Source organism: Oscillospiraceae bacterium, from assembly GCA_015068645.1.
Lineage (GTDB): Bacteria > Bacillota > Clostridia > UMGS1840 > UMGS1840 > SIG452.
The window spans coordinates 57,672-115,342 of the sequence record SVKD01000005.1; the positions used below are offsets into that span (position 1 = coordinate 57,672).

At 38.7% G+C, this 57,671-nt stretch carries 44 protein-coding genes and 1 pseudogene (1 of these 45 only partly in view); 30 read left to right on the plus strand and 15 right to left on the minus strand.

Going from position 1 to position 57,671, the window contains the following annotated elements; translation table 11 throughout:
* A protein-coding gene (locus E7413_03155; GenBank protein ID MBE7018860.1) for a hypothetical protein crosses the window boundary here: on the minus strand, window positions 1-430 show its beginning. Its footprint begins 545 nt before the window's first position; only the first 430 of its 975 coding nucleotides appear in the window; its start codon is at window positions 428-430; the stop codon falls past the left edge of the window.
* A gap of 19 nt (window positions 431-449) precedes the next feature.
* Entirely contained in the window at window positions 450-1,829 is a 1,380-nt protein-coding gene (locus E7413_03160; GenBank protein MBE7018861.1) for a hypothetical protein, read from the minus strand.
* Window positions 1,830-2,277: 448 nt separating this feature from the next.
* On the opposite strand from E7413_03160, the gene E7413_03165 reads away from it, so the two are divergent.
* The 3 genes from E7413_03165 (at window position 2,278) to E7413_03175 (ending at window position 6,043) form a co-directional block, all read left to right on the plus strand.
* On the plus strand, window positions 2,278-3,117 hold the full coding sequence (locus E7413_03165) for a class II fructose-bisphosphate aldolase (protein ID MBE7018862.1): 840 nt from the start codon (window positions 2,278-2,280) through the stop codon (window positions 3,115-3,117).
* 146 nt (window positions 3,118-3,263) lie between these two features.
* A complete protein-coding gene (locus E7413_03170) occupies window positions 3,264-4,595 on the plus strand; it encodes a hypothetical protein (protein MBE7018863.1) in 1,332 nt (443 codons plus the stop codon).
* Window positions 4,596-4,612: 17 nt separating this feature from the next.
* Window positions 4,613-6,043, plus strand: a complete 1,431-nt coding sequence (locus E7413_03175) for a proline--tRNA ligase (protein MBE7018864.1) — start codon at window positions 4,613-4,615, stop codon at window positions 6,041-6,043.
* A gap of 177 nt (window positions 6,044-6,220) precedes the next feature.
* Here the strand turns inward: E7413_03175 and E7413_03180 are convergent, their stop codons facing one another.
* From E7413_03180 to E7413_03215, 8 genes and pseudogenes are all read right to left on the minus strand, one after another.
* The gene (locus tag E7413_03180; GenBank protein ID MBE7018865.1) at window positions 6,221-6,793 is read right to left on the minus strand and encodes a DUF4234 domain-containing protein; all 573 of its coding nucleotides are present in this window, start codon (window positions 6,791-6,793) and stop codon (window positions 6,221-6,223) included.
* A gap of 44 nt (window positions 6,794-6,837) precedes the next feature.
* Window positions 6,838-7,257: a DUF2752 domain-containing protein gene (locus E7413_03185; protein MBE7018866.1), complete on the minus strand. Its 420-nt coding sequence runs from the start codon at window positions 7,255-7,257 to the stop codon at window positions 6,838-6,840.
* Window positions 7,258-7,476: 219 nt separating this feature from the next.
* Window positions 7,477-9,483: a hypothetical protein gene (locus E7413_03190; GenBank protein MBE7018867.1), complete on the minus strand. Its 2,007-nt coding sequence runs from the start codon at window positions 9,481-9,483 to the stop codon at window positions 7,477-7,479.
* Between the two features lie 103 nt (window positions 9,484-9,586).
* A complete protein-coding gene (locus E7413_03195) occupies window positions 9,587-10,426 on the minus strand; it encodes a TIGR02452 family protein (protein ID MBE7018868.1) in 840 nt (279 codons plus the stop codon).
* A 297-nt stretch (window positions 10,427-10,723) separates the two neighbouring features.
* Window positions 10,724-11,317, minus strand: a complete 594-nt coding sequence (locus E7413_03200; GenBank protein MBE7018869.1) for a hypothetical protein — start codon at window positions 11,315-11,317, stop codon at window positions 10,724-10,726.
* A 122-nt stretch (window positions 11,318-11,439) separates the two neighbouring features.
* A complete protein-coding gene (locus tag E7413_03205) occupies window positions 11,440-12,702 on the minus strand; it encodes a VWA domain-containing protein (protein MBE7018870.1) in 1,263 nt (420 codons plus the stop codon).
* A gap of 15 nt (window positions 12,703-12,717) precedes the next feature.
* Window positions 12,718-12,804, minus strand: a pseudogene (locus tag E7413_03210) (NADH peroxidase).
* Complete coding sequence (locus tag E7413_03215; protein MBE7018871.1) at window positions 12,795-14,405, minus strand: polysaccharide biosynthesis protein; 1,611 nt, start codon at window positions 14,403-14,405, stop codon at window positions 12,795-12,797. Before E7413_03215 ends, E7413_03210 begins: the two are co-directional and overlap by 10 nt.
* A 251-nt stretch (window positions 14,406-14,656) precedes the next feature.
* Between E7413_03215 and E7413_03220 the strand changes: the two genes are divergently transcribed.
* The 23 genes from E7413_03220 to E7413_03330 all read left to right on the plus strand — a co-directional run bounded on the left by E7413_03220 (window position 14,657) and on the right by E7413_03330 (window position 39,596).
* Window positions 14,657-15,037, plus strand: coding sequence for a transcriptional repressor (locus tag E7413_03220; protein MBE7018872.1), 381 nt, complete (start codon window positions 14,657-14,659; stop codon window positions 15,035-15,037).
* Window positions 15,038-15,109: 72 nt separating this feature from the next.
* The gene (locus tag E7413_03225) at window positions 15,110-15,697 is read left to right on the plus strand and encodes an NADH peroxidase (protein MBE7018873.1); all 588 of its coding nucleotides are present in this window, start codon (window positions 15,110-15,112) and stop codon (window positions 15,695-15,697) included.
* A 68-nt stretch (window positions 15,698-15,765) separates the two neighbouring features.
* On the plus strand, window positions 15,766-16,488 hold the full coding sequence (locus E7413_03230) for a hypothetical protein (GenBank protein MBE7018874.1): 723 nt from the start codon (window positions 15,766-15,768) through the stop codon (window positions 16,486-16,488).
* 287 nt (window positions 16,489-16,775) lie between these two features.
* On the plus strand, window positions 16,776-16,973 hold the full coding sequence (locus E7413_03235; GenBank protein MBE7018875.1) for a (2Fe-2S)-binding protein: 198 nt from the start codon (window positions 16,776-16,778) through the stop codon (window positions 16,971-16,973).
* Between the two features lie 125 nt (window positions 16,974-17,098).
* Window positions 17,099-17,497, plus strand: coding sequence for a hypothetical protein (locus E7413_03240; protein MBE7018876.1), 399 nt, complete (start codon window positions 17,099-17,101; stop codon window positions 17,495-17,497).
* Between the two features lie 267 nt (window positions 17,498-17,764).
* Window positions 17,765-19,342 (plus strand): hypothetical protein, encoded by a 1,578-nt coding sequence (locus tag E7413_03245; protein ID MBE7018877.1) that lies wholly within the window; start codon window positions 17,765-17,767, stop codon window positions 19,340-19,342.
* Between the two features lie 31 nt (window positions 19,343-19,373).
* Window positions 19,374-21,398, plus strand: a complete 2,025-nt coding sequence (locus E7413_03250) for an S-layer homology domain-containing protein (protein MBE7018878.1) — start codon at window positions 19,374-19,376, stop codon at window positions 21,396-21,398.
* 190 nt (window positions 21,399-21,588) lie between these two features.
* Window positions 21,589-22,437 (plus strand): NUDIX hydrolase, encoded by an 849-nt coding sequence (locus tag E7413_03255; protein MBE7018879.1) that lies wholly within the window; start codon window positions 21,589-21,591, stop codon window positions 22,435-22,437.
* A gap of 14 nt (window positions 22,438-22,451) precedes the next feature.
* Window positions 22,452-23,138 carry a nicotinamide mononucleotide transporter gene (locus E7413_03260; GenBank protein ID MBE7018880.1) on the plus strand — a complete coding sequence of 229 codons (687 nt, stop codon included), beginning with the start codon at window positions 22,452-22,454 and terminating at the stop codon, window positions 23,136-23,138.
* 3 nt (window positions 23,139-23,141) lie between these two features.
* On the plus strand, window positions 23,142-24,185 hold the full coding sequence (locus tag E7413_03265) for a nicotinamide-nucleotide adenylyltransferase (protein ID MBE7018881.1): 1,044 nt from the start codon (window positions 23,142-23,144) through the stop codon (window positions 24,183-24,185).
* 13 nt (window positions 24,186-24,198) lie between these two features.
* Window positions 24,199-24,729: a cysteine hydrolase gene (locus E7413_03270; protein ID MBE7018882.1), complete on the plus strand. Its 531-nt coding sequence runs from the start codon at window positions 24,199-24,201 to the stop codon at window positions 24,727-24,729.
* Window positions 24,730-24,731: 2 nt separating this feature from the next.
* The gene (locus E7413_03275) at window positions 24,732-25,529 is read left to right on the plus strand and encodes a ribose-phosphate pyrophosphokinase (protein MBE7018883.1); all 798 of its coding nucleotides are present in this window, start codon (window positions 24,732-24,734) and stop codon (window positions 25,527-25,529) included.
* A 12-nt stretch (window positions 25,530-25,541) separates the two neighbouring features.
* Window positions 25,542-27,011, plus strand: a complete 1,470-nt coding sequence (locus E7413_03280) for a nicotinate phosphoribosyltransferase (GenBank protein MBE7018884.1) — start codon at window positions 25,542-25,544, stop codon at window positions 27,009-27,011.
* Entirely contained in the window at window positions 27,011-27,742 is a 732-nt protein-coding gene (nadE, locus tag E7413_03285) for an NAD(+) synthase (protein ID MBE7018885.1), read from the plus strand. The genes E7413_03280 and nadE overlap by 1 nt, the downstream gene beginning before the upstream one ends.
* Before the next feature lie 4 nt (window positions 27,743-27,746).
* Window positions 27,747-28,625 carry a radical SAM protein gene (locus E7413_03290; GenBank protein MBE7018886.1) on the plus strand — a complete coding sequence of 293 codons (879 nt, stop codon included), beginning with the start codon at window positions 27,747-27,749 and terminating at the stop codon, window positions 28,623-28,625.
* A 109-nt stretch (window positions 28,626-28,734) separates the two neighbouring features.
* On the plus strand, window positions 28,735-29,445 hold the full coding sequence (locus E7413_03295; protein ID MBE7018887.1) for a zinc ribbon domain-containing protein: 711 nt from the start codon (window positions 28,735-28,737) through the stop codon (window positions 29,443-29,445).
* Between the two features lie 172 nt (window positions 29,446-29,617).
* Window positions 29,618-30,670, plus strand: a complete 1,053-nt coding sequence (locus E7413_03300; protein ID MBE7018888.1) for a hypothetical protein — start codon at window positions 29,618-29,620, stop codon at window positions 30,668-30,670.
* An 11-nt stretch (window positions 30,671-30,681) separates the two neighbouring features.
* Complete coding sequence (locus tag E7413_03305; GenBank protein ID MBE7018889.1) at window positions 30,682-31,563, plus strand: hypothetical protein; 882 nt, start codon at window positions 30,682-30,684, stop codon at window positions 31,561-31,563.
* Window positions 31,560-32,624, plus strand: a complete 1,065-nt coding sequence (locus tag E7413_03310; protein MBE7018890.1) for a hypothetical protein — start codon at window positions 31,560-31,562, stop codon at window positions 32,622-32,624. The genes E7413_03305 and E7413_03310 overlap by 4 nt, the downstream gene beginning before the upstream one ends.
* Window positions 32,625-33,116: 492 nt before the next feature.
* The gene (locus E7413_03315; GenBank protein ID MBE7018891.1) at window positions 33,117-35,672 is read left to right on the plus strand and encodes a hypothetical protein; all 2,556 of its coding nucleotides are present in this window, start codon (window positions 33,117-33,119) and stop codon (window positions 35,670-35,672) included.
* A complete protein-coding gene (locus tag E7413_03320) occupies window positions 35,641-36,738 on the plus strand; it encodes a DUF3419 family protein (protein MBE7018892.1) in 1,098 nt (365 codons plus the stop codon). Before E7413_03315 ends, E7413_03320 begins: the two co-directional genes overlap by 32 nt.
* Complete coding sequence (locus E7413_03325) at window positions 36,731-38,188, plus strand: acyl--CoA ligase (protein MBE7018893.1); 1,458 nt, start codon at window positions 36,731-36,733, stop codon at window positions 38,186-38,188. The genes E7413_03320 and E7413_03325 overlap by 8 nt, the downstream gene beginning before the upstream one ends.
* Window positions 38,175-39,596: a long-chain fatty acid--CoA ligase gene (locus E7413_03330; protein ID MBE7018894.1), complete on the plus strand. Its 1,422-nt coding sequence runs from the start codon at window positions 38,175-38,177 to the stop codon at window positions 39,594-39,596. Before E7413_03325 ends, E7413_03330 begins: the two co-directional genes overlap by 14 nt.
* Before the next feature lie 287 nt (window positions 39,597-39,883).
* Here the strand turns inward: E7413_03330 and E7413_03335 are convergent, their stop codons facing one another.
* Together E7413_03335 and E7413_03340 are read right to left on the minus strand one after the other, a co-directional pair.
* On the minus strand, window positions 39,884-41,695 hold the full coding sequence (locus tag E7413_03335) for a hypothetical protein (protein MBE7018895.1): 1,812 nt from the start codon (window positions 41,693-41,695) through the stop codon (window positions 39,884-39,886).
* Window positions 41,696-42,083: 388 nt separating this feature from the next.
* Window positions 42,084-46,406: a hypothetical protein gene (locus E7413_03340; GenBank protein ID MBE7018896.1), complete on the minus strand. Its 4,323-nt coding sequence runs from the start codon at window positions 46,404-46,406 to the stop codon at window positions 42,084-42,086.
* Window positions 46,407-47,086: 680 nt separating this feature from the next.
* Here E7413_03340 and E7413_03345 point away from each other — a divergent pair.
* From E7413_03345 to E7413_03360, 4 genes are all read left to right on the plus strand, one after another.
* A complete protein-coding gene (locus E7413_03345; GenBank protein MBE7018897.1) occupies window positions 47,087-49,387 on the plus strand; it encodes a helix-turn-helix domain-containing protein in 2,301 nt (766 codons plus the stop codon).
* 326 nt (window positions 49,388-49,713) lie between these two features.
* The gene (locus E7413_03350) at window positions 49,714-50,178 is read left to right on the plus strand and encodes a hypothetical protein (protein ID MBE7018898.1); all 465 of its coding nucleotides are present in this window, start codon (window positions 49,714-49,716) and stop codon (window positions 50,176-50,178) included.
* Between the two features lie 152 nt (window positions 50,179-50,330).
* Window positions 50,331-52,157 carry a trypsin-like peptidase domain-containing protein gene (locus E7413_03355; protein MBE7018899.1) on the plus strand — a complete coding sequence of 609 codons (1,827 nt, stop codon included), beginning with the start codon at window positions 50,331-50,333 and terminating at the stop codon, window positions 52,155-52,157.
* Between the two features lie 138 nt (window positions 52,158-52,295).
* Window positions 52,296-52,937 (plus strand): hypothetical protein, encoded by a 642-nt coding sequence (locus E7413_03360; GenBank protein ID MBE7018900.1) that lies wholly within the window; start codon window positions 52,296-52,298, stop codon window positions 52,935-52,937.
* Between the two features lie 114 nt (window positions 52,938-53,051).
* Here the strand turns inward: E7413_03360 and E7413_03365 are convergent, their stop codons facing one another.
* The 3 genes from E7413_03365 to cysK all read right to left on the minus strand — a co-directional run bounded on the left by E7413_03365 (window position 53,052) and on the right by cysK (window position 57,338).
* Window positions 53,052-53,990 (minus strand): hypothetical protein, encoded by a 939-nt coding sequence (locus E7413_03365; GenBank protein ID MBE7018901.1) that lies wholly within the window; start codon window positions 53,988-53,990, stop codon window positions 53,052-53,054.
* Window positions 53,991-54,107: 117 nt separating this feature from the next.
* On the minus strand, window positions 54,108-56,291 hold the full coding sequence (locus E7413_03370) for an alpha-N-acetylglucosaminidase (GenBank protein MBE7018902.1): 2,184 nt from the start codon (window positions 56,289-56,291) through the stop codon (window positions 54,108-54,110).
* Window positions 56,292-56,411: 120 nt separating this feature from the next.
* On the minus strand, window positions 56,412-57,338 hold the full coding sequence (cysK, locus tag E7413_03375) for a cysteine synthase A (protein MBE7018903.1): 927 nt from the start codon (window positions 57,336-57,338) through the stop codon (window positions 56,412-56,414).
* Between the last annotated feature and the right edge of the window lie 333 nt (window positions 57,339-57,671).

Genomic DNA, 57,671 nt, shown 5'->3' on the forward strand with positions numbered 1-57,671 from the left:
TCGCCACATAATACTTACATACAGAGTTTTCATATGTTTGTGTATCATATACTTTTTGCAGCAGTTTACAAGCAAACAGCAATGCATCATCACCATAAACCACGCCTTTTCTTCCAACTTGAGAAAACACATCTATTGGGTCCCTGTCAAAACGTCTAATAATTTCCTCTGTTCTTTCTTCAACATAGCCATTTACAACTGCATGGCAAGACGCAAGAACATCTACAATATGTTTTGCTTTTTCCTTTTTAGATGTTAAAATTTCTATACCATAAATATTTGTTCCTTCAAACCTAGTATTCATAGGTTCACAATAGTTTCCGTAATTAACAAATATTATTGCTTCATTTTCAGATAAATCTATTTTTTCAATTTGTTTTAATTTCGAGGTGAAATAACACCATGTATTGTATTGTGAAAGGCTAGACAATTCTATCACCACCTACTCTTCATTTTAAATAATACTTGTTCTTAATAACATCTTTTTGTTTAAAGGCCTCAATTACTTTTTCTTTTATCAAGTTAGTTGTAATATCTTCCCAATAATTTACATAAATCAAAACTATTCCATTTTCTTCACTCAACTTGAATTTCAAGTCATCTCTTTTTCGTTGTTCTTCAAAATGTTCTTCTCCGCCAAAATATTCAACTGGCTCGAAATGTTGCTTGCCCTGGTATTCAAATGCTATTTTTTCACCATAGACAAAGACATCATAAGACATTTGTCCATTCCTAGTATGTAAAAAATATGGTCTATGCTGATGAACAACTTCATTTTTCGAGAAAACTTTTTTCACGCATTCAAACATTAATTCTTCCGATTTCCAACGATTTTCTGTTTTAATATACTCCGTAGGTTGTGTACATTTCTGCAAGTATTGCTGTATATTGGTTAAAATATCTTCGTACTTTTCTGGAAAATAGTCTTTTTTCTGATAATCAACAAAAGTCCAATATCGTATACAATTATTAGGGATAAACCTTGGATGTAAATTAGAATCTTTTTTAGGATTCGTTTTATGTTCATGGTAATACTCGCTAAGTTTACATAATAAGAATTCATCAAACTCACTTATATTATTGTATGCCAAAAACTCCGGAAACCTATCTGATTTTTCTAACAAATCCTGTCTTACTTGAGGTTTGCCATCAACAAACTCATAGGCCATATAAACGTGTCTTGTAGACTTCTCCATATCTGAAATAGCATTCAATATATACTTTGTAATATACGGAGAAGTAGTGCTATCGACTGCATAAGCAACCTTTCCGTTACAAGTAATTTCAAAAATAATGAATGTATATGGTTTTCCTTTCCAAGCTTCAACTCTATGTTTTAAGTTCAAAAACGACAACTCTTCATTAACTCTATAGAAATTTGTTTTCCAATAATCACGATTACCTTCATTATAGTTTTCTTCCTCAATAAAATTCAGGTTTTTTATCGGTCTATTTAAATCTGAGGTGAAGAATTTATATTTGTATGGTGCGTAAGGTGCATATTCCCCAAAAAGTTGTTTTCTCAATTTAGTAGCATTTATTTTGAAAAGTTCATTATAAGTTAGTTCTTCAATTATGAATATGTGTCCTATTAATGTATTAAATACCCCGCAATCATTTTCAAGATAATAATTTATAGTGTTTTCTGTTAATTCTCTGGTTTTCTTTATGCCAAAATAAACGATAAAGCTATCTTCTATCACATACACTTTTTCATTTTCACTTATATCGTGACACACAAAAGTATAAGTGTCAAAAAGTCTTTCAAACACTTCTGCTGAACTTTTATAAAAGTTTTTTAAATTATAATAAAACTCTTTAAGGTTCATATTATTACCTCTTAATTATACTTTTTTCAACACAACTCTCTATCATTCGACACAATTCTTACTCGTGTCAAGTCAGGCTAAAAATTACGATTCGTAATCACTTTTTCAAAAAAACGAAAATGTCCCAAAAATTCTCAACTAAATTCTAATTTTTATTGTACTTATTATAACATATAAAAATAGAAATAACAAGTCTTTTAGTTTCTTTTGGTTCAAATTCGCGTCAGTTTCAGACTGCGGATTCCATTTTCTTTCATTTGTTTGAATTTCTTTGGTTTTTTTTGTTTTGTTTTGATTTTTTTGATTTTTTTTGGTTTTCCTATTGCATTTTGAAAATGAGTGTGCTATAATAAAATTGCTTTATGATAAATAGGCAATTTTTGTCAAACTGTGTCGGACATCCTACGGTTTATTATTTACATATTATATAGATAGGAGATCTTAAAAAATGCTGGTAACCTTAGAAGAAATCTTAAAAGACGCCGAACAAAAGAAATACGGTGTTGGTTTGTTCAACATGTTGAACTTAGAAATGGCAAGAGGTATCATTGATGCTGCTGAAGAAGAACGCTCCCCCATTATTCTGGGTGTTGCGGAAGTTCATCTGCCTGTAATCCCCTTTGATTACGCTTGTCATATCATGAATAAAATCGCAAAAGAAGCAACCGTTCCCGTTTGCTTACATTTTGACCACGGTACCAACTACAAAAAAATCTTAACTGCTATGAAAGGCGGCTTCACTTCCGTAATGTATGACGGTAGTGCTCTGCCCTACGAAGAAAACATTGCAAACACCAAAGAAATTTCCAAAATTGCGCACGCTTTAGGCGTAAGCGTGGAAGCAGAACTCGGTCATGTTGGCGGTGCAGAAGGCGGCGCTGATGACGGTCACGAAGCAATGTATACCAATGTGGATCAGGTAAACGATTTTATCCGCCGTGCAGACATTGATGCACTGGCTGTTGCAATCGGTACCGCTCACGGTCAGTACAAAGTAAAACCGAAGCTGGATATCGGCAGATTAAAAGAAATCTATGATATTGCTGAAAAACCGTTGGTATTACACGGCGGTTCCGGCTTAAGCGATGACGACTTCAGAAACACCATCAAAAACGGTATCAGAAAAGTAAATATCTGTACCGAAATGTGTATGGCTGCACACAGAGCATACACCTTCGCATTCAACGAAAACACCAACTTTGAAATCGCTCTGCAGGTTGCAAAAAAATCCGTTCAGGAAATTGTAAGAGAAAAAATGATTCTCTTCGGTTCCAGCGGCAAAGCGTAAATCGTAAAAACACACAAAAGCCAAATCATCAAAAGATTTGGCTTTTTCTTTTTATTTAGGAGAAAAATTTGAAAATAATATAGACAAAATCAAAAATATTTGCTATAATATATAAGTTAAAAAGTCGTAAGGAGGTTCTTTTTTTAATGTTTACTAAAACAAAACGAATTTTAGGCTTATTTCTTGCTCTTATGATGCTAATTTCTGTTTCTGTGTTCGCAGACACAGCGGAAATCAATGCAGGCTACGATATGGTTTCTGTTCGGGTAAACGGAAAATACATCAATGCTCCAAGCTACTTATATAACGACTACATATATCTTCCGCTTCGTGCCGTTTCGGAAGCTATGGGAGCAGAAGTGTTATGGGACGGTGAAACCAATGCAATCACCATCACCACCAATAAAACAGAACCAAAAATACAACCTCGGGCATTTGCTGTGAATCCCGGTGAAAACGTTTCCTTTGAAGCACACGTCAATTATGTGAAAGTTTTTATCGACGGCAGCGAACAAATGGTTCCCCATTTTCTGTATAACGGAACCACTTATGTACCTGTGTCAATCTTTGATGAAATATTCGGATGTCACGTAATGCAGCATTTTGATACCATGTCTGTGAGAATCTATTCTCCGGGTTATAAAACATTCGGCGAAAACGAAGTGTTTTATGTAAACGATACTCCCTATACCAACGAAGAAGCAACTGATATTTCCAAAATGCTGTTTGGCGTGGTTACGCCATCCACCCTGGCAGAGTATGCCAACGTGGAAGAATATCTCCTATCCGGTACGGCGATGATAACCATCGGCGAGCAAATTGGTTCCAAAGATGGATTCGATGAATACTATCAGGCACAAGACTTTGATGGTTTAATGGAATCATACAATATTACAGACAAAGAATCATTTACCGAAAATATTGCATGGCCTTTCTACTACAGCCAGAGTTTTGACGATGAAACTCTCAACAATTATTTTAATCCTACCGATGAAGACTTAGCGGCATATTTGCCAAATACTATCTATGCTCAGGGCAGATGGCTGAAAGCAAAACATATTTTAATTGAAAAAACACAAGACGAAAGCGGCTTAAAACAAGCTGAAGAAATTTTAGCCTTCTTAAAAGAAAATCCCGAAAAGTTTGACAGTATGATGGCAACCTATTCCACTGATTTCGGTTCTGTCACCCAACCAAACGGCTATCTGTTCACTGAGGGCGATATGGTAGACGAATTCTATGAAGGTACCCTTCCCTTACAGGTTGGTGAAATCTCCGGCATTGTGGAATCCGAATTTGGATATCACATCATTTTAAAAGTTGCAGATTATGAAAACGGAGTTCCTCTGGAAGAAGTAAAAGACGAAGTCAAATCTGCCTACTTAGATGATGCTATCAGCGATCTGTTTGTGCAACAAATGGCTGAAATCGACACTGTGTTAAACCACGAAGTAGTGGAAAAACTGAACGAAAAATAAGAAAGGAATATAAAAAGATGCAAGACAAAAAATTAGTAACAGAAATCACATCTATGGATGTGGATTTTGCAAAATGGTACACCGATATCGTTAAAAAAGCAGACTTGGTTGATTACTCCTCCGTGAGAGGTTGTATGATTATCCGTCCCTACGGCTACGCTATCTGGGAAAATATCCAGAAAGTATTAAATCAGAAATTTAAAGAAACTGGCCACGAAAACGTGTATATGCCTATGTTTATTCCCGAAGGTCTTTTAAATAAAGAAAAGGACCACGTGGAAGGTTTCGCACCCGAAGTTGCCTGGGTAACTCACGGCGGTAACGAAAAACTTTCTGAACGCCTTTGTGTTCGTCCTACCAGTGAAACCTTATTCTGTGACCACTATGCAAATATTATTGAATCTTACAGAGATTTACCCAAATTATATAACCAGTGGTGTTCCGTGGTAAGATGGGAAAAAACCACCCGTCCCTTCCTTCGTTCCTGCGAATTCTTATGGCAGGAAGGACACACCGCTCACGCTACTGCTGAAGAAGCGCAGGAAGAAACCATCCGTATGCTGAATGTATACGCTGATTTCTGTGAAAAATACTTAGCTATCCCCGTGGTAAAAGGCCAGAAAACCGATAAAGAAAAATTTGCAGGTGCCGTTGCAACCTACACCATCGAAAGCTTAATGCACGACGGGAAAGCACTGCAGAGCGGTACCTCTCATAACTTTGGTGACGGTTTTGCAAAAGCATTTGGCATTGAATTTACCGGTAAAGACAACAAATTAACCAACGTTCATCAGACTTCTTGGGGTGTTTCCACCCGTTTAATCGGTGCAATTATTATGGTACACGGTGACGATTCCGGTCTGGTGTTACCTCCCAACATTGCTCCCATTCAGGTTGCTTTAATCCCCATCGCTCAACATAAAGAAGGGGTGCTCGATAAATGTCGCGAAGTAAAGGAAATGCTTTCCGACTTCACCGTGAAGATTGACGATAGTGACAAATCTCCCGGATGGAAATTTGCAGAGTACGAAATGAAAGGCGTACCGCTTAGAATCGAGTTAGGACCCAAGGATATTGAAAATAATCAAGCTGTTTTAGTTCGCCGTGATACCCGTGAAAAGAAAGTGGTATCTTTAGATAACATCGCAGAAGAAGTAAAAGAAATGCTGGCAATTATCCAGGATGCTCTGTTCCAGAAAGCATTAAAACACAGAGAAGAAACCACTTCCGTTGCAAAAGACTTTGACGAATTAAAAGATATTGCTCAGAACAAGCCCGGCTTTATCAAGGCGATGTGGTGCGGTGACGAAGAATGTGAACTGAAAATCAAAGAAGAAACCACCGTTACCAGTCGTTGTATCCCCTTTGAGCAGGAAGAAATCTCCGACAAATGCGTATGTTGCGGAAAACCTGCGAAAAAAATGTTATACTGGGGTAAAGCATATTGAGAAACAATTTAATAAGAACCCGACCCGATGACGCAATCAAAGATTGCGGTCGGGTGCCCCGGAACCTTGTTGTATTCACAATCAAACTAAAAAGAGTGTTGCATCAGCAACACTCTTTTTTGATAAAAAAACTCCTGCTATTAGTAGCAGGAGTTTTTCATATTCATTTTTCAGGTATTATCTGTTATAGCAATATTTCATATTGTATGCAGTTGCAAGTTTGTTTGCGGTGGTAAGGATAATATTCATTGCAATAAAAGGACCAATACCGCAAAGCAGAGCCCCAAACAGATACCACATCAAAACGGTAGTACCATTTTCTGTAATCGGAACGCCATATCTCATACCCGCTGCCTGGAAACGATTCTGAACTTTGTATAACCAATAGTAGGAATAGAAACCACAAGTCACAATGCTCAGTAAAAGATACATACCTAAACCGGCAGTTTTTTCCCCATCTTCAAAACACATGTCATTGGTGTCCTGTGCCAGCTTATAAATAAAGACATATCCATAAATACCGCAAGTAACAATTGTCAAAAGAATGTACATAAACAAAGAACGGTCGGTCTGAATCGGTCTGCGGGGCGCACCTGTAGAAGCATACGTCGGCTGATTATAAACAGGCTGACCATATCCGGGGTGACCGTAGGAAGTTGACGGACCGGGAGCATCCATTCTCGCACCACAACCGCAACAAAATACTGCGTCAGGAGCATTTTGTGCACCACAATGTTGACAGAATTTCATAAAATTTTTCCTCCAAAAAATTTTTTTATTGAAAAAGAATCCCGTCAGCGAAGTAAGTACATCAACAATCTGACAAAAATTCCATTTTCCGGTGTAAAATGCAGTATCGGACTTTTTACGATGAATAGCCGATACAGATAAGTGGCAAGAAAAGCCACAACAAAGATAACAGTTAATCCCCTTCTCAATTTCTGCTTATTTTTTAAATGTGCAACCAACAAAATCGGAAAGAACACAATGCAGAAAAAGATTAAAGGATGATAATACCATGCCATCTGAAAATCAAGGCACAATAGCGAAAATAACGCACGAGTCATGCCACAACCGGGGCAAGATATCCCCGTTATATAATCAATAGGACAGGGTAAATGAAAGAGATATACAAACACACAATAAATGAGAAGTACCAAAACTAACGAAAGCGGGCCTCGCACATCCGATATTTTAGAAAATAACCGTTTCATTCCAAAAACCTCGAAATTTGTATACCATGGTCATATTTTATCATTTTTATGCACTAATGTCAAGAAAAATCTGTAAAAAAATACATTTGTTCACAAAACTGTCAAATATCACAAAAGTTGCCTTAATTTCCTATGAAAAGTGAAAGAAAAGCGTTGCATTTGCAACGCTTTTCTTTTGTTTCGCTAATTTTTGAATCAATGCAATGATAGAGCAAGTCACTAATCTCCGCAGCCACCGCAACCGCCACAGCCACCGCAGCCGCCGCAACCTCCACAACTACTGCAGCTGCTGCAACCGCCATCGCTGTTATTTTTTGTTTGTGTACTACTGAATCTGGCTTTTGCAATCAGCACTGCACTCAGAAGCTCAGTGGCAGACGACACATTCTGAAAGTTTTCATAGTTCACTTTTTCGGGAAAATCACACAACACATATGCCCTGAGCAGTTTCTCGGATTCCTCACGACTTTTTCGGGAAACTGTTGTCAAATCAAATAATAGCGGTATCGTTTGATTCCCGGATGCTTCCTGCAATTTTTGGGTTATGGGATTCATCAAATACTTTTGAACCATTTTCTTTATATATTTATGATAAAAATATCCCATTGATGCTGTAACAATCGGCACAGCAACCATCCATACCAACAATAAGTGGGTGCAATCCTTACCGTTACGAAGCCCCAGATAAGTTTTGGATAACAAACCCATATAGGATAAAAAAAGTGAACCAAATGAAATACCGTAAAACAAGGTCTTTGTGCTTCTGATAATCTTGGAAGCAACAAAACCGCCATCGGAAGCACACTTAGGTTCAACCGTATTGTAATAAATCACATCAGTAACCCGTATATCATTTTCTTCTGATTTACCAGATTCTTTTTTAGCCTGACGCCGATAAATCCAGGAAAGCATTTCGTGACACAAAGGATTTTTTAATAAATATGTATTAAACTGTTCCTTTGAAACGGTATCCGGTATTTTTATGGTGCGAACCGTTTCCGCCTCATCCTGATTTTCGGATTGGTAAACCGCAACCGATGTTACAATCCCATTTAACATAGCATCGTACAGATAATAGCCTGAAATCTGAAATCTGTCATATCCGCGAAGAAGCATCATATCTTCATTGGAATAGGATTGTTCTTTCGCTTTGTTCAAACCGCTACGTAATATAAAACCGGCAGTTACAAATGCAAGCAAAGTCGTAATTGCCACAATCACCACTGAAGCAGTTCCCCACAAAGGAATAAAATTTACTCCCTTGATTCTACGAATGAACTCCGGCAAATTGAATACAGCAAGAAAGGCAACTGCCGTATTGCAAAGTTCCGAAATCAGTAGGCACCAAAACACAAACTGCTTCCCTTTTTTTCCGTACACTATCATCAGAGAAATAAAAACCGCCGATGTAACTAACCACAACCACAGATGAACAGCTGAATATTGGTGTAATAAGGAGCCTACCACCCCCATAAGAAAGCCGAATAAAACCAGACCGATTTCAATTAAAAATATCAAAAACGACACAGCATAGGTCTTTGGTCTGTTTCTGCAAACGGTCCCAATAAGCCATAAGGTAAACCAAAAAAGCACACCCACAATATAAACCACAATGAAATTGGACACAACGAAAAACACATCCGGACATTCCCGGAAATTCGTAATTCCAATCGTCTCCGCCATGATCAGAAACTGCGCCAGACATCCTAAAATAATGGTTGCAATCACCTGCAAGAAACGTCCGAAGCAACCGGGTTGTTTATTTTGAGAAGTGTGATGAAGGGCATCCTTAAATTTCCTCCAAAGGGATTTTTTTGTATTCGAATCCGAAGCTTGATTCCCCTGAACGTTTGAGGTCTTTTGGGAAGAAATAGAGTATCTGCAATCACACTCGTTTTTGATATTATTCCAAGAATAGGTATCCCCCGGATAAATTTTTGCAATATGATAAGTACCGTTTAATTCATCATACTCCAAAACGAGATAGGAAATTTTGAACGCATCACTACGACTGAGAAGAGAAAGGTATTCCCGTGGTGATTCACATTCGTAACGCAAGTCACCGATTTCCTCTCCGCAGGAGAAGGAAAAATAATGGCATACAGAACCGTCTGCCTTTTGTTCGCTTCCGTGTTCTCCGCCCGTCACCAACAACACAATGAAATGTTCACTTTTGGTAGCTTCCGTGCGAATCATTTCACGTGTAAGCTTAATTTTATCTACCATATTTTTCTCCTTTGTCAGTTAATCAATGAAAAATATTATATATTTGAAGGAAATCATTTGGATTATGAAAACCCAATTTGCTTCATATGATAATATAAATTTTTTATACTTTGCAAAAGCATTTCTCAAACGCCTGTAAATTTCTGCAAACGCTGAAGCTTCTTTTAATCGCAAATGTAACATTCTCAAAAGCGTTTCCATAACGTTCTTCTTTTAATACAGTTTTAAACGCTCTTGCAACGATTTCGGGTGGATTATTAAACACTCCGCATCCAAAAGCTCCTAATACAATTGCTTGCGTATCGTGTTCAATGGCAACTTCAAAAATATTTCTAATTCTTTTTTCGAATAAATGTTGCAAATCTTCGTCGTCAATGAAAGAATCACTATCAAAAAAGTATGGTGCTGCACATGACAAAATATCAATTTGTATCCAGTTTTCTGTATAAACTTGCTGAAAAGGCAAATTGGTTCTTTGAACATAATTTACATCTTCTTTCAATACAACGACATCGGGGGTATATATAATTTTATCCGATGCCCAAAAACGTTCTTGAAGGCCTTCTTTTCCGATTAACGAATTATGATAATCATAATATGCGGCGGCACAGGTTGATTTCAGGCAATGATACAAATTACTTGCTCTGCAAATATATTCTTCCTGTGCATTTGCGCCTCTTAAAACTCCGCCACCGGGTTCAATCGGATTAGCAAAATTTAAAACTGCTGTCTTCTTTCCTTGATTAACGTACTTTCTTGCAGTAAGCAATGTTAAATTCTCCTCAACTGTTAGGGTGCAGTCTTTATAATAAGGAGTCTTTTGAGAAACAAACTCTTCTTCATAAATAATTGTTTTATGAATCGATTTTTCTGTTAATTCTCTCAATTTTTTGTCCCTATGTATTCTATCCTGAGTATCATTAAATACTTCTATATTATTCATTTATACTCTCCCTAATTATTAGCGCTGATATAGCTATAATCCAACAATACCTGCTGTCAAAAAAAGCAGGTATTGTAAAAATCATTTTATTTAATAAATCTTTTGAATAAACCTGCCAATTCTTTGCCATGACAAGCTTCACAATGGGACTTGCTCACAGAAACCCGGTAAAATCAACGATTCTGCATTTTTCTCTCATTTTGCACACCAACTGCCAACCTTTTTCTTGCGCCCGCCACTTGAAGAAAACGGGCAAAAGATCAGCGGTTTTTAATAGTTTTAATTCCAAAATTAATACTAATTATTAATACATTCAATAAAATTGTTCATTAATTCAAATCCTCGCCCTTTAACAAAACCAATTTTTTCAATGCCAAGCATAGCCTTATTTTGTATTACATCAGAAAGTGTATTTTCGTCTTTGTTAAGCATGCAGTAATAGTATCTATCCCCGTCATTGCCCAAAACAATGCCGATAATTCTTGCTTCGTATACATCGTTGTTAACAGGCATAAAGCAAAGAGCAATCTTTTCTCCAGAAGAAAGTTTCATAATATCAGCATTCCACATTCCAGGATTTGTGTCATTTCTGCTTTTATCAACTATAGATGGGGTAAATCCCACAATTTGAGGCTGGTTAATAAATGTAACATATGCATTTGCAAAAAAATTCATTAAAGCCCCTGCATCGGATGAATTAACAATGTTTGTAAAGAGGTCATGGTTTTGACGAGTAATATCAAACACTGCTCCAGACACAAAATGTTCTGAAGGAGTTTTTTGACCCATACTTTGCAGTATCATTCTATAAATTTCTTCTTTTTTTGAGTTGGATGTAATGTTACTTGCCATAGGTGATGACTTCTTCTTGAAAAAATCAAACAAACCCATACTATCCCTCCTTTAAATTTATGATGAGAATATTATATCACACCCATCATAAAAAAACAATACCTGCTGTCAAAAAAGCAGGTATTGTAAAAATCATTTTATTTAAAAATTCTCAAAACATATCAATCAAAGCCTAAAGCAACTTCCCCAAACAGTTCTTGATATGTGCTATCATCTTCTTTCACACCTTCGCCTGCTACAGATGGATAGCATATGCCTTGAAGGTTATCAATTGCTGTATCCCAATGTTTTTCGTAAGGTGTCATAAACAAAATGGTATAGTTTTTGTCCATATAATTCCAGCGATTTATAAACTCTTCTGTAGATTTTGGAATTCCTTTACGATAATAAATCCTTACGTTGTCATCTCCGATTTGATTCGTGTTAGAATTTGAAAAAACCCAGATATATCTTCTTTTCTTGTAATTTTCACTCCATTTCGAATGTGCAGCATATGTCAATGCTTCTAAACCACATACATTTTCTGTAGTACCGGGTTGTATTTCAATACCGTTCAATGTTTTTAAAAAGAATTCTTTAGCATTTTTTAAATCAATAAAATCAGTTACTAATATTGTATCGTCTTTCTGTAACTCATAGCTATTAAAAATGATCAATCGTGCTCTGTAATTACCGATTCCATATATGCTTAACGGAGAACTGTTGGTATAACGGGTGATGATTTCAGGAATCCATTCTTTTACTCTGTCAAGGTGATTCTTCATGTTTTCAGAATTATCAATACAAAAAACAAGATCAACATCATACCCTTTTTGGAGTGAGAATCCGGACTTTTTGCCCTTTATTAACTTACCTTTTAAACTTGGATGTTTTGCTTTGATACCGTTGTCATATTTAAAGATACCCAACTCTTCATCTGTTTTCTGTTTCTCGCCTCCCAAACGTCCATACACTTCCTGTATTCTACGTCCATCAGAATCAAATACGGTAGAGATCACGGCTTTCGCTTTTTCTTTTTCTACCTCGTTTCCATTTCCGTCATGATAGAAACTTAAAATATATCCACCGTCTTCTAAATCAATTCTGTATCCATTATCCGGACCGGGGACAGCTTTTTTGGTTGTTTTCTTTTCTTCCTCGATTTTCGAAGGCGTTTCAAAAGTTACGTTCAAGCCCTTTAGATGAAGTTTAAGACATGCAATCTCGGATTGTCTATCTATGTACATAGATGGCGATAAATGCCTTCTACATATCTCACGATAAAGATCTTCTACCGTATGCGACATAAAATAATCATCCGAAATCGTAAAATCTACCTCAGTGCCATATCCACCATCGTCAGGTGTAACATGATGCCAAATTCTAATCCCTGAATTTCCATGTTTTGTAATTGAGTAATCCCAACCCTCGATCTTTACAAACATCAATAACACCTCTCCTTATCTCCGGGATAAACCTGCCACTTCTTTGCCATGACGAGCTTCGTCTCGTGCCGTTTCGAGCACAATATCGTGGATTAAATCAAGTGGAATTTTTTCAGGATTTTTCCAACCTTGTCGCCTTTGGGAAGCAATGCTACGTCATCTTCCTGCAGACCTTTTACCGCAAACAGACTTACCAGATAGAAAATACCGCCCACCACGATGGAAGCTGCCACTAAAACCAGACTGCTGCTGATATAATTTACCAGACACTGATAGCATAAAATGGCACCAATTGCTGTGGCAACCGCTGTGATAACAGGTTTTAAAATAAAGCTGGAAAATTCTAATTTCATGCCGGTGATACGTTTTAAATCATAGATATTTAACGCCATAACCACTATATAGCAAATCAAAGTACCAATCGGCGCACCGTTGATATGGATTGCAGGATTGGACACCAATAATAAGTTTACAATAACCTTTGCCACGCCACCGATAAACATATTTTTTACAGGCAACCATACATGTCCCCAAGCCTGCAAAATTGCATTACAAACCTGAACCATTGTGACAAACACAACGGCAAGCCCCATAATATTTAAGAGAAAAGAATGATTTCCATCGTGATATAAAAACTGTAAAATCGGTTTTGCTAAAGCAGAAATCCCTGCCGCACAAGGTACCGCAAATAAAATGGTAATTCTCAGAGCAGATTTCGCATTTTTGATAGCAGTTTGATTATTTTTCAATGCCAATGCCGCCGCAATGCTTGGCACAATAGAGATGGCAATTGCAGCAATAATCGTGGGAGGCAGATTAAACAATGCAATCGCACGGTTTAAATAACCGAACATGGAAAGTCTTTGGCTTTCGATATAACCTAAGCCATCCAGCTGATTCATAACCATTGCAGTATCAATAACAGAGGTTAAAGTGAACACTGACACCCCGATGGTGACAGGAATGGCAATTTTAACCAGTTTACCAAGTAAATTCTTAGAAGACGGAACTGTAGCCGATGCGTTATCTTTGGGGAATTTGCGGATGTTTACCATATTATAACACATCAGATATAAACAGCTGATTGCTGTACCGATGGTAACCCCTGCAATTGCGCCCGCAGAACCGACAGCATATTCACCGTAGGTCTGCATTGCGTAGTATGCCAGACTTAACCCCAATGCTAACTTAGAAACTGCTTCAATTACTTCGGAAACCGCGGTGGGAAGCATATTCTCCTGTCCCTGATAAAAACCGCGATAACTGCTTGCCAACGAAACAAAGAACAAGCTGGGTGCCATAAATTGCATCGTAAGACGTGCGCTGTCTGCACTGATCATAGCAGAAAAGCCTTTGGCAAAGAAAAACATTGCTCCTGCCGCTACCACCCCAACACAAAGGAGTAACCATTTGGAAATACGGAAGATTTTTCGCGCTTCCACATAATTTCCCTGTGCGGATGCTTCTGCAACCATTTTAGAAATGGCAACAGGAAGCCCTGCCGTGGAGATTACAAACAACCAGTTATAGATGGTGTATGATGAATTGTAAATCCCCATCCCCTCGGTTTTTAAAATATAAGTATCCAGCGGAATTTTATATAGAGCACCAATCACCTTAACCAAAATGTGGGAAATGGCAATAATAAATGCACCTATCACAAAGTTCTTCTTGTTTTGTTTCAATTTGCTCATCCTTTCCATCTGTTCGGAATTTTTTACATATCACTTAATTATACAATATTATAATAGGATTGGTCAAGTTAAAATGCAATTTTTATTATTTTTTCTTTGCATTTTTTCATATTTTTTAGATAAGTGCTCTATTTAGCTTAATTCTCTTAAAAAATTTTTTCAGATTTCGAATTTTTTTCAAAAAAAGTATTGACATTTTAAAAAAAGTATGTTATCTTATTAGTAACAATTCCGAATAAGAAATAATTGAGGTGATCAAAATGGCAACACCCCGTCGAATGACCAAACAAAAAGCTGCCATCTTAGATTACCTGAAACACTCCACACATCATCCCGATGCAGAATGTGTATATCAGGAACTTAAGAAGCAGCAACCCGAATTAAGCCGAAGCACGGTATATCGGAATCTTGCCCAGTTATCGGAAGACAGGATGATTGAAAAAATGGGACTCCAGGTTGAATCCGACCATTATGACGGCAACCGCTCCCCTCACAATCACTTCATTTGCAAAAAATGCGGAAAAATCTTTGATTGCGGCAAGGAAAACATCTCCACCGAGCAAGTGGAAGAGTTGGGCACCATCGAAACCTTTACCGTTTATTTTTACGGTGTGTGCCACGAGTGTGAAAAAGATGCGTAGCACTCTTTGTTATCAGTAAAAAAATACCCAATATAAGAAAAAAGCCAAAATGGCTTATAGGAGGAAAAAATTATGAAAAAATTTGTATGTTCTGTTTGCGGTTATGTTCACGAAGGCGAAGCGGCTCCCGCTAACTGCCCCGTTTGTAAAGTTCCCGCTGAAAAATTCAACATTATGGAAGCAGATGCTCCTTTAGCTGCTGAACACGAATACGGCGTATATGCAAAAACCGTAAAAAACAATCCCGACATTTCCGAAGAAGATAAAAAATATATCTTTGAACAGTTAATGGCAAACTTCAATGGTGAATGTGCAGAAGTTGGCATGTATCTGTGTATGGCAAGAATCGCTCACCGTGAAGGTTATCCTGAAGTTGGTCTGTACTGGGAAAAAGCAGCTTACGAAGAAGCTGAACACGCTGCAAAATTTGCGGAACTCTTAGGTGAAGACTTAGAACCCAATATGAAAGCTACCACCAAAGATAACTTAAAATGGAGAGTTGACTGTGAATACGGCGCAACCAAAGGTAAATTTGATTTAGCAAGCTGCGCTAAGAAAAACGGCTTAGATGCAATCCATGATACCGTTCATGAAATGGCAAGAGACGAAGCTCGTCACGGTAAAGGTTTAGAAGGTCTCTTAAGCAGATATTTTAAATAAGATAATTTTTTACAATACCTGCTGTTTTTGTGCGGCAGGTATTGATTTTTTGCGGTGAGTGTGGTATAATGAGAAAAATTAAGAATGGAAAAATGAAAAGAAATATGAAAAAGTTGGTATTAATTTTTATGGTGATAATGCTTGTTATCGGTGTTATAGGTTGTTCAGGTAATCATAATGTGTCTGACAATGGTCAAACAGTACAAACAACATCACAGGACGATGAAAATATCAAACAAGATCAAAGTGAGACAGCGGACTCTAAAGAGGAAATCTATCAAGATATAATGCAGGATGTTAGCGAAAAATCTCCGTCTGAACTTTTTGCATCAGGAGCAGTATTTGACATTACTCGTCAAAATCATGATGAATTTGTAAAAATCGTCAATTTGAGCGATGCGTTGGCGTTACAGAAGTTTTTTACAAATGCATATACTACATTTTGTAATGACCCACAAGTTGTAGGCTTTGCCCCATCTATGGTTGATAAAAGTCGAAATGATACATCTCCTGCAACGTGGAATACTGATATTATGACGCTTTCTTCGGGAGAGATGGTTGCGCTTTGTTTCATGCCAATTAACAATGATGTACATGAAGCGAGAATTATTGGTATTGTTTTGGGCGATAGTGGCGACGAATATTATTACTGTATGCTCGACAAAGATGAAGATGTATCTTCAGATGTAATGCAAAATAAGGCTATGCTCGGCATCGAAAAAATTGGTGAGGTTAAAGGACGAGGTTTTGAATTGATGAATAATTTTGTTGAATGTATTGACAACAATTAGTATTAAATTTTGAATTAAAATTATTAAAAGAAACTGATTTTATTACAGCTACTCTCAAATGGTGAGCGCAAGAAAAAGGTGGGCAGTTGGTGGGCAAAATGAGATTGAAAATCACAGAACCCTTGATTTTACTGGGTTCCTGTGAGCAAGTCCCATTATGAAGCTCGTCACGGTAAAGGTTTAGAAGGTCTGTTAAAAAGATATTTTAAATAAGAACGAACAATCCACGGGGATTTGGCCATTAAAAAACCGAATCCCCTCCCAATACATAGAAAGAGGTGTTTCCAATGACTGAAAACTACACTATTTGCAATTGTAAACAAGTATCCTATTTTGACATTATGGATGCATTAGAAAAAAACAACAAATTCAATGACGTACTGGAAGCATTTGAAGGCGTTCAGAAAGTGACCCACTGCTCTACCGGGTGCGGCGGTTGCTACCAAAAAGTATTGGACGCAATCTCTCAGATTATGACCCCGTAATGAAACAATGATTATCTTACAATTAGTATGATAAAATAAGTAAAAAAAAGATGTCCTTGCGAAAAATCATCGACATTAGAAACAATCCTATTTTAATAACATTAGAATGATTGGAAGAAATACCAATGAAATTAAAAACAATTGCATTGCTTTTGATGATAATGATTACCTCTTCCCTGCTGTTTGGTTGCTCTCCCCAAGAAATTGAGCAAAAGCTGGAAGCTATGGAAGATTCCTTCGACCAACGCATTGATCAGATTGAACGTGACGCGGAAGAAAACATCCCGGCTAAAAACCAATACTCTGCAAATTACACTCCTGTCCTCACTCCTGAGGAAGCGCAGGACATTGCATTAAAGCATGCCGGTTTTACCGCTGATCAACTCACCAATTTATATTCCGATTTGGATTTTGATGAAGGCATCCACCATTACGATGTTCATTTCTACCGGGATACTATGGAATATGAATACGAAATCAATGCAGATACCGGTGAAATCATATCCTTTGAAAAGGATAATTAATCAATGGTATTCTAGCAATAATATTTCATTTTACTACCATAAAATTCTTGTCAACCTCCGCCTCCGTTTAGGGTGGGGGTTGATTTTTTTGTAGAAATATGATATAATGGTGTTTATTGTGATAAAAAAGAATGAATCATTCTGCAGGAAACGTACCGAAAATCAACGATACAAAACGCTCTATGCACAGGTATCACAAAATGATTTCAGCGATCTCACAAACATACGTTACACAGTTTTCAACGACAGGAGGTTTTTTAGAAAAATATGAAGAAATTACTCTCATTACTTTTATCCGTATCCATTCTTTTATCAGCAATCTGCATCACATCCGTCAGTGCTTCCGGTGTGGAAGATGCAATCCGTTCCAGAATCGAAAAATTGTATGAATTGTTGGGTAATACATATTTTACCACTGACAGACAAAGTGCAGGAAATGCAGAAAGCCGTTGCTTGAACGCCAATATCATCAAACAGCCCTGGTTTCAGGAAATGTTTGGTGTCACAAATTTATCGGTTAGTCAGTTCCCGGGTTCCCCCAGAACGTACCCGGAAGCGTATTCCTGCTCCGGCTTTGCCTCATTCGCAGGGTGGTACATCTTTAAAAACTCCAACACCGATTTCATTAAAATCAATAAATTGGACAAAATGGAATTAACTGCTGAAAATGTGTTAAACTATGCCAAGATCGGCGATATCATCAGTTTATCCGGTACCAAATCAAACGGTGGTACTGCAGGCCATGAAGTGATTTTTATCAGTGCAGACGAAACCGGTATGGAAGTGTTGGATTCCAACTGGGGCAACAGCTGTAAAGTTACCATACATAGAATTAACTTTTCCTATTGTTCTCACTTCCAGATTGGTCGTGTCACAACCTATAATGACGTTGCCTACGATGATATCTATGCCGGTATCACAAATGAGGATATTTATATCGATGAATCCCATTATAATTCTGCAACAGACATTACCGATTCACAAAAGTGCGGTGACCAAGCAGTCTGGAGCTTCTCTGATGGTGTATTAACCATCAGTGGTTACGGTATGATGTATGACTATGCAACTCCTTGGGATACCCCATGGTACAATTTCCAGTCTGCCATCCGACACATCATGATTGAAGAAGGTATCACCTACATCGGAAACAACTCTTTCAGTTGGCACGGAGCCGCTTCTTATAACGCAATCAATATTGACGAAATTGTAATCCCATCTACCGTGGAAGGACTCGGAGAATATGCCTTCTCCTATATTTTCGGTGTAGATACCGTATACTATAATGCCAAAAATTGTTATTTTGACGGATACACATTAGATCCCGCCATCAATAATTTCCCCAAAGGTAACAAACTGGTTTTAGGAGAAACCGTACAAAGCATCAACGCAAATGTTTGTTACGGCGGCGCCTTTGACGAAATTGTATATGTGGGAGGACGGGATTCCATTACAATCGACTTAACCGGAAACGAAATATTTGCTGAACCAACCGCCGAAATCACAGTAACCGTGAACGGACAAAAGCTGGTCTTTGACCAACCTCCGATTCTCCAGGATGGCAGAACCCTGGTTCCTGTGCGTGCAGCTTGTGATGCCATGGACGTTGGTATCCAATGGTTTGGCGTAGAACAAAGAATCATTTTAACGAAAAACGGTAAAAAATTCCATATGCAAATCGGAAAGAAAGAATATCTGATGAATCAAATCTCATATGGCGCTTTTGATGTGGCTCCTCAGATTATCAACGACAGAACACTTCTCCCCATCAGAGTCATTGCTGAATTCTTCGGCTATGATGTGGGATGGGATGCCAATACAAAAACCGTAATAATCCAATCGAGATAACCGTAACTACACGATAAGAAAGGAAAATACTATGAAACGATTTTTAATACTGATGCTGACTTTTTCTTTAATATTGACAAGCGTACCGACTACAAGTTTGGCTTCCGGCGTCTACTTTACAGATGTACCAACCGGTGCATGGTATTATCAGGATGTCCACAATGCAGTTGGCCAGGGATTAATTAACGGTAAATCTGAAACAACCTATGCTCCGGAGGACAACTTAACTTGTGCAGAAGCAGTGAAATTAGCATCCTGCATGCATAAATTATCCACCGAAGGAAATGTCAATTTTGAACCGACTGTTCCTTGGTATACATCTTTTGTGAATTATGCAAAAGAAAATAATATCATCACCAAAGATTATAATTGGAATTCTGTCATAACTCGTGCTGAATACATGGAAATTTTTTCAAAAGCACTTCCAGCTGAACAATTGCCTGATATCAACAATGTGGAAGACGATGCAATTCCTGATGTGCCGATGACTCATCCCTTGTCATCTTCTATTTATAAGCTGTACCGGGCAGGTATTGTGCAAGGAAATGACAGTTTATACAGTTGCAATCCTGACGACAATATCAAACGTTCTGAAGTGGCGGTAATTTTAACCCGTATGATGAATGTTGCTGCAAGAAGAACCTTTAGCGTTACCATTCCCGAATACAGAAAGTTATACCATACCGGTTATGCAGCATATGATGCGAAAATCTATGAATACTATCAGGCAATGGCTGCGGATGAAAACTTTTTTAACAGTTCGGATTGGAGTGCTATTAATGATTTAATGGTTTATTATGCCAGACAAAACAACGGCACATTATACTATTCTCTTTGCGATATCAATACAAACGGCGTTCCGGAGTTAATTTTCTCCAACGGAACAGGTTTCATTGACATTTATACCTTAAATAATGGAAAACTTGTAACAATTTTTGAAAACTGCTATTTTGGAGAAAGAAGCAGACTTCATATTCTGGCAGACGGAACCTTGCTGAACGAAGGGTCTGACAGTGCTTTTGGCAGCTCCTGCTGTTTTTATCAACTGAATGCAGACAATACTTTAACGCAAACAGAAGCATACTATTGCGATACAAATGGTCCTACTTATATGACACAAGTCGGATACACTTATATCAGCACAAATGAATATGTAGATAAAGTAAGTTATTACTTATCTTACTCCGTTTTTAATGCTTTAGACTGGAAGCCTTTTGCAGATAAACAAACCATTCTCAAAAAAAGCTATTATGATTCTGCTATGATTGCAATGGCAAACTCCAATTATCTGCAAGCGGTGGAACAGCTCAAAAAAGCGGAAGGCTATCTGGATGCCGCTACAATGATACTGGAATGCTATTATCAATACGGCAAAAAACAGATGTCTTTAAACTATACCACAACCGGTATCGAGTATCTTTCTAAATGTAACGGTTATAAAGATGCCAATGAAATTCTGAAGGCTTATTACTACGAAGAAGGCGTGGATGCTTTCGAAGACTACATTGCAATTTTCCCACAATATACATTCACACAAAATGTGACGAATGCTTACCAAAAAGTTTTGGATACTCTCACCTTATGTAAGGATTATAAAGACAGCAATCGTTTACTGCAGATTGCCGAAACGTTATACAGTGCATGGTATAATATGGATGCAGCATCTAACTTTAAAGCGTCCTTTGGCGGAATGAACGTATCTGTCACAAATGACGCTGTAACCATCACAAAAGACTGTTTCATTTCAGGCAGCGACAACTCCTTGGATTTAACATTTCATCCCGAACAACCCGGTTTTACCGCAAAGCTGAAAGATATGTTTTCATATTCTATAAGAAGTTATAATGAAGTTCTTATCCTTTGCGCATTGGTTGATTTGTTTACCGATGTGGAACAAACGGAAGATTTAGCCATCAAACTAAGTGATTCCGATGAGTGGTCTTCCAATGGAACAACCGAATCTTTCTCGATGAATTACGGAGGATATCAGATTGAAATTGATGTTGACACAACTAACCGATACTCTTTAGATTGTGTCATCTCCGTAACAAAATAACAGTCTAAAAAGTTCCTTATAAACACACTAAAAAAAGGTTGATGTAATCAACCTTTTTTTTCATACTCCAAACATTTTTTCATTTTTTTCAAAAAAGTATTGACAACTTATAATCATTGTGATATAATCAATTTGAAAATAACAGAAAGGAGATATTCTTATGGACCCAATTACAAAAGAAACAAATGGAATGAAATCCATTGTTCAAGAAACAAGTTCTCCCCTTCAAACAGAAGAACAGTTTCTAGCTTCCTATCGGATTGAACAATATGACAGACCTTCTGTGGCGACTGATGTAACAGTATTTTCCATGTTTGCAAAAGAATCAGACTGTCATAGAAAAGATTCAGAACCCGAACTTTCCATTCTGCTTGTAAAACGTGGAGAGCATCCGTTTTTCAATCAATGGGCATTACCGGGAGGTTTCCTGCGAGCTGACGAAACTGTAGAAGCCTGTGCAATAAGGGAAACGAAAGAAGAAACCAATCTTTCCCCTGTAGCAATGCTTCCGGTTGGCGTATTCAGCGAACCAAACAGAGATCCCAGAGGTAGAATCATCTCCCATGCTTTTGCAGCTATCATCAGTGAAAAAGAAGTGAAAATCTCAGGTGGCAGCGATACAAAAGATGCAAAATGGTTTTCCGTCTCATTTGAAGAATCAAGTGATGGTTGTTACACCCTAACCCTCTCTCAAGAAGAAGCCACATTAACAGCAGAATTAAAAGAATCGCAAAACACATTTGGCAAAAAAACTTTTGAAATCATCACAAACAACGGTCTTGCCTTTGACCACGCAAAAATCATTGCAACCGCTTTAACCGAACTTCGGAAAAAAGCAGATAACAGTGACCTGGCTTTTGATTTCTTACCGGAAACCTTCACCTTAGCAGCTCTGCAAAAAGTGCAGGAAACATTATTGGGCATCTCACTTCTCACCGCCAATTTCAGAAGAAAGGTAACCCCCTTACTGGAGGAAACCGAAGAATACACCGAAGGTGCAGGTCATAGACCGGCAAGACTGTTCAGACGCAAACAGTGATATTGGTGAAGCGTATGAAAAACTTTTTAAAAACTGAATTAACCGGATGGAAAGTGTGGGAAGTGTGCTGGCTTGTTATCGCCATTGTCATCATCTTAGCACTTTCCCTCTACTGGCAGGATACTCCAATGGGAATCATTTCAGCAACCACCGGAGTTGCCTGCGTGGTATGTACCGGAAAAGGAAAGCTTTCCGCATACATATTCGGTTTAGTAAACAGCATTCTGTATGCAATCATTGCTTATCAATCCACCTATTACGGCGAAACCATGCTGAATGCAATTTACTACGTACCGATGCAATTTGTAGGCTTCTTCATCTGGGCAAAAAATATGAATCAAGAAACCAAGGAAGTAAAAAAACAACATATGAAAGTCACAGGCAGACTGTTGACATTGGGAGCAATTATTCTATCGACTGTGTTATACGGATTAATTTTAAAAGCGATGGGTGATGCAATGCCATATGTTGACAGTTTCACCACAGTATCCTCTGTGATTGCAATGATTGTTTCTGTAAAAATGTATTCCGAACAATGGTGGATCTGGGTGGGAGTGAACATTTTTACCATCTATATGTGGTGGACAGAATTTGTCATCGGCGGTGATAATATTGCCACTCTCTTAATGTGGTGTGTTTACCTGATAAACTCTGTGATGATGCTTATCAAATGGGAAACGGAAGCAAGAAGGAAGGTGTAATCCATGCGCTATAAAGTGGGTATGTATGGCGGCTCCTTCGATCCCCTGCATATCGGACATATTCACGATATGATAAGAGCAGCTGCCATGTGTGAAGAACTCTATATTATGATCAGTTGGTGCCAAGGAAGAGAATCCACTTCAAAAGAACTTCGTTATCGTTGGATTTATAACAGCATCAAACATTTACGCAATGTCAAACTCATTATGATTGAAGACAAAGCAGTATCCAAAGAAGAATATAACACTGATTACTATTGGGAAAAAGGTGCAAAAGATATTAAAAATACGATTGGAAAGCCCATTGATATCGTCTTCTGCGGAAGTGACTACAAAGGGACCAACCGTTTCGAAAGCTTATATGAGCCGGAAAGTGTTGTTCATTATTTCGACAGAACGGAAGTTCCTATCAGCTCCACCGAAATCAGAACCTGGGCATTGGACCATTGGGATTATATTCCCGGGGTATGCAAATCACATTATGCAAAAAAGGTACTGATTGTTGGCGGAGAAAGCACCGGAAAATCCACGTTGGTTCAAAATCTGGCTTTGGCATATAACACAAATTATGTAACAGAAGTTGGCAGAGAAACCTGCGAATACGCAGGTGGTGAAGATTTAATGCTTGCAGAAGATTTATACGAAAATTTTCTTCGGCAGAAGCTTAATACTATGGAAGCGGCAAAACATTGTAACAGAATCGTTTTTGTGGACACTGATGCTCTTACCACTCTGTTTTACAGCAACTTCCTACTGGAAGGCGAAAATGAAAACATTAAAATTTGTACAAAGTTTGCAGAAGCAATTTCAAAAACAAACATCTGGGATCTGGTGATCTTTTTAGAACCGGAAGGCACCGTTTTTATCCAGGATGGAACCAGAAACGAAAACATCAAACAGGAACGCAAAAAATTCAGTGACCAACTGAAAAGCTTTTTTCAAAAGTACCAAGTTCCTTTTGAAAGCATCAGTGGAGATTATTTAGAACGATTTAACAAAACCAAAGAACTCATTGAAACAAAACTCAATCTAACAACAAAATGGTAAAGGAGAAAACAACATGAAAAAATTATTAATCGTGGTAGACATGCAAAAAGATTTTGTGAACGGTGCATTAGGTTCTAAAGAAGCTGTTGCCATTGTAGACAATGTGGTAAACAAAATTGAGAACTTTGACGGCGATATTATCGTAACATACGACACACATCCCGAAAACTATATGGAAACTCAGGAAGGAAAAAATCTGCCCGTCCCCCACTGTATCAAAGGAACAGACGGCTGGAAACTGGATGTCAAAGTGCAGGCAGCGGTTGACAAAAAAACTTACAAAGCCATTGAAAAACCCACTTTTGGTTCCACCGAACTTCCCGAATATATCAAAGCAAACTACAATCCTGACGAATTAGAAATCCAGCTCATTGGTCTTTGCACTGATATCTGCGTGGTATCTAATGCCCTCTTAATGAAAGCGAACTTTTTAGAAACCAAAGTAACTGTGGATGCAAGCTGTTGCGCCGGAGTAACTCCCGATAGCCACAATGCAGCACTCACCACAATGAAAATGTGTCAGGTTCAAGTGATTGGAGAATAATTATGATTAAATTAAATGATACTGTTGTAAATATCGGACATTTTCCGGATGGAACAATGCTCTTAAAACAGGATATTCCGGAAGCGGAAAAAATAACAATTTCCTGGTTTTACGAAAATGATACGGAAATGATGGCGCTGATTTACCTCACAAATCATCTGAAAGCGCACCAAAAAGAGCAAATTCATCTGTATCTGCCCTATATTCCAAATGCCCGTCAGGACAGAGTGAAAACCAGCGAAGATGTGTTCACCTTAAAATACTTTGCCGGAGTGATTAATTCTTTAGGATTCAAAACCATAACGGTCTTAGACCCGCATTCCAGCGTCAGCGAAGCTCTCATAAACAATATTATTATTGAAAAACCCACCAAACTCATTGAAAATACCATTGCCAAAATCACAGCAGCAGAAGGAGAAGCACCTTCTATGTTTTATCCCGATGAAGGAGCAGGAAAACGCTATTCCGGTATGATTCCCCTTCCCTATGCATTCGGTATCAAAAAACGTGATTGGGCAACCGGTCAGATCAAGGGACTGGACGTAGCAGGCGACGTAGATAATATTCAAGGTAAAAACATCCTGATTGTGGATGATATTTGTTCCAAAGGCGGCACTTTTTACTTCTCGGCGAAAAAATTAAAAGAACTGGGGGCAAAAAATATTTATCTGCATATCACCCATTGTGAAAACACCATCTTCGACGGTGACCTGCTAGAAAGTGGTCTGATTACAAAAATCTATACCACCAACAGTATTTTAACGAAAACACACGAAATGATAGAAATTGTAAACTTATAGGAGAAAAAGAAAATGAGCAATGCAATTAACCCTATGTTGCTGTGCGACTTTTATAAAACTGTACACAGCGATATGATTAACCCCAAAATGACCAAATCCATGTCCTATTACACGCCCAGAATGAGCCGTGTAAACAGATGGGACAAAGTGGTAATGTTCGGCGTGCAGATGTTCTGCAAAACCTGGCTGATTGATTATTTTAACCAATATTTCTTTGAGCTTAGCGAAGAAGAAGTGGTAGAAGAATACACCAGAGTGCTGGATGCAACTTTAGGAAAAGGGATCTACGGAACCGAAAAAATCAGAAAACTGCATCAGTTAGGATATTTACCGATTGAAATCATTGCGCTTCCCGAAGGGACCATGGTTCCTGTGCACGTGCCTATGTTTGGCATCACCAACACTCACGACGATTTCGCTTGGTTGCCTCAGGCGTTGGAAAGCTTGATTTCTGCAGAAATGTGGTATCCCCAAATTACTGCAACCGTAGGCAAAACCTACAGAGATATTGTCAATAAATACTATGCGGAAACCGTAGACGACAATGTGCCCAGAGCAAAAGCGTTAGGTGCTTTTGACTTCCGAGGAGATATGTGTGTGGATGCAGCATTAAAAGCAGGTGCAGGCTGGTGCTTATCCTTTTTAAATACCGCTACGGTTCCTGCAATTCCCTACTTGGAAAATATGTTTAACTGCGATTGTACCAAAGAGCCGGTGGCATACGGAGCAGTTTCTACCGAACACTTTGTAATGTGCTCCAACTATGCAGTGGACGGCGACGAAATCACCTTCCTTCGCAAAATGCTCACCGAATTATATCCCAACACCAGCTTCTCCTGTGTGCTGGATAGCTATGATTACTGGAACGTAATTGATAACATTCTGCCTCAACTTCACGATGAAATTTTAGCTCATAATGGCTGTATGCTGATGAGAGGTGATTCCGGAGACTGTGTAGAAGTAGTTACCAAAACCGTATTCAAGCTGTGGGACCAGTTCGGCGGAACTGTAAACTCCAAAGGATATAAAGTGTTGGATCCTCATGTAAAAGCTATTTATGGAGACAGCATTACCGTACAGCGTTGCGAAGAAATTTATGAAATCTTAATGAAGGAAGGTTTCGCTTGCTCTAACGTGGCTTTAGGTGTCGGCTCCTTCTCCATGCACTGTATTGAAGAAGACAATATGTTAAAACCTTTCACCAGAGACACCTTCTCTTCCTGCATCAAGGCTTGTTATGCAGAAGTGGACGGAAAATGCTACCCCGTTTTCAAAAATCCCAAAGACGGTGGCTTTAAAAAGAGCCAGAAAGGTCTCTGCTATGTGTATGAAGAAAACGGCGAATTAAAATACAAAGATGAATACACTTCCAAAAACATTCCCGAAGGAAATCTGTTGGAAACCGTATTTAAAGACGGAAAAATGGTAAAAGATTATACATTGGACGAAATACGTCAAAAATTGAATGGTGGTGAATTTTAATGTTTGATGCAAAAAAAGTGAAAAATGACTGTGTAAAATGGATTCAGAATTTCTTTGAAGCAAACGGAAAAGATTGTAATGCGGTAGTTGGAATTTCCGGCGGAAAAGACAGCTCCATTGCGGCAGCTTTGTGTGTGGAAGCTTTGGGAAAAGATAAAGTTGTGGGAGTGTTAATGCCTCAGGGTGAACAGCACGATATCGACAAGGCTTATGAACTTGTTAATCACTTGGGAATCCGTCATTATGAAATCAATATCAAGGATGCGGTTGACGGCATCTTAGAAAACTTTCCAAAAGATTTAGAACCCACTTCTCAAACTGTTCAGAATATTCCTCCCAGAATCAGAATGTCTACCCTGTATGCAGTATCTCAGAGCGTAAACGGCAGAGTATGTAACACCTGTAATCTGTCGGAAGACTGGGTTGGATATTCCACCAGATACGGCGATTCCGTGGGTGATTTTTCTCCGCTTTCCAATCTGACGGTAACCGAAGTAAAACAAATCGGATATGAATTAAACTTACCCAAAGATTTGGTAGATAAAATCCCTATTGACGGTCTTTGCGGAAAAACTGATGAAGAAAATTTAGGGTTCACTTATGCGGAACTGGATATTTATATCAGAACCGGCAAAATTGAAGATCAGGCGAAAAAAGAACTGATTGACAGAAAACACAAAATGAATCTGTTTAAATTGGAACTGATGCCCTGCTTCAAACCGGAGGTATAATCCTATGAATATCCAAAGTTTATCTATCGTTGTTCCCAATCGCTCATGTATCAACAATTGCAAATTCTGTGTCAGCAGAATGCATTGTGAAGATATTCCCTATCATATTCACATTGATGATCCCGATTTTGAAACCCATCAGAGCGATTATTTAAAACGGCTTGCATTCGCAAGAGATAACGGCTGTAATACCGTGATGCTCACCGGTTCCAGCGAACCTCAGCAAAACAAGCAATTTCTGCAATATTTTGCCGAAATGAACAAACGGCTGGAAAAACCTTTCCGTTGGATTGAAATGCAAACCACCGGTGTACTTTTAGATGACGGTTACCTGAACTTTTTAAGGAAAAGTGTTGGAGTAAATACTATCAGTGTGTCCATCACCTCTTTTGATGATGAAGTCAACCGTTCCTACGTGCAGATGCCTGAAAAATATGCAGTAAATCTGCAGGAACTTACGAAAAAAATCAAATCTTTCGGATTCAATTTAAGATTATCTGTCAACATGACTGATTATTTCAATAAATATCATCGGAATGCAGCCGAATTTTTTGAGGATGCGAAAAAATTATTCAATCCAGACCAGATGACCATTCGTCTTCTATACAAAACCAATGACGCAAGTCCCCAGTCTGATTGGGTCAACGAACACGCCTGCAACGAAGATGTCACCAACGAAATCGTGGACACTGTACGTTCTAACGGGATTCAACTGGAACGCCTCCCCTACGGCAGAATCAAATATTCCTATCTCGGAATGTCGTTAGTGGTTGATGATGACTGTATGAGTAAAACTGCTGTGGAAGATTATAAATACTTAATTCTGCAGCCAAACTGCAGATTATACAGTCGTTGGGATGATACTGCAAGTCTTATTTTTTAAAAGCAAACACCATTGTTTTACTACAAGATCACAAAAAAATAATTGCAATATCCGAAAAGCTGTGCTATACTGAAGAATGAAAACAGAAATCATATAGGAGAAAACAGCTATGAATACAAAGAAAACAAGTGGAGCAAAAATAGTTACACTCATTTCCTTGCTTCTCATTATTTTAGTTGTGATTGGGCTGATTGTTTTAAACATCACCAGAATGAACCAAACAGTAACAACTGAAACTTTATTCAGCTTTGGGGAAGAGTATGCCAACAGTATTGTTGAACTTTCAAAAAGCGGAAGTCCTACCATAACCCGTCCCTTGGATAAACACGGCAATCTGATATTGGTAGATATCGATCCCGGAGAGTACAAAATGAAAATTATTGGAACCGGAAAAACGGGTACCGTTACCGTTGAAGATAATACTCAAAGCGAACCTACTGTCAATATCCGCGAACAGTGGAACCAACTTTCTGCTACTCTTTGGCGCGATTATAAGGCAGATATCATTTTCATCGCAATTGGCAGTGCAGCACTTCTTGTTTTATTACATGTTCTCTTTAAAACAATTGCAAGGGGATCCAAAAAGAATGACGGTTATGCAGAAAATCCCTACCAAAAAGCCGGCATACCTGTCACAAATATTCCCCAACAAAGCATGAGATGCTCTGTATGCCACAGCGAAATTCCTCCGGGAAGTAATTTCTGCGTGCACTGTGGTGTTGCGTTTGCAAACCCGGGTTACCAAGCACAGAACCCGCAAGAAAATTATGCTGCTCAAAACAACCTTCCCAGCCATAATGCTGACCAGACAATTATGTAAAATCAGCTGGTTTCATACCAAAAAAGGTGTATCTTCCATGATACACCTTTTTTGTATTTATTCTCGGTAAGACTTCCCCAAAAATCTTCCGGCGCAAGCCTTGATTTTCAAATGGTTTTATGCTATAATAAATTTGTATTTTATGTCGAAAAATGTTGTTAGGTAGCAATCTATGAAACAAAAACAAACCCTCAAAAATATATTTCATAAAACACCGATATCATGGAATGTCACATCTCCTGCCGATAACCAGGGTATCAGCACACGGATACTTTCCAAAAAAGGCTCTGTTTTTCGGTACAACGTGGAATTTTCAGATGGTACCAAAACCACATTTATCGGAAAACGAAAGTCAGCAATCATTCTTGCCAAAGGTGCAAAAATGCTTGCTGAACACAACATTCCGCTTTTTTTGGCTATTTGTATGCGAAACAAAACATTTGGATTTCAAAAAGGTTGGAAACGGGAAGCCTATATCTACCAAAAGATGCCAAAAAAATTGCGAAAACATTTACCGCTGCTGTACGGAGCTGATATTAGACCGCTTGGTAAAACCGGTTTTTTAGCGATGGAGGAATTCTCTTTCAGCACCCCCGTAAGCAAAGAAAACATTTATCAGATTATTGATGGGATTCTCCCAATTCATAATCATTTTTTTAATCAACCAAATGCAGTGAAAGACCTATGTATCAACCGCTTTAGTGCCAAAGATTATAAAAAAGAAAAACGAATTTTAAAAAAGATTTTTGATCATTTAGGGGATAATGTCTTAAGCATTTTAGGAGAAAAGAAGGTGCAAACAATTCACCGTTTTGCAGATCGGCTGGATGAGGAAGCCAAACAAGTATCTTTTCACCAAACTCTGACGCACAACGATTTTTCCAATCGAAATATTGCTGTTACTCCCAAGAAGGTTATCTTTTACGATTGGGAACTGGCTACCTTTCAAAATCCCGAACACGATATTGTGGAATTGGTTCTGTCTGTGATGGACGATATGTCGCCGGAAGAAATCAAAAATGTGTTTACTTATCACAAGGAGCACCTCCCCATCGCAATATCTGAAGAAACCTACAGAAAGTTACTGCGATTTAATCTATTGGAATTTTGCATCATCAAATTAAGCTTAATCCGTGGCGCAGATATCCGATTACAGTTAAATTATGCGAATCGGATTGCGAAAAACATCGCCACTTTAATGGATCTGTTAAATATCGAAAAATAGAAGGAACTCTTATGGAACGAGAACTGAAAATCTTAGAACTTGCCGATTACTATGAAAAATTTGAAGTTGGAAACAGCAGCGCATACCTGATTATCAATAAAAAGCTGGAAGATTATCCGTGTATGTTTGGTTTTGTGAACTTATCGGAAAATCTGACGGATGCCAAGAAGCTGTTTTGCAATTTGGAAAACCGCGCCAAAGAACTTGGCTACCAGAAGATTGTGGGTCCTATGAATTATTGCTCCTGGATGTCGTATCGCTGGACAACTGACAATTACGATTTAAAACTATTTCCCGATTGCAACAATCCGCCGTATTATAACGATATTGTAAAACAACTTGGATATTCTCCACTCTATACCTATCGCAGTGCGGTAATTGATATGAACAATCCTCTGTATGCTATGGGAGAAGCGATTTACAAAAAAAAGCTGGACGAAGGATTTTCCTTCCGTTTTTATCATGGAGAAGAAGCTCTCAGTTTGGCTGAAGAAGTATTTGCCATCTCCAAAGATGCCTTCAGGGATGCTTATCTTTATTCCGATATTCCAGATGAATATTTTACCAAAATCTATATGAGCTGGATAAAGCAGGTAGACGTGGCGATTTATGTGGCCTATTACAAAAACAAACCCGTTGGATACGCTATGGGCTATGCTAATCCCTACAGCAATCATTTCATCTCCAAAACGACTGCCGTGAAAAAAGCTTTTCAGAAAAACAAGCTGTATGTGGCACTCTTATACTTAGGCTATGACTATGTTTCAAAAATGGGATACTCAGATATTATCTATCATTTTCAATGCGAACAAAAGGATATGTTCCGTCGTTTTGACTCGACTGTTGAATCCAATGAAAAAAGATATGCAGTCTATAAAAAGGAGCTTCTATGAAAAAACAATGTACCCGTTGCATCAATGATACCACGGTAAGAAGAATTCAATTTGATGAAAACGGCGTTTGCAATTACTGTAACCGCTATGATACCATCAAAAAACAGTTAAATGATTATCCGCATCTTGAACAGCTCTTTTCAGAAAGAATTGAGCGTATCAAAGGAAAATTTGATTACGATGTGGCTTTAGGAATCTCAGGCGGAAAAGACAGCGTATTTGTGTTGCATGAGCTGGTCAGAAAATATCAACTTAAGGTAAAAACCTTTACCTTAAACAATGGTTTTTTGAGTGATTCTGCCAGATACAACATTGATAAAATTGTAAAAGAATTCGACGTAGAACATGAATATATTGATTTCTCCCCCGAAATCTTAAAAAAATTCTACCGTTATTCAATGAAAAAATGGTTAGCCCCTTGCGTTGCCTGCTCGTACTTAGGCTATGCAACCATGATTAACTATACCGCAAAAATCAATGCAGGACTTTGTATTCACGGAAGAAGTCCGCAACAAATGCTTCGCTATTACGGGGATGATGTGTTTACCGCACTGGTGGATGCAGGGTTACAGTCACCAACTACTTTTGATGTGAATGAATTATATACCGATTTACTGAAAAGCATTGAATGCAAAGTGGATAAAAGGCTGATGGCGGAAGTCAGAAGTTTTTTATTAAAAGACATCAAAAACAATTCATTCCGTGAGTTTGTATCCTATTTTTTGTATCATAAATACGATGAAAAAGAAATCGTGGAGTTTCTTTTAAAAAACACAAGCTGGACTCCCAAAAAAGACTACGACCACTACGATTGCAAAATTCACAATGCCGCGCATTATATTTACCAATGTGCAGAAGGTCGTCCCCACTGTCTGCCGGAAATCAGCTTTTTGGTAAGGAACGGTGATTCAGACAAGCAGACGGCAAAAGACGAAGTGAGAAAAAAGCATTACGAAAAAGCCCCCAAAAAAGAATTAAAATTATTATGTGATTTTGTAAACTTAAGCCCCTCTGTTTTACTGACCAAGGCTAAGATTTACCGAAAATTTTTGAAAAAATGAAACTGATTCACTACCTTTTTAAAAACTGCAAATTCTTAATTTATCTGATTCTTGCAGTTTGCATTAGCTTCATATCGAATATCATGATGCAAAAAGCTTTTAGTATACTCCCAAAGCTGGTTGCACCTGTATTTTTGATTCTTTTCATTCTTCGAACCAACGATGATATCAAAGATTATGAAAAAGACAAAGGCAACAAAACACAATATCTTTCCAAAAAAGAACTGATTTCACTATACATATTCCTGAGTTTTTTACTGGTAGCAATCAATTTATGTATATATCCGATACACGGATTTCTCAGCATTCTAATCATCGGGTATATGCCGCTTTTGGAAAAAGCGGCTCCCTTCAAGCTGTTTTTCGGTGCATTTCTGTTTATTTTGTATGCATGGCTAAACGAGGTGAGCTCTCTGAATCACTATGTGGTGGGAACGTCAGTTTTCTTGGTATTATCCACAATATTTTACGTTATGAAAACGAGGAAATCATATGATTGAATATATCGATTACGTAACATCGACAGAAAAAATCGGAGGAAAGGCATATCACCTTTCTCACCTTTTTGAAAATAAGTTTCCTGTTCCGAATTGGATTGTGTTATCTTCGGATGTTTTTTTTGAGTTTTTAGGAGAAGACAAAGTAACGTATACTTCCCTTTTAAATCATTACACAGAAGAAAACAGAGTACACCTTATTTCCTTAATAAAACACAAACAGTTTTCTGATGAATGCAAACAGAAAATCTTAAACCAAGTGCAATCCGTCTTCTCACAAACGGATTTATTGGCTGTGCGTTCCAGTGCAACTGACGAAGACGGAGATCATCATTCCTTTGCCGGAATGATGGAATCCTTCTTAAACGTGACAATCGAAGACGATATTTTTGATGCAATAAAAGCATGTTACTTATCCTGCTTTTCGGAGCGAATTATGAAATACCGCGCTCAGAACGGACTGATTAACGCCAATATCAGTGTGGCTGTCATTCTTCAAAAAATGATAACGCCCGATGTTTCAGGCGTAATGTTTACTTCTAATCCACGTACCAACAATCCCGAGGAATGTTTGATTTGCGTTGTAAAAGGATTGGGAGAACGGTTGGTATCGGGAGAAGCAGACAGTACCGACTATGTGGTGAACCAAAACGGAGAAATCACTGTCAAAAATATTGCGGATGAGCTTATCTTAAGCGATGAAATCATCAAAAAAATTCACGCAACGGGAATCGCTATAGAAAAAAGCTATTCTCCCCGTGTGGCAAAAGATATTGAATTCTGTCTTAAAGATAACGAACTTTACATTCTTCAGGCAAGAACCATTGCAACCTACAGTTTTTGTGATAAAAACAAGCCCTTGACAATTCTGGATAATTCCAACATTATCGAAAGCTATTCAGGAGTCACCACTCCCCTGACCTACACCTTTGCTAAAGATGTTTACACCAAAATATACAATCAGACTTTAAAAAGTTTTTTTGTGAAAGATTCGGCCATCAAATCCATTCAAGACGATCTTGCCAATATGATTGTGTTCTACGAAAACAAAATCTATTACCGGTTAAACAGTTGGTATAAAATGACAGCCCTCTACCCCGGATATGAAAAAAACAAAAAATATATGGAAAACATGATGGGAGTCAAAGTGGAGCTGGTGGAAACCAAAAAAGCTGCCAAAATACGTGAAATCCGTATTTACACCAGTTTTATTAAGAAAATGCTTCTGATGAAACGGCACAGTAAAAAATTTATTGAAAAATTCAATGCCGTTACCAAACCTTACTACGGTTCTGATTTCAAAGGAGTTAAAAACACAGAACTACTATCTGTTTACAATTCCTTGGAAACAGAAATTTTAGACGATTTCATCACGCCCATCGCCAACGATATGGGCGCTATGATTTTCTATGGATTCTTAACAAATTTACTAAAAAAACAGAATATTCAAAATTATGAAGGGCTCATCAGCGCTGTAATCAGCAAACAAGGAAATGTGGAAAGCGCTCAACAAAGCGAAAAGCTTCTTTGGATTATAAAACAAATTAAAAACGACCAAGAGCTTTCCAATCTTTTTCTAACAAAATCAACAGAAACCATTATCCAAAAAATGGATTCAGATTCTCCTGTTTTCACAGCAATCAGAGAGTATATTTATCAATATGGTGCCAGAATGATGGATGAACTAAAGCTGGAAACCATAACACTTTTTGAAGATCCCACGTTTCTGATAGAAACCATAAAACATTATTTATGTTTAGAAAACTCAGTTACCGAAAATAAACAAGATTCCAAATCGGCACAAAAAGAGTTGCTCTCTCACTTTGGATTATTCCAAAAACCGATTGTCAGTCTTCTTGTGAATATTACCAAATTCTTTGTAAAAAATCGGGAATCCTTACGATTAAGAAGAACCTACATTTATTCCATTGTGCGGAGTATTTATCTGCGTGCAGGTCAAAACCTTTATGAAAAAGGAGTTCTGCTGGCACCAAGGGACGTGTTTTATCTGACAAAAGAGGAACTCACAGATATGATGCAAGGTGCAGAATATGAGATTGCAGCAATCAGAAATTCTATCAATAACCGTAAAGCAGAATACACAAAAAATAAAGATAAAATAACTTATGAAAGAATGCATTTTTACGGTGAAGTGTGTCCTGAGAATGCATTAGCTGTCTACTCCGAACAAGAATGTGTGGACACAGACGTACTGCAAGGTGTAGCCGGCGGCGGAACCGTGGTAGAAGGAACCGTAAAACTGGTAGAAGATCCCGCCGGTTCCGACGTAACAGGTTATATTCTGATGGCCAAACGAACTGATCCCGGTTGGACTGTTCTGTTCCCCATGGCAAAAGCAATCATTATTGAGCGCGGCAGTATCCTCTCGCATTCTGCAGTGGTTGCCAGAGAAATGGGCTTGACCTTAGTGGCGGGAATCCGCGGACTGACAAATAAAGTGAAGGATGGTATGAGAGTGCGGGTTGACGGTATCAACGGCACTGTCGAAATCATAGACGATGAACAAAATGAAAAACAACAAAACGAATAAAAAATTTTCATTTATCCGATATTCCAACTGTTGGGAAGATACCACTGTGCTTTTAGAAGCTCTTCAAATTAAATCGGATGATATCTGCTTATCCATCGCATCTGCCGGTGATAACACATTATCACTTCTTATCTCCCAGCCCAAAAAAGTGTATGCGCTGGACATCAACAAAACACAGCTATATTGTCTGGAACTGAAAATGGCTTGTTTTAAGGCACTTTCTTACGAAGAAATGTTGGCATTTTTGGGAATCGGCACTTGTAACAGAGTTGCTGTTTTTGAAAAATTGATTCCCTATCTTAGCGAAGAAGCAAACAATTTCTTCCGAAAAAACTTGAAAATCATAAAAAAAGGTATCATACACGTGGGAAAATTTGAGCGTTTCTTTCATTTATTTCGAAACGTGGTGATTCCTGTTGTGAGCAGTAAGAAAAAACTTGCCCGTTTATCGGAATTATCTGACTATCAGGAACAAACAGACTATTATAATCGCTATATCCATACGAAAAGATTCCAATTTCTTTTCAGAATCGTTTTCGGTCATAAATTTTTGGGAACTATGGGCAGAGACCGTGATTTTTACCAATATGTGGAAGAAAAAGAAGAAAGCGGAAACGACTTAAAAAAACGGTTTGAATTTGGTATTTCTCACACGAAAAACCGTACCAATCCCTACCTATGCTATATTGCCAATCAAACTTACCGAGAAAATGCTCTTCCTTTGTATTTGAAAAGAGAACATTTTAATACCATTAAAAAAAATCTTTTTAAAATCGAAATGATTCACGGAGACTTATCTTCAGTAAACCATCTTCATTTTGACTGTTTCAATTTATCAGATATTTTTGAATATATGAGCGAAGAAGAATTTTCAGATTGCGAAGAATTGCTTTCAAAAATTTCCAATCCCAATGCACGCCTCTGTTACTGGAATATGCAAAATAAACGGTATTTTAAGGATTCTTGCTTTCAATTAGAGGAAGAACCCTCTCATCAACTATTTCAAAAGAACCAGGCCTACTTTTACAGAGATTTTAGGCTATACAGAAAGGAATCCCATGAGTAACATTGTGGACATCTTTTTAAACGCGTGTCAATTACATAGCAAAAAAACAGCAATCATCTATGAAAAAAAAGGAAAAATCATATCCCAAACCTTTTTGGAGCTACAACAAGATGTATTTGCCACCGTCTGTTATATGAGAAAAAATAAAATACGGCAAGGAGATAAAATCCTTGCCTTTTGTGCGTCCTCTTATGAGCTATGCGTTTTTATGTGGGCATCTTTATTGGTGGGAGCCTCCATTATGTATGTAGATATTTTGGCAAAGCAAAAAAGTCTTCGGGAAATTTTCAAAGAATACACTCCCGATCGGATTTTAGTATGCAATAAAACCAAAGCTCTTCGTTTTTTCTTTCGGGAATTTTCAAAAATCAAGCAAGTAATCAATATTGATAAAATCCCAATGAATTCTTTTGATTCCGATAAAATTGCCTTATCCCGAATATCAGAAGATACGTTGGCATTACTGACTATGACCACAGGCTCCACAGGAATCCCGAAAGTAGCCTTAAGAAGCCATCAGGACCTGATGCAACAACTGCAATTAATCAAGGACAATACCGTGTTATCCTATCAGAATGAAATGGCTCTGACCACTTCATATATTTATGTGTTTGCCAATATGCTCTGCGGCATCACCACCGTGTTACCCCAACTGAATTTAAAGAAACATGAAAAATCGATCAATCAAAGATTGGCTCTGTTTTCTCATTTACCCGTTACAATGGCAATCACCACGCCCGATTTTTGTTTCAAAGCAGAAAACCACTTTCCCAACTTAAAACGTCTGTACGTCGGCGGAGCCATCTTAAATTTGCACGAAGCCAAACAGATTCAGAACAAGTTCCCTGATTCTGAAAATATTGTAATATACGGCTCCACAGAATGCAGTATTATGTGCACAATCACACTGAAAGAATTTATTTCTCTGCTATCACAAACAGGACGATCTCCTTTAGGGTATCCCGTAAAAGGAGTAGATGTCCGTTTAACCGATGAAAACGAAATTATCGTCCATAGTGATGCCCTGCTGGCAGATTATCTTACCCAAGATAAATCCACTAAAACTAACGATGAAAACGGTTTCTTATGGCATCATACCAACGATATGGCAATAAAACAAAACGGTGTTTTTTATTTTTTAGGAAAAAGCAAGTATTTTGTGAGCGTAAACAACCAAAAAATATATTCCAATGAAATCGAACAGAGGATTATCACAACTCTGGAAGAAATATCCAAATGTGCAGTTTTGCAGCATCAAGAAAAAGTTTACGTGTTTTTAGAAGACTACACCAAAGAACTTGCCGAAAAAATCGCAAAAATCCTGCGAAAAACTTATCAAATTACAAATTCCGAAGTGGTGCCCATCAAAAAGATTCCGTGCGATGTGAAGCACCACACGAAGATTCATTACGAAAAGTTAAAAAAGAGGTTCAAACATGACAGAATATAATATTGATGCTCTTTTAAAACGAGGAAAAGAACAGTTTGGCACCAGAAAATATATTTATGAAAAGCATCAGGGAAAATTTGTTGCAAAAAAATACGCCGACTTTGTTTTTGATGTTTATGCCTTTGCTTCCCTGCTCATGGAAAAAGGATTGTCAGATTGCAACATCGGTTTATACGGCCCCAATTCTTATCTCTATATGGTGGCAGATATTGCTGTGATGGGATATGTAGGTACCTGCGTTGCAATATCCAAGGAATGGAAATATTACGACTTGGAAAACACCGTTACCAAACTAAAGCTTTCTGCAATACTGTATGATTCTTCCAAAGAAGAAGAAATCCGTCCTTTAAAAGCTGTCTTTCCGACTGTTTTATTTATTTGTCTGAATGAAATCAAACATCTGAAAGAACAAAGACAATCCCCTGCTCCGAGAAATCCCCAAGAATGTTCCAAAATCGTCTTTTCTTCAGGTACAACCGGGATTCCCAAGGCAATTATGCTATCCCAACAGAATATGTTTGCCAATTGGGAAAATCTTTATAAAAGAGCTCCCCTAAATTGCGAAGATACCTGTTACTTGTTTTTGCCGCTGCATCATGTATATGCGGGAATCAGCGTGTTTTTATATTCGCTCATTACCGGTATGCAGATATATCTGTGCAGCGATACCCAAAATATCTTCCAAGAAATTCAGCAAATTAGACCAACTGTGTTCTGTGCAGTTCCTTTGATTTATGAAAAAGCATACAGAATCTGTAAAAGCGAAAATATCCGACCGTCTGACTTATTTGGCGGACGGATGAAATTTTTATTTTCGGGCGGTGCATTTTTTAAGCCTGAAATCAGAAAATTTTTAAAAGATGACGGAATCAATCAACTTCACTCCTACGGATTATCTGAAACTTCCTCCATTATTTGCGTGGAATATTCCAATCAGAACGATTTTGAATCGGTTGGAACCATATTTGAAAATTTGGACGTAAAAATCAAACATCCTGATGAAAACGGTATTGGGGAAATAACAGTCCGTGGCGAAAATGTTTTTTTAGGATACTACAGAAAAAATCTCCAAGACACTTTCGATAAAGACGGCTATTTTCACACAGGAGATATCGGCTATATCCAAAACAATAAAATCTATCTTTGCGGCAGAAAAAAACGAATGATTTTAATGTCCAACGGCGAAAATGTGTACCCCGATGAAATTGAGGAACTTCTGATGGAACACGAATCCATCAACAAAGCAAAAGTTTTTGAAAAGGACCATAAAATTGTGGCACAGCTATATGTGAATCAACAAATTAACTGTGAAACAGTAATTCAAACAATTAATCAAAAATTGCCAAAATACTCTATCATAACAGATTTTGAAATGATTTCCGACAACGTAGATGTAAGATTGAAATAAACAATACTCTTTGTGAACCACGCGACTATCGCATGGTTTTCATGATACAAAAAAGGCACAGGAAACAAGTTCCTGTGCCTTTCGTTTGATAGAACAACTATCCCTAGATCTGAGAGCCTTCGTCTAAAAGAGCCATGTTGTAAGTGGTGGTGATTTTACCATTGGAAGTAGTTACAACTGCGGTTTCTAACGGATTTTCGTAAGCAATTGCTTCATTTGCTTCGATAGAAACGAATTCTAAAGAAGGGCAAGTATATTTTTTCATATCTGGTTATCCTCCTTTAAAATTATTCAACAGTTACAGTTGCTTCTTCGCTGTAGTTATCACCAACGAAGAATTTGTATTCTTTCACACCTGCGGAAACGCCTTCTAAAACGATTTCAAAGGTACCGTCCCATTCACCAAAGGTGAAGGTGGTGGTGCCGCCGTTACCGTCAGAAACGATATCACCAGGTCTTGCACCATAGTATTTCTGTGCTCTGGTGCCGGTTTTATTGGTAGTAAATTCTACGCCGTATGCTAAATCCATCCATTCAGCGCCGATTCTACCACCCATAGTGATGGTGTTGCCTACAGCTGTTGCAGCAACAACATCATTGAGGAAGGAATCAACAATGGGAGCAACGGGTTTTAAGTTTTCAACATTGAACTGCCAATTGTATGCAGGTAAAGATACTAAAGAACCGGTTTTTGCCATTTTGATTTTGGTAATCAAGGTATCGCCTGCACCGGTGTTTTTAAAGGTAATGGTATTTGCACCTGCTCTTAAGAAGATGATTTCCATATCCTGATTGCCAACACCGTGTTCACCCTGATGCAGTTCGTTCCAACCTACACGGCCAGCCTGCTGGTTAATAACGCCGTAGAAACCGGTATCACTTTCCACAGTCATCTGTGCCTGGGTATCATAAGAAAACTGAATCTGAGTTACATATAAACCTGCTGCGGGAGCAGTTAAGGTAACATCAACAGATCCGTTAGGACCAATTGCAACACCAGATGCACCATAATCGGTGTAGGGATGCTGAGCATTAGAATAATTACCAGACAGAGTCAGTTCGGAAATGCTGGAGGGAGCCAGCGGAATTTCAGCAGTTACCTGATCTAAGTAATCCAGACCATTATTTTCCAAAGCGGTAATGGTAAGGGTTGCAGTGTCATCGCTGATGTTTAAGGTGTTTGCACCTTTTAACAGATAGATGTAACCGGTTTCACCAGCTTCCAATTCTGCAACAGAACCGATTTCGGAAGTTACAGTAACAGCTTTGTCAGAAGATACTTCATATACACCTGCTAAGTCAGCAGTGTAAGAGGTAGTTCCGGGAGTAGTGGTGGGAACATCAGGAGTCGGTTCAGGTTCTGCAACATAAGGAACTACTTTCAGCGCTTTCATTGCCATCTGAGGTAACCAAAGATCATTTGCAGTAAACGGATAAGTAGTACCAAATCTGGTAGTCTGAACAATCGCATCGGAACTTCCGATATTTGTGAGGGTAATGGTCTGTTCGCCGGCTTTTAAATAAACGATTTCAGGATCTCCTTTGTTGGAACCATCAGCCCATGCAGAAGAAGATGAACCTCTAAGCAGAATATCTGCATAGAAACCGGTATCGGAAGTCACTCTGATAGTACCGCCTTCTGTACCGGAAAGGTAGGGATAGTAGATACCTGCACCCTGATTCGCTGTATGGGTCAAGGTAACTGATTGACCGGGAGTCAAATAAATTGCATCATTAGAGGTCACATCATGGGTATCTTTGGTTCCGCTGATCAGTACATTCGGAATGTTAACCTGATCATAGAATGCTTTACCGTTGTCTTCCAGAGCGGTAATGGTTAAATTAGCACCGTTGCTAACCTGTACTTCGTTTGCGCCTTTTACCAGGAAGGTATAGCCGGTTACGCCTGCTGCTAATTCTGTAACAGAACCAGCTTCGGTAGTTACAGTAGTAGCTTTGTCAGCAGTTACCGCATACACACCTGCATAAGGAGCATTGTTTGAAGATACTGCTCCAGCTGCGCTTACTGCAACAGTCTGAACCAGTACACAGCTTAACATCATAACGATTGCTAAGCCGAGGCTTAAAAGCTTTTTCATTTTGCTTTCATCCTTTCTTTTTTTGTTTATATTTTTTGTTTTTTTTTTGCAAAATAACTATACTATTATATATAGATATGCGTATGGATATTCCAATGTTATCTTATCATTTTTTTGAAAAAAAGTCAATTCACAGTCAGGACATCTTCCTTTGTAAAAAGTCTTAATTTGAAAAATACAAACAATATCCCTATGCTCTTTCATTATAGATTACCAAATAAAAATCATATTTTATCTGGTCTTATCACGAAGCCGATTTTAGTATTTGTTTATCGTAAAATGGTATATTTTAATTGTCAATGATAGTTGTTTGCCCTACTTCAAAAAAATATGGCAGAGAAGAAATTTCTCTGCCATATTTTAAGGTATCCTAATTCAATGATACAGATTAGAATACGGGTTTTAAGCCGTCAAAGCTATCCCAGATAAATACTTTAATCTGGTCGCCTGCTTCGGGGATGTAATCATATAAAGTAGCTTCAACAGGTACATAGGTACCAACAGCTTCTTCATATTCTAAGTATCCTTCGCCCATCATGTATAACGGACCGGCTTCTGTGTAAACTGCAACTAATACAGTGGTGTCCACTTCGTTCCAGTCACCAACCTGAACGGTGTATACCAAGTTACCGGAACCGTCATCAGATGCGGAAATCATATTTTTAGCGAAGTCGTATGCAAATTTAACGTCTTCGTAAGTTTCGTATGCACCGGATTCCAGCATAGCGCAGTTTAATAATGCGTTGTATGCATATTCAGGATAGATGAAGTCAGTTTCAGGAGTAACGGTGATGTCAGATGTTAACACATCGTTAAATTCTGCTAATGCTGCTTTGATATCTGCGGTAGTTTCTGCAGACTGCATAGCTGCTAAGAACATATCCTGACGGGTTAAGGTGGTGAATTCGAAGCTGTGAACATGAGTCATCATCTCGGTAGCGGTACCTGCATCTTCGTTTTCAGTCAGAGTAAAGGTCATGGTATAATCACCAGCCGGTAAGTATACTTTATCGGGAGTGATGGTTACACTTGCAGCTTCGTTTTCGTTTCCGAAGTAAGGCAGTTCGCCATCTAACATAACGATATCTTCATTTACGCCATCAGACAGAGTGATTACAACGCTAGGAGTCAGCGGTACAGTACCGGTCATAACAATACCATAGTAATCATCTGCAGGGATAGTTACATTGTACTGATAGGTGATGGTATCTGCAGTAGAATTGTTGGTGTTTGCTACATGAATACCCATGTAGTTATTTCTTGTGGTGTATTCAGAAATCTGGGTTAAATCATCGGATGCACCGATGTAGTCAAATGCCTGAATAAATGTGCCGGGTAACACTTTGGAAGTATCTTCCACATATTCTAAGGAAACACCTTTTAAATATACCCAGCCAGGACCGTCGTTACGAACCCAAACGGAGTTCACACCTTCTTTTAAGGTGATGTATCCGCCGGTAGAGTTAACGTAGTTATCGGGAGTCAGGGAATGTTCGGTAGTTCCTTTGGAATCAATGGTTTCCACGGAAATGGTGGTAGCCTCACCATAAGATGCTGCCAAAGTGGTAATCTGGTAAGTACCTGCTACTTTTGCAGTTACTTCAAATCTCTGCCATTCACCTTCCCGTAACTGAGTACCGTGACCGGAACCAATGGGGGGAGTAGTAGTGCTGTAGAAATGGAAGTCATAACCCATACCGCCTTCAGTTAAGGTGTCGGTATAAGGATTGATGGTAATCGGTCTGGGAGGAGTCAGCTTACAATCGTCAATGGTAACAGTAGCTTTTTCTTCCTCGGTTAACAGCTTGAATTCCACGCTACGTAATACATGGTGAGTATCACCTGCGGTGATTTCAATATGGTTGATACCTTCTTTTAAGTATACATACTGATAGTTTCCTTCAGCATCGGTTGCTCTCCAAGCACCTTCATCCTTAACAACATCGGTTGCCAGAGATGCACGGTAACCGTCATCAGCATCGGTATCGATGGTAACGATGGGGAGATTTGCAGGATCGGTAGTACCACCGATTTTCGCCTGTACTCTATAGATACCGGGATGATAAACCTGCAGTTCGTATTTTACAATAGAGCCTGCACCCTGAACGATGGTATCACCGTTGTTGTCATATTGGTACTGATACCAATAACCGGAAGAATCGGTCATATCTTTCATGGGGCTTAAGCTCATTTCGAAGGGATCTTCGGGAATGATATTCACGTTTTCTCTCTGGCTTAAGTAATCGTCAGAGTTGTTTAACTGATAGAAGGAAGCACTAACAAATTCAGTACCGGGTTCACCGGATGCAGTAATAATGTTATCGCCTTCTGCTAAATAGATATACTGTACGGGAGCTTTTTCTGCAGAGAACTCTACATAATCGCCGGTCGCAGTTTGTAAATGTAAAACGCCGGTATACTCAGCTTCCACTAAGTACATACCTGCTTCGGGAGCAGTAACGGTGTAGTTCACCCAAATACCGTCAGACAGGTTCATACCTGCATCGGTGTAGGGCGGATAATATCCGATAGAAGTGTAGGTATTCGCTTTAGTAACACCGTAAGTCCAGGGATTTGCTGCTTTATCCCAATCGGGCCAGCCAACAATAGAACCGGTCCAGCCTTCCGGCCAGGTGCTTTCGGTATCGTCAGCAGTACCAACATACTGGAAGTATTCTTCGTTGTTTTCTAAGGGTAAAATATCAAATTCGTTGAGTACAATACCGCCGGGCCCTGCATTATAAACAGTCAGCTCATTGTTACCTTCCTGCAGATAGATGAAATCATCATAGCCGTTGTTGTAGCTCCAATTAGCGGAATTCCATGCACCTTGAGGAGCGATATTGTACTGTGCATAATAGTCCACGCCATCAACCTGATTAATCAGCTGCAAGGAAGCGGTGGTGTTACTTGCCTGACCGTAACGAACCAGTGCAACATAGGTGCCATCAGCAGGAATATTATTTAAGGTATAGGTTGCAAAAGAACCTGCTGGGAGATAGATTGCATCGGCAACACCTTTGGTAATCACATTGCCGGTTTCATCTTTGGCACCCCAGTCGGTACCCAGTAATTCCATACCTTCATCGGAGCTCATGTTGGGAGCAAAGCCTTCGATAAATAAAGCTTCAGCATCATAATTGTAGTCGGGATGATTTTCAACCACACCGTCCCAACCTTCAGGGAAGTAACCGTAGTCGATTACCGGAGCATCGCCAATGTATGGTTTTAAGTTTTCCAGATTGGTCTGAGATGCTAAGTTAGCATTACCCATAATTGCTGCGGTACTGTTAAAGTTAATGTTAGCTAAAATAGTGGGGTTTTCGCTGGTGTTTTCGATAGAAATAACGTTTTTACCTTTTCTTAAATACAGAATTTCAAAGTCGCTTCCGCCTGCTACAGTAGTGTACAGAGTGTTTGCAGAGCCGGATTTGGAAAGTTCTGCATAGAAACCGGTATCAGTCTTCACTTTAATAGAGGTTGCATTAGCATCACTTAAATAAATGTAGGGATATACTAAACCGTTCCAACCACCATGTAAATTGGTGTCAAACACTAAAGTATAAACATCACCGGGCTCTAAAGTTACGCCCATACCGTGCTGATAAATGTTACCATCGCCTGGAGTAATAACCTGCTGATCAACTACGATCTGATCAAGGTAATCTAAACCGTTGTTTTCTAAAGCAGTAAAGGTTACGTTTACATCTGCATCGGTGGTAGCAACAGTGTTGGTTCCTTTGATTAAGTAAATGTAGCCGATTTCGCCTGCAGACAGATCTGCTTTGGAGCCGGTTTCGTTTTCAATTACAACCTCAGCATCAGCAGTTACTTTATAAACGCCTGCTTCAGCTGCTCTGTAAGTGAAGGAATCGGTGTAAACGGAAGGAGTAGCTTCCGGAGTGGGAGTGGGTTCTGCAGTCGGTTCCGGAGTGGGTTCGGGAGTCGGTTCCGGAGTCGGTTCGGGATTTAACTGAGCCCAAGTCATGGGAACCAAATCAGCAACAGTGTGGAAATCCTGATATTCACCAACACTGTGAATTTTGATAGTGTTCAAAATACCAGTGTTCACACCAATATTTTTAATGGTGATTTCCTGGGCACCGCCTCTGACATACAGAAGAGCAGTTTCAGCTCTTGCTGCATCCTGCCATGCTAAGGAGCTTGCATAGCCTGCATTTTTGTAAATCTTGGTCACAAAGCCGGTATCGGTAGTAACTTCATAAGTATTTTCTACCAGATCTGAAAAATAAAGATAAGGGTATACAATACCATTCATTCCCTGAGAAGGAGTGTAGGTGAAGGTGTAAGATTCGCCGGGAGCAAGGTATTTGTATAAATCTCTTGCAACCTCGTCCTCCTGACCAAATAAGATAGGTTGATTAGGAATGTTTACTTGATTAAAGTAATCCATACCATTGTTGTCTAAATCAGTAATGGTTAAAGCAGCACCATTTGTGATGTCTACTTCGTTTGCACCTTTTACCAGGTACATATAACCGGTTTCGCCTGCCACTAATTCGGTAACGGAACCGATTTCGGTGGTAATGGTGGTCGCTTTATCAGCGGTTACCGCATACACACCTGCGTAAGGAGCATCGTTGTAATCAACAACTGCATCTGCTGCACTTACGAAAACAGTCTGACTCAGCACACAGCTAAACAGCATAACGATTGCCAAACTGAAACTTAACAGTTTTTTCATTTTCATGTTGCCATCTCCTTTTGATGTATATTTTATTTTTTTTGCAAAATTGATATTGGGAGTTTTATACAAAAAGATATACTTCTCCCCTATTGTTATTGTAACATTTATGTAACATTCTGTCAATTTACTATACAGGACGTATTTACACTCAAAAAGTCCCGTGTATACATTATATAGTATAATATATACCAAATCCATCGAATCCCCATATTCTTGTTTGAGATATGGTACACACATTTTATTTTCTACTCCGGATTTGTTTTTGCAAAAATCAACTTATTTTTCTTGTTTTTTTCAAAAAAGGTATTGACAATTGAATCTGAAAGTAGTATAATTCTCTCAAATTTGAATATCACAAAAACGACTGTGACGAGGACGGTCGGACTTCTGAACCTTGAGAGAGTTGCCGGTTGGTGCGAGGCAATGGGGATGTTTTCCAATGACCCATCACCTCTGAGTCGAAGGACCGAAAGTTTTTATTTTTGATTACGAGTAGACTCCTTCCGTATTGCTGCGTTAAAGCAAAGGGCTTGTTAGAGCCCGGTGAGTGACGGATTTATCCGTAATTTGAGTGGTACCGCGGGTTGTTACAACTCGTCTCAAAGGGTTTCTTTTGAGACGGGTTTTTGTTTTATTCAAATCTCTTTTTAAAAATTCAATCAGAATCGAGAGGAGACAGAACAATGGATTACAATTTGAAAGAAGTTGCAGGCAGAATCAAAGACCTGCGCGAAGCAAAAGGATACACACCGGAAGAATTAGCAAAACTGACCGGCGTATCCAAAGAAGATTATCTGCTCTTAGAACAGGGCGAAACCGATTTTTCTTTTACCTTTATTTACAAATGTGCCAAAGCCTGCGGTGTTGAAGTGGTTGATCTTTTGGAAGGTACCTCCACTACCCTCACCTCCTTTGCCATCACCAGAAAAGGCGAAGGGTTAAAAATTATCAAAAAACAGGGCGTAGTTTATAACAACTTAGCGCCCAAATTTAAGGAAAAATTAGCAGAACCTTTCTTAGTAAAATTCCCCTACCTTGCAGAAGAACAAAATGCTCCCATCAAATTAAATTCCCACAATGGTCAGGAATTTGACGTGATTGTAAAAGGTTCTTTAAAAGTGCAGGTGGGTAACCACATTGACGTTTTAAATGAAGGCGACTCTATTTTCTACAACAGTATTATCCCCCACGGTATGATTGCCGTTTCGGAAGGTGGATGTGAATTCCACGCAGTGGTATTAAATCCTCAGGACGGACACTTTTCGGAAGAATATCCCGAAGCACCTTTTATCGCTGCAAAAGCAGCAAAAGCAAAAGAAGCTGCGAAAAAGACGGTTGCAGATGATTTTATTGAATCCAGCTATGATGAAAACGGCGTATTTAACGGCATCACCTTTAAAAATGACGATAAATTCAACTTCGCATTTGACTGTGTGGATGCTATCGCAAAAAAAGATCCCGACAAAGTGGCAATGATGTGGGTTGCAAATGACAAAACCGACAGAAAATTCACCTTCTCCGATATGAAAAAATATTCTGCGAAGGTTGCCAACTATTTTGAATCACTGGGAATCAAACGCGGTGACACCGTTATGCTGGTGTTAAAACGTCACTATCAGTTTTGGTTTAGTATGTTGGCTCTTCATAAAATCGGTGCAATCGCAATTCCCGCAACCAATCAGTTAGTAGAACACGACTTCACATACCGTTACAAAGCAGCAAAAGTAAAAGCGATTGTTTGCACTGCAGACGGAGATGTTGCATGCGAAGCAGAAAAAGCTGCAGCAGAATTTCCCGATATGATTAAAGTAATGGTTGGCGGTTGCCGTGAAGGTTGGCACGATTTCAACGTGGAAGCAGAACGCTTTTCCACCCATTATTTCAGAAAAGAAGATACACCCTGCGGTAATGACCCGATGCTGATGTTATTCACTTCCGGTACCACAGGATATCCCAGAATTGCAACTCACTCGTATAAATATGCATTGGGACACTACCCTACTGCAAAGCATTGGCACAATGTAAATCCCGACGGACTGCATTTCACCATTTCCGACACCGGTTGGGGAAAAGCTCTGTGGGGTAAATTATACGGTCAGTGGTTATGTGAAGCAGGTGTATTCACTTATGATTTCGACCGTTTCCATTCCGAAGATATTTTACCCTTATTCAAAAAATACAATATTACCACCTTCTGCGCACCTCCGACCATGTATCGCTTCTTCATCAAAGAAGATTTATCCAAATATGATTTATCTTCCATTGAATATGCTACCACAGCGGGCGAAGCATTGAATCCGGAAGTATTCAACCAGTTCAAAAAAGCAACCGGTTTAACCATTATGGAAGGATTCGGGCAGACCGAAACCACCTTGTCCATCGCAAACTTCGTAGGTTCCACTCCTAAAATTGGTTCTATGGGACGTCCCAGTCCATTGTATGACGTGGTTCTCTTAGACGGAGAAGGAAAAGAATGCCCCATTGGGGATACGGGCGAAATCTGTATCCGCACCAAAGAAAATGTTCCTTGCGGATTGTTTACCGGCTACTATTTAGACGAAGAAAAAACAAAAGATGTTTGGTACGACGGCTACTATCACACCGGCGACCAGGCTACTATGGACGAAGACGGTTATCTCTGGTATGTGGGCAGAATTGACGACGTTATCAAATCTTCCGGTTACAGAATCGGACCCTTCGAAATTGAAAGTGTTATTATGGAACTTCCCTACGTGCTGGAATGTGCAATCACTGCAGTTCCCGACGAGGTAAGAGGTCAGATTGTAAAAGCCACCATTGTTCTGGTAAAAGGCACTGAAGGAACCGATGCCCTCAAAAAAGAAATCCAGGAATACGTTAAAACTCATACCGCACCTTACAAATACCCCAGAATCGTTGATTTTGTGGATGAATTACCCAAAACCATCAGCGGTAAAGTACGTCGTGTAGAAATCCGTAATAAAGACCTGGAAAAGAACAAATAAAGTTATCAAACACAAAAAATCCTCCGAAAAAATCGGAGGATTTTGTTCATAACAGGAAAAAACATTGTTACACCTTATGTTAAAATAAAAATGTTTTTACACCCAAGAATTTCCCAAAGGACCCAAATATTATGCAGTGTAAAACCCAATATGCAAATAAAAATACCCCCAACCATCTATAAAATGCAAATCCGAATAAACTATCACTTCTCCCCAAAAATCTGACACTGTTTTATTTGGTTAAGATAAAAGGATGAAAATTTTCCCGATAAAACTTGCTTTTTTTTTAAAAACGTGGTACAATGTCAAAAAAGGAGCGTGAAATAATGCCTCAGGCGTTAGGAAATGAGATTGCAAAAGACTGCTGTCCCGAAAAATATTATTGCAAAAGAAGTTTATATCAAGATATTATACCAATTATTATTGCTGCTGTAATTGTTGCATTTTTCTCTAATACACTCTTAGATTCCGCAGGGTTGGCTTGGTATTGGAATTTACTGATAGAGTTCCTTTTTGTGGCACTGTTGGGCATAGCTTTCTATATGGTATATAGCGGCATTAAAAAAAGATTGTCACAAACTTATCTTTGTATCTGTGAAAAAGGAATTTCCGGCGTTTGTGCCATAAGTGGCTACAAAAATGAAAAATTTTCGATTCGCTATGAAGATATTACCGGGGCGAGTTATCAAGGAGACACAGCAACCATTGAAACCAAAAAGGGAAAATTTACCTTTGTTTTGGAAAATGCTCCCAAAACGGTAGAATTGATTTACAAAAAAGCTAATATTTGAGAAAATATATCATGATCAGATTCTGCTCAAGCATCCGTTTGAGCAGAATTTTTTTAGGAAAAATCTGTTGATTATGCAAGAAAATTCTTGATTTTTGTATTTTGATGTGCTATAATGATTCTGTCTAGTATTTAGAAAGGAGAAGTCTGCCTGTGAACCATATTTTCAAAAGAATTCTGACTGTTTCTGCGATTGTATGTATGTTGTTTTCTTATCAAACCGTGTTTTCGGAAAACAAAGCAAAACCAGAAACCCAAAACACAGCAGCAATCGAAACACAAAGCGCCGAATCAAATGGAACGCAAAGCACAGCTGTCGCTGAAACGAAAAGTGTTGTAACAGAAGAACTTCCCCTATACGAAAAGCTCGGATACCAGGAGGATTTTGAATATGCAGATGAAATGATCGGTCACGCGTTAAAATCCACCGTAGTATATGTTACGCAAGAATGTGAATTCACCTTTACATATAAACCTTTGGTATTAAAAACAGATCAGGTAGCTACCTTAATAACAGCTTATCCCAATATTTCCAAAAAAACAATTGCTGCCTTTATTTTAAAAAATTACAAAGATTACTTTAAATATGGCACCGAGGAAACTGTTACCCAACAGTGTATCAGCCAGGGTAGCGGTGTAATTCTCGGAGATCACGGCTATATCGCTACCAATGCTCACGTTGTGGAGGAACCTACTGACGCTATGTTAGAAGAATATGTTTCCGGCATCGTGCAGGAGTATTGGGATGCTGATTTGGAAGACATCGTTCAGGATATGGCTGACAAAGGTCTTACCATCACCATGGATGATTTGGATTTTATTGAGGAAGACAGTGTAAGTTACCCATATGACAGCAGTGATTTCACTTGTGAAATCACAAGCACAAATATGAAAATTTCAATCCCAACTTCAGATGGAAAAACCGATCTCAGAAGTGCCAACACATATGCGGCAGAAGTGATTAAACAAGGAATATCCAGTGGAGAAAACGCCGAAGGTCTCACCCAGGATATTGCAATTTTGAAAATTGAAGAAGATAATCTGGTAGGGCTTTCCCTGTCCAACACCTATCCCGAAGTAAACAGCAACATTGTATCAGGAGGATTCCCGGCTGCTGCCAATGAAATTTTTGAAGAAATCGGCTATGAATCCACCTTGAGTGCAACCATCGGAACCGGTAAAGTTGCAAGACATATTGCCGTAAAAGGAACTGACTATAAAGCAATGGAAATCACCACCACGATTTCTCAGGGAAGCAGTGGCGGTCCTTCTGTGGACAATCATCTGCAAATCGAAGGATTAAACACCTATTCCAACAGCTCCGATACCCGATTTTCCTATATGGTTCCCGCGGAAGCAATTCTCGATATGGCTCAAGGTCTTGAGATTGAACAAGGTGAAATCTCAAAAACCTTTTTAACGGGCCTGCAAATGTTGCAGCAAGGATACGGCAAGGCTGCAAAGGATTGTTTTTGTGCCGTTCAGATGAAACGTCGCTCAATCCCCTATTTGGACAATTTAATCCAATTGGCTGAAGATGCTTCACAGGAATCCCCTTCCCCGGAAGAAACGAACGACAACGCACTCCAACCCGTTCAACAATCTGTCAGCTTCCCCGTAATTTTGGGAATTGCATTACTAGTTATTGCACTAACTGTGATTGTATTTTGGGTATTGAAATCTAAAAAAGCAACCCAAAAGCCAACGGGTTCGGAAACAACGATTCCTGATACAGCAGTTTCGGATACAGCCGTTGCAGATACGATAGTTTCAGATACAAACGAAACACCCCTCGAACCGCCGGTGTACATTTCGCCTGAATCATATACTTCACCGGAAGATTACAGTAAAGCGAATGATACTGTAGCAGAAAATGATCCGACATTAAAATCTCTTTCAACTCCCCAACAGCCGGAAACCGAAAATTCCGCTTCTGACTTCGAATCCTTTTTCACACCCGGGACAGACCTGGATTTGTAAATCGCAACTGTATTGATCAAATTATCTGATAAAATACAAATAAAATACACAGAAAACTGATTGACAGAGTAATTTTTTAATAACATATCAAGAATGTATTCTTAAAATTTATCGGGATACATTATGTGGAGGTAACTTATGAAAAAAATCTTATCACTTTTATTGGCACTTCCTGTCTCCATGGCACTGATTACAGGATGCGGTTCTGACAATAGCTATCAGCCTCAGGCTGATATTCAAACTTCACCTCTTTCTAACGCTCCTACGCCTACTCCCGCTTCTCCCTCCGAAGATGCATCCGAAGAAGCAAAGAAAGATGCAATTTACAAATACTTACAGGAAAAAAGCAACTATCAGGCTCTCGAAAAGATTCTATCAGTAGAAGAGCAAGAATACCAAGATGAGATTGTTGAATTTGTTGATGAATTATATCGCGAAATGATTACTTGCCAATTTCATCAATTTCTTCCAGTACAGAATGAAACCGATGCTTACACGGTAGAAGTGGAAATCACCCAAAAAAACTTCGATGACTTTAACATAAACAACGCTATCGAAAATGCATCAGAATTCATCAATGTGGATAGCGTCATCGAAAAGTTAGTGCTGACAGAAGATATGAGCGAAGATGAAGCTTATAAAGAACTGTTCCCTGCTATGCTGGATGAAATGAAAAACAATGCAAATGAATTTCTTAAAGATGCAAAACAGAATGATCCGATTTTCAAAACCTTTAAAGTAACAAAAGTGGATGAAAACTGGACTGCGCAGGAAATCTGATAACAACGAAAAAAAAGAACTATCTCAATTGAGATAGTTCTTTTTTCTTTTAGAATGCTTGTGTTTCAACCCATAAAAAGAAGGCTCTGAACCGAGCCTTCCGAATTTCATTGATTAAACAGCGGGAGTAAACAGAAACTCTGTTACCGATGCCGCAGGATAGAACATTGTTCCGTTGATATAGGTTAAAACCAGATTACCGTCTACTACATCCCAATAATAAATGCCGTCCACATCGGTGTGAAGACCTGTTACTTCCGGCATTTTAGAATCTACGGTCTCTCCGCCAAGTTCCAGACGCAATCTCTGATCAGACAATATTAACCAGTTTCCTGTGTAAGCACCACTCACAGTTTCAGAGGCAAAAGAAAGCTCGACACAACTGTCGGAAGAAACTGACAAATTCAACTGATAGGTTTCACCGTTAGCTTCCGCAACAGTAGCTGTCCAGTTTCCGCAAAAATCCCATTGAACAGAGGAATCTAATCCGTTGAATTGGGGCATCAGTTCATAAGGAGTAAATTCAAAAATCAATTGCTCGGAATTATCCAGTATGCCGTTCTCTAAAGAAAGACTGGGACTATATTCCACAGAAACATCACCTTTTTTAGCTACAACCATCAGGTTCGACATAATATCACTGATATTTCCGCGAATTAAAATGGGTTTCCCGTCATCTTTTGACAAAAGCTCTTCTGTTTTTTTCAATTGAGTTGCCTTCTCATTCATTTCCGCTTGATAAACGCTAATTGAAACATCACTGTTCGCCGGAACCACACAGTAAAGTTCTGAGCCTTCATTTTCAACAAAATGAGATTTTTTAATTTCTTTGATAAAGGAATATACCTTGATAAATTCTTGTGATTCAACGTAAGCTTTTACAGCTTTGAAATCTCCATCCACAGCTCCAAGGTAAGCCACACCAAACAACTTATCAGTAGCTTGAACCTGTTCCTTGATATTGTCCAGAGAGGGATCTTCTTCAGTAGCACCGCAGGATGTCAACAATAATAAGCTCAACAAGATGCAAAACAGTTTTTTCAAATTCTTCATAAGAAATTTCTCCTTTTTTCTTGTTCGTAAGACATTATATCACAAAAGTTATCATTTGTAAAGATTTTCTTTCCATAAAAAACGGTACCCTTTCGGATACCGTTTTTTCCGTTACTCTTAATATTTTTTCCAGAATTTCATAGACGCTTCACAAGCTTTTCTCAAATCACCGGAAGGTTTGGTCCGATAATTTTCGGTAGACAAGGTGAACACGTAATCCTGTTCGGTAAAGCTGATGTTGGGTTCTAATCCCTGATGTTCTCTACCGAAATGTAAGGATAACCAGGTGAAGTAAGCCATCCAACGTTTTTTATAGTAACCGGAGAGCATACCGTCATATTCACGGAATGCATAGTCTCTCAAACGGAAACGTCCGGGTTTACCACACCAGAGTGTCATCATATTCTTCACGTTATATTCAAAAATTCTCTTTTCGGTATCGTTTCTGCCGTAGTCTCTTGCACGCTGAATCCAAGCACCCAATAAGGTGTGTTCATTGGTACGAACAACTGCTTCCTGCAGGTCATAAAGTTTTAAGAAACGACGTGCTTCTTTTTCAAACTGTGCGCGTTTACCGCCTTTGTATGCGTTTTTCATTGCTTCAATGATGTCCCAACCATAGTCAGCATTTGCCTGACGGCACAGTTCCATCAAATCGAAACGATAACATTCGTTGTCTTTTAATTTGTCGTATTCTTTTAACATCAAAGCAGTTGCTTCCTGCAGAATTTCGATGGGATACGGGCTTCCGCCACGGGATTCAAACCAACCAACAGTACGAACATTGATGTTGGGGCAAGTACACAAGGAAGAAGATTTACTTGCATTGTATGCAAATCCTTTCCACAGAGTGTAGATATTATCAATTACCAAATCGTATGCTTTTTTGATGTTTTCGTTGTAGTAACCGTATCTTGCCACAAAGAATTTTTCAACAAAATCGTTCTGCTTCATGGGTTTTTCACGGATGGTGTTGGAAGCTAACACATCATAGATAATTTCGTCGGTTTCAATTCCTTCCATCGCCATACCGATACCAACCATCATATCGTTTAAGGAACCGGGCTGCTGCAATTCAAAGGGCTGATTCAAAAATTCGGGAATGTTACCGGTGAAACGCTGAACACCACCGAAGTTACCAATCTGCATATACATATACGGATAGTCGCCAAACAGCTCTTTTGCTGTGTTAACAACACGGTCACCGGACAGAAGACCAATTAACACTTCTTCGTGTTTTAACACGTTTAACAGTTCCTGTCTCGGATTACCAACCCAACCCTGATAGAACCAAACATTACCGTCGGAATATTTTTTCATAGTTTCGATATTGGTTTTGGAATATTCCGCAATATCAATACCATCAGTAATACCGCCTTCATGGAAGGGGTCACCGCCGAAGTAATGAATTTCGCCAAAATGTTCTTTGGATTTTCTGTAATAGATTTCCGCCATTCTGTCATATAAGGGGTCATGCACATCAATCAACGGAGGACGGTCTCCTTTTTGTGCCAGATTCCAGGTACCCTGTGCATAAATTTTTGCTTCGGGATATTTATCGCAAATGTTGTTAGGCACTTTTCCGTAGAATGCGGGACGGATGACATCACCGCCAAAATCACGCAAACGTTCGGTCATTTTGTTTGCCAGCATTTTCTGGTCTTCATACCACCATTTGGGGATATCACCGCCAAATTCGCTGATGTTCCCCATAATCTGCCAGGGCAACATCCCTGCGCCACAGATATCGTCATTGGCTTCTGTTTCGGTATAGCCGATTTCCATCAGCATATCTCTCCACACGATTTCATGACCTAACTGGTTTAATACCAGGTTGATCCCTGCCAAAAGCATCCAGTCAATCAATTTTTCATACTGTTCCCATTTCCAATAAATGCAGGTGTAAACATAGGTACAGTAGTTCATAAAGTAACGGTATAAAAATACCGATTTATTTTCAATCACTTCTCCAACTACCGGAGGTTTTTTCGGTAAACCTTTCACATCCTGAGTAATAGGACCGTAAAACACGTGACATTTTTCTTTCAGATATGTATTGAACGCAACGGCAGCCGCAACCCCGGAGGTTGCTTCGATGACAACTTTGTCATCTTTATCGTACATTTTATATTGGTCCATACCGGTTTTTTCTTCTGCAATCTGTTTGATTACAAATGTATTGCGGTATGTTTTGGATCCGGTTACACGCTCAATTAAATCCAGCACTGCTTGTTCTTTCAAGGTAGTGCCGAGGTTTTGCTTTTTAACTTTTGCAATTTTGTCGAAAACTTTCTTATCCATAAAAAGTACCTCTCTTTGTCCTTTTTGTTTTTTGTAAAGGACATATTTTCCAGTAATAGTATAATATATTATTCGTGTTTTTTCAACCCGAAAATGTGCTTTTACAAGTCAAAATATCTGCTAAAATACCCCTGCTGATAAATACCGTTCCCCCGTATCAGGAAAGAGCACAACAATATTTTTGCCACGATATTCTTCCCGCTTTGCAATTTGTACTGCACCACAGAGTGCCGCACCGGAAGAAATGCCTGCTAAAAAACCTTCTGTTTGTCCTAATTCTTTGGCAAACAAATAAGCATCCTCATTAGATATAGTGATGATTTCGTCGTAAATATCGGTATCCAATGCATCAGGAATAAAGCCTGCACCAATTCCCTGAATTTTATGAGCACCACTTTTACCACCTGATAACACGGGAGAAGATGCCGGTTCTACCCCAATGATTTTTACTTGGGGATTATTTTCACGCAAATACTTTCCTGCTCCGCTTAACGTACCACCTGTACCCACACCTGCCACAAACACATCTACCTTACCGTCTAAATCACGCCAAATTTCAGGACCTGTGGTTTCATAGTGAGCCAAAGGGTTTGATGGATTGGAAAATTGGTCGGGAATAAAACTATTCGGAAATTCATTTGCAAGCTCCTTGGCTTTGGCAATGGAACCTGCCATACCAAGGGAACCGTCTGTCAACACCAATTCGCCTCCATAAGCTTTCATCAGCATTTTGCGTTCTTCCGACATGGTTTCGGGCATTACGATAATGGTGCGATAACCTTTTTGAGATGCAATCATGCAAAGACCGATTCCGGTATTTCCGCTGGTGGGTTCAATGATTACGGAGCCTTGTTTCAGTTCCCCTGCTTTTTCGGCGTCTTCAATCATCTTTTTTGCCACACGGTCTTTGGCTGATCCGCCGGGATTAAAAGCTTCCAACTTGGCATAAATAGAAGCACAAAGTCCTTTTGTGTATTCTATTTTTTGTAATCGTAAAAGAGGGGTATTCCCTACCAGTTCTACTACTGAATTATAAATTTTGGGCATAGACACTTCTCCTTTTTGAAAGGAATTTCAAATTCTTTTTTAGTATAGCATAGTCTTCCCAAAATTTCAATAAAAACATACAAATCCATTAACCCAAAAATCATTTTTCAAATCAAAAATATACACAAAATAACAAAACATAATTGGTGTTTTGGATGAATTTGGGATTTTTCCGAGATTTTCCACAATAGATATTGACAAAATCTGTGGTTTGGTGCTACAATAATATTTAATATGGGATTTATGTCCGAATAGCTTTATTCAGTTTAGTTTGACCTGTTAACAATCGGTCATCTTCGTCCCATCAATACATAAAAAAACAGGAAGGTGCAT

Bases quoted from the DNA above. Each gene is read 5' to 3' on its own strand.
- E7413_03305 (MBE7018889.1), top strand. From the start codon at position 30,682: ATGGAACGAGAACTGAAAATCTTAGAACTTGCCGATTACTATGAAAAA.
- E7413_03245 (MBE7018877.1), top strand. From the start codon at position 17,765: ATGAAGAAATTACTCTCATTACTTTTATCCGTATCCATTCTTTTATCA.
- E7413_03265 (MBE7018881.1), top strand. From the start codon at position 23,142: ATGCGCTATAAAGTGGGTATGTATGGCGGCTCCTTCGATCCCCTGCAT.
- E7413_03195 (MBE7018868.1), bottom strand. From the start codon at position 10,426: ATGAATAATATAGAAGTATTTAATGATACTCAGGATAGAATACATAGG.
- E7413_03360 (MBE7018900.1), top strand. From the start codon at position 52,296: ATGAAAAAAATCTTATCACTTTTATTGGCACTTCCTGTCTCCATGGCA.
- E7413_03165 (MBE7018862.1), top strand. From the start codon at position 2,278: ATGCTGGTAACCTTAGAAGAAATCTTAAAAGACGCCGAACAAAAGAAA.
- E7413_03185 (MBE7018866.1), bottom strand. From the start codon at position 7,257: ATGAAACGGTTATTTTCTAAAATATCGGATGTGCGAGGCCCGCTTTCG.
- E7413_03310 (MBE7018890.1), top strand. From the start codon at position 31,560: ATGAAAAAACAATGTACCCGTTGCATCAATGATACCACGGTAAGAAGA.
- E7413_03255 (MBE7018879.1), top strand. From the start codon at position 21,589: ATGAAATCCATTGTTCAAGAAACAAGTTCTCCCCTTCAAACAGAAGAA.
- E7413_03325 (MBE7018893.1), top strand. From the start codon at position 36,731: ATGAGTAACATTGTGGACATCTTTTTAAACGCGTGTCAATTACATAGC.
- E7413_03300 (MBE7018888.1), top strand. From the start codon at position 29,618: ATGAAACAAAAACAAACCCTCAAAAATATATTTCATAAAACACCGATA.
- E7413_03275 (MBE7018883.1), top strand. From the start codon at position 24,732: ATGATTAAATTAAATGATACTGTTGTAAATATCGGACATTTTCCGGAT.
- E7413_03235 (MBE7018875.1), top strand. From the start codon at position 16,776: ATGACTGAAAACTACACTATTTGCAATTGTAAACAAGTATCCTATTTT.
- E7413_03240 (MBE7018876.1), top strand. From the start codon at position 17,099: ATGAAATTAAAAACAATTGCATTGCTTTTGATGATAATGATTACCTCT.
- E7413_03295 (MBE7018887.1), top strand. From the start codon at position 28,735: ATGAATACAAAGAAAACAAGTGGAGCAAAAATAGTTACACTCATTTCC.
- E7413_03250 (MBE7018878.1), top strand. From the start codon at position 19,374: ATGAAACGATTTTTAATACTGATGCTGACTTTTTCTTTAATATTGACA.
- E7413_03200 (MBE7018869.1), bottom strand. From the start codon at position 11,317: ATGGGTTTGTTTGATTTTTTCAAGAAGAAGTCATCACCTATGGCAAGT.
- E7413_03170 (MBE7018863.1), top strand. From the start codon at position 3,264: ATGTTTACTAAAACAAAACGAATTTTAGGCTTATTTCTTGCTCTTATG.
- E7413_03335 (MBE7018895.1), bottom strand. From the start codon at position 41,695: ATGAAAAAGCTTTTAAGCCTCGGCTTAGCAATCGTTATGATGTTAAGC.
- E7413_03260 (MBE7018880.1), top strand. From the start codon at position 22,452: ATGAAAAACTTTTTAAAAACTGAATTAACCGGATGGAAAGTGTGGGAA.
- E7413_03315 (MBE7018891.1), top strand. From the start codon at position 33,117: ATGATTGAATATATCGATTACGTAACATCGACAGAAAAAATCGGAGGA.
- E7413_03330 (MBE7018894.1), top strand. From the start codon at position 38,175: ATGACAGAATATAATATTGATGCTCTTTTAAAACGAGGAAAAGAACAG.
- E7413_03290 (MBE7018886.1), top strand. From the start codon at position 27,747: ATGAATATCCAAAGTTTATCTATCGTTGTTCCCAATCGCTCATGTATC.
- E7413_03280 (MBE7018884.1), top strand. From the start codon at position 25,542: ATGAGCAATGCAATTAACCCTATGTTGCTGTGCGACTTTTATAAAACT.
- E7413_03175 (MBE7018864.1), top strand. From the start codon at position 4,613: ATGCAAGACAAAAAATTAGTAACAGAAATCACATCTATGGATGTGGAT.
- E7413_03370 (MBE7018902.1), bottom strand. From the start codon at position 56,291: ATGGATAAGAAAGTTTTCGACAAAATTGCAAAAGTTAAAAAGCAAAAC.
- E7413_03190 (MBE7018867.1), bottom strand. From the start codon at position 9,483: ATGGTAGATAAAATTAAGCTTACACGTGAAATGATTCGCACGGAAGCT.
- E7413_03230 (MBE7018874.1), top strand. From the start codon at position 15,766: ATGAGAAAAATTAAGAATGGAAAAATGAAAAGAAATATGAAAAAGTTG.
- E7413_03215 (MBE7018871.1), bottom strand. From the start codon at position 14,405: ATGGAAAGGATGAGCAAATTGAAACAAAACAAGAAGAACTTTGTGATA.
- nadE (MBE7018885.1), top strand. From the start codon at position 27,011: ATGTTTGATGCAAAAAAAGTGAAAAATGACTGTGTAAAATGGATTCAG.
- E7413_03270 (MBE7018882.1), top strand. From the start codon at position 24,199: ATGAAAAAATTATTAATCGTGGTAGACATGCAAAAAGATTTTGTGAAC.
- E7413_03180 (MBE7018865.1), bottom strand. From the start codon at position 6,793: ATGAAATTCTGTCAACATTGTGGTGCACAAAATGCTCCTGACGCAGTA.
- E7413_03205 (MBE7018870.1), bottom strand. From the start codon at position 12,702: ATGTTTGTAAAGATCGAGGGTTGGGATTACTCAATTACAAAACATGGA.
- cysK (MBE7018903.1), bottom strand. From the start codon at position 57,338: ATGCCCAAAATTTATAATTCAGTAGTAGAACTGGTAGGGAATACCCCT.
- E7413_03345 (MBE7018897.1), top strand. From the start codon at position 47,087: ATGGATTACAATTTGAAAGAAGTTGCAGGCAGAATCAAAGACCTGCGC.
- E7413_03365 (MBE7018901.1), bottom strand. From the start codon at position 53,990: ATGAAGAATTTGAAAAAACTGTTTTGCATCTTGTTGAGCTTATTATTG.
- E7413_03220 (MBE7018872.1), top strand. From the start codon at position 14,657: ATGGCAACACCCCGTCGAATGACCAAACAAAAAGCTGCCATCTTAGAT.
- E7413_03320 (MBE7018892.1), top strand. From the start codon at position 35,641: ATGAACAAAATGAAAAACAACAAAACGAATAAAAAATTTTCATTTATC.
- E7413_03225 (MBE7018873.1), top strand. From the start codon at position 15,110: ATGAAAAAATTTGTATGTTCTGTTTGCGGTTATGTTCACGAAGGCGAA.
- E7413_03350 (MBE7018898.1), top strand. From the start codon at position 49,714: ATGCCTCAGGCGTTAGGAAATGAGATTGCAAAAGACTGCTGTCCCGAA.
- E7413_03340 (MBE7018896.1), bottom strand. From the start codon at position 46,406: ATGAAAATGAAAAAACTGTTAAGTTTCAGTTTGGCAATCGTTATGCTG.
- E7413_03160 (MBE7018861.1), bottom strand. From the start codon at position 1,829: ATGAACCTTAAAGAGTTTTATTATAATTTAAAAAACTTTTATAAAAGT.